Origin of the sequence: Thalassobacillus devorans MSP14, assembly GCF_000496835.1 — a bacterium.
GTDB lineage: Bacteria > Bacillota > Bacilli > Bacillales > Halobacillaceae > Thalassobacillus > Thalassobacillus devorans_B.
On the sequence record NZ_KI543237.1, the window covers coordinates 1,126,340 to 1,184,010 of the forward strand.

The 57,671-nt window shown below is 43.7% G+C and carries 59 protein-coding genes, 2 tRNA genes and 1 other annotated feature (1 of these 62 cut by a window edge); of the genes, 30 read left to right on the forward strand and 31 right to left on the reverse strand.

Annotated features, from left to right (window positions below; all coding sequences use genetic code 11):
• Window positions 1-726 precede the first annotated feature (726 nt).
• The 7 genes from rpsR to P855_RS0115715 all read right to left on the reverse strand — a co-directional run bounded on the left by rpsR (window position 727) and on the right by P855_RS0115715 (window position 5,373).
• Window positions 727-954, reverse strand: a complete 228-nt coding sequence (gene rpsR, locus P855_RS0115685; protein ID WP_028784459.1) for a 30S ribosomal protein S18 — start codon at window positions 952-954, stop codon at window positions 727-729.
• A gap of 24 nt (window positions 955-978) precedes the next feature.
• Entirely contained in the window at window positions 979-1,473 is a 495-nt protein-coding gene (gene ssb, locus P855_RS0115690; RefSeq protein WP_028784460.1) for a single-stranded DNA-binding protein, read from the reverse strand.
• Between the two features lie 12 nt (window positions 1,474-1,485).
• Complete coding sequence (gene rpsF, locus P855_RS0115695; RefSeq protein WP_028784461.1) at window positions 1,486-1,776, reverse strand: 30S ribosomal protein S6; 291 nt, start codon at window positions 1,774-1,776, stop codon at window positions 1,486-1,488.
• Window positions 1,777-1,921: 145 nt separating this feature from the next.
• Entirely contained in the window at window positions 1,922-3,022 is a 1,101-nt protein-coding gene (ychF, locus tag P855_RS0115700) for a redox-regulated ATPase YchF (protein WP_028784462.1), read from the reverse strand.
• 182 nt (window positions 3,023-3,204) lie between these two features.
• Window positions 3,205-3,405, reverse strand: coding sequence for a DUF951 domain-containing protein (locus P855_RS0115705; protein ID WP_028784463.1), 201 nt, complete (start codon window positions 3,403-3,405; stop codon window positions 3,205-3,207).
• Window positions 3,406-3,426: 21 nt separating this feature from the next.
• Window positions 3,427-4,263, reverse strand: a complete 837-nt coding sequence (locus tag P855_RS0115710) for a mechanosensitive ion channel family protein (protein ID WP_051353279.1) — start codon at window positions 4,261-4,263, stop codon at window positions 3,427-3,429.
• A gap of 87 nt (window positions 4,264-4,350) precedes the next feature.
• Entirely contained in the window at window positions 4,351-5,373 is a 1,023-nt protein-coding gene (locus P855_RS0115715) for a membrane protein (RefSeq protein ID WP_028784465.1), read from the reverse strand.
• A gap of 95 nt (window positions 5,374-5,468) precedes the next feature.
• Between P855_RS0115715 and yyaC the strand changes: the two genes are divergently transcribed.
• Window positions 5,469-6,068: a spore protease YyaC gene (gene yyaC, locus P855_RS0115720; RefSeq protein ID WP_028784466.1), complete on the forward strand. Its 600-nt coding sequence runs from the start codon at window positions 5,469-5,471 to the stop codon at window positions 6,066-6,068.
• A gap of 167 nt (window positions 6,069-6,235) precedes the next feature.
• Here the strand turns inward: yyaC and P855_RS0115725 are convergent, their stop codons facing one another.
• The 14 genes from P855_RS0115725 to rpmH form a co-directional block, all read right to left on the reverse strand.
• The gene (locus tag P855_RS0115725) at window positions 6,236-6,940 is read right to left on the reverse strand and encodes a DUF554 domain-containing protein (protein WP_028784467.1); all 705 of its coding nucleotides are present in this window, start codon (window positions 6,938-6,940) and stop codon (window positions 6,236-6,238) included.
• Window positions 6,941-6,942: 2 nt separating this feature from the next.
• Window positions 6,943-8,079, reverse strand: a complete 1,137-nt coding sequence (locus tag P855_RS0115730) for an aminotransferase class V-fold PLP-dependent enzyme (protein ID WP_028784468.1) — start codon at window positions 8,077-8,079, stop codon at window positions 6,943-6,945.
• 62 nt (window positions 8,080-8,141) lie between these two features.
• Window positions 8,142-8,990: a ParB/RepB/Spo0J family partition protein gene (locus P855_RS0115735; RefSeq protein WP_028784469.1), complete on the reverse strand. Its 849-nt coding sequence runs from the start codon at window positions 8,988-8,990 to the stop codon at window positions 8,142-8,144.
• Window positions 8,971-9,744, reverse strand: a complete 774-nt coding sequence (locus tag P855_RS0115740; protein ID WP_028784470.1) for a ParA family protein — start codon at window positions 9,742-9,744, stop codon at window positions 8,971-8,973. Before P855_RS0115740 ends, P855_RS0115735 begins: the two co-directional genes overlap by 20 nt.
• Before the next feature lie 291 nt (window positions 9,745-10,035).
• Window positions 10,036-10,914, reverse strand: a complete 879-nt coding sequence (noc, locus tag P855_RS0115745) for a nucleoid occlusion protein (RefSeq protein ID WP_028784471.1) — start codon at window positions 10,912-10,914, stop codon at window positions 10,036-10,038.
• 290 nt (window positions 10,915-11,204) lie between these two features.
• A complete protein-coding gene (locus P855_RS0115750; RefSeq protein WP_028784472.1) occupies window positions 11,205-11,894 on the reverse strand; it encodes an LrgB family protein in 690 nt (229 codons plus the stop codon).
• The gene (locus P855_RS0115755) at window positions 11,887-12,258 is read right to left on the reverse strand and encodes a CidA/LrgA family protein (protein ID WP_028784473.1); all 372 of its coding nucleotides are present in this window, start codon (window positions 12,256-12,258) and stop codon (window positions 11,887-11,889) included. Before P855_RS0115755 ends, P855_RS0115750 begins: the two co-directional genes overlap by 8 nt.
• Window positions 12,259-12,399: 141 nt before the next feature.
• Window positions 12,400-13,116 (reverse strand): 16S rRNA (guanine(527)-N(7))-methyltransferase RsmG, encoded by a 717-nt coding sequence (gene rsmG / locus P855_RS0115760; protein WP_028784474.1) that lies wholly within the window; start codon window positions 13,114-13,116, stop codon window positions 12,400-12,402.
• 19 nt (window positions 13,117-13,135) lie between these two features.
• Window positions 13,136-15,025: a tRNA uridine-5-carboxymethylaminomethyl(34) synthesis enzyme MnmG gene (mnmG, locus tag P855_RS0115765; protein WP_028784475.1), complete on the reverse strand. Its 1,890-nt coding sequence runs from the start codon at window positions 15,023-15,025 to the stop codon at window positions 13,136-13,138.
• Between the two features lie 26 nt (window positions 15,026-15,051).
• Entirely contained in the window at window positions 15,052-16,428 is a 1,377-nt protein-coding gene (gene mnmE, locus P855_RS0115770) for a tRNA uridine-5-carboxymethylaminomethyl(34) synthesis GTPase MnmE (protein WP_028784476.1), read from the reverse strand.
• Between the two features lie 254 nt (window positions 16,429-16,682).
• A complete protein-coding gene (gene jag / locus P855_RS0115775; RefSeq protein WP_028784477.1) occupies window positions 16,683-17,429 on the reverse strand; it encodes an RNA-binding cell elongation regulator Jag/EloR in 747 nt (248 codons plus the stop codon).
• Window positions 17,426-18,190 (reverse strand): YidC family membrane integrase SpoIIIJ, encoded by a 765-nt coding sequence (gene spoIIIJ, locus P855_RS0115780; protein WP_028784478.1) that lies wholly within the window; start codon window positions 18,188-18,190, stop codon window positions 17,426-17,428. Before spoIIIJ ends, jag begins: the two co-directional genes overlap by 4 nt.
• Before the next feature lie 74 nt (window positions 18,191-18,264).
• Complete coding sequence (rnpA, locus tag P855_RS0115785; protein WP_028784479.1) at window positions 18,265-18,624, reverse strand: ribonuclease P protein component; 360 nt, start codon at window positions 18,622-18,624, stop codon at window positions 18,265-18,267.
• A gap of 55 nt (window positions 18,625-18,679) precedes the next feature.
• On the reverse strand, window positions 18,680-18,814 hold the full coding sequence (rpmH, locus tag P855_RS0115790; RefSeq protein WP_019377820.1) for a 50S ribosomal protein L34: 135 nt from the start codon (window positions 18,812-18,814) through the stop codon (window positions 18,680-18,682).
• A gap of 707 nt (window positions 18,815-19,521) precedes the next feature.
• Between rpmH and dnaA the strand changes: the two genes are divergently transcribed.
• The 8 genes from dnaA (at window position 19,522) to P855_RS0115830 (ending at window position 29,924) form a co-directional block, all read left to right on the forward strand.
• Window positions 19,522-20,877 carry a chromosomal replication initiator protein DnaA gene (gene dnaA, locus P855_RS0115795; RefSeq protein ID WP_028784481.1) on the forward strand — a complete coding sequence of 452 codons (1,356 nt, stop codon included), beginning with the start codon at window positions 19,522-19,524 and terminating at the stop codon, window positions 20,875-20,877.
• Window positions 20,878-21,048: 171 nt separating this feature from the next.
• Complete coding sequence (gene dnaN / locus P855_RS0115800) at window positions 21,049-22,191, forward strand: DNA polymerase III subunit beta (protein ID WP_028784482.1); 1,143 nt, start codon at window positions 21,049-21,051, stop codon at window positions 22,189-22,191.
• 180 nt (window positions 22,192-22,371) lie between these two features.
• Window positions 22,372-22,593 carry a S4 domain-containing protein YaaA gene (gene yaaA, locus P855_RS0115805; protein ID WP_028784483.1) on the forward strand — a complete coding sequence of 74 codons (222 nt, stop codon included), beginning with the start codon at window positions 22,372-22,374 and terminating at the stop codon, window positions 22,591-22,593.
• Between the two features lie 24 nt (window positions 22,594-22,617).
• Entirely contained in the window at window positions 22,618-23,736 is a 1,119-nt protein-coding gene (recF, locus tag P855_RS0115810) for a DNA replication/repair protein RecF (RefSeq protein ID WP_028784484.1), read from the forward strand.
• Between the two features lie 9 nt (window positions 23,737-23,745).
• Complete coding sequence (remB, locus tag P855_RS0115815) at window positions 23,746-24,036, forward strand: extracellular matrix regulator RemB (protein ID WP_028784485.1); 291 nt, start codon at window positions 23,746-23,748, stop codon at window positions 24,034-24,036.
• 101 nt (window positions 24,037-24,137) lie between these two features.
• The gene (gene gyrB / locus P855_RS0115820) at window positions 24,138-26,048 is read left to right on the forward strand and encodes a DNA topoisomerase (ATP-hydrolyzing) subunit B (protein ID WP_037986344.1); all 1,911 of its coding nucleotides are present in this window, start codon (window positions 24,138-24,140) and stop codon (window positions 26,046-26,048) included.
• Window positions 26,049-26,208: 160 nt separating this feature from the next.
• Complete coding sequence (gyrA, locus tag P855_RS0115825; protein ID WP_028784487.1) at window positions 26,209-28,740, forward strand: DNA gyrase subunit A; 2,532 nt, start codon at window positions 26,209-26,211, stop codon at window positions 28,738-28,740.
• A gap of 92 nt (window positions 28,741-28,832) precedes the next feature.
• Window positions 28,833-29,924: an HD-GYP domain-containing protein gene (locus tag P855_RS0115830; protein ID WP_028784488.1), complete on the forward strand. Its 1,092-nt coding sequence runs from the start codon at window positions 28,833-28,835 to the stop codon at window positions 29,922-29,924.
• Between the two features lie 15 nt (window positions 29,925-29,939).
• Here the strand turns inward: P855_RS0115830 and P855_RS0115835 are convergent, their stop codons facing one another.
• Window positions 29,940-30,899 carry a YaaC family protein gene (locus P855_RS0115835; protein ID WP_028784489.1) on the reverse strand — a complete coding sequence of 320 codons (960 nt, stop codon included), beginning with the start codon at window positions 30,897-30,899 and terminating at the stop codon, window positions 29,940-29,942.
• 174 nt (window positions 30,900-31,073) lie between these two features.
• Between P855_RS0115835 and guaB the strand changes: the two genes are divergently transcribed.
• The 6 genes from guaB to P855_RS0115865 all read left to right on the forward strand — a co-directional run bounded on the left by guaB (window position 31,074) and on the right by P855_RS0115865 (window position 37,563).
• Window positions 31,074-32,543 carry an IMP dehydrogenase gene (guaB, locus tag P855_RS0115840; protein ID WP_028784490.1) on the forward strand — a complete coding sequence of 490 codons (1,470 nt, stop codon included), beginning with the start codon at window positions 31,074-31,076 and terminating at the stop codon, window positions 32,541-32,543.
• Between the two features lie 106 nt (window positions 32,544-32,649).
• Window positions 32,650-33,981, forward strand: coding sequence for a D-alanyl-D-alanine carboxypeptidase family protein (locus tag P855_RS0115845; RefSeq protein WP_028784491.1), 1,332 nt, complete (start codon window positions 32,650-32,652; stop codon window positions 33,979-33,981).
• Window positions 33,982-34,096: 115 nt separating this feature from the next.
• Window positions 34,097-34,981 carry a pyridoxal 5'-phosphate synthase lyase subunit PdxS gene (gene pdxS / locus P855_RS0115850; RefSeq protein WP_028784492.1) on the forward strand — a complete coding sequence of 295 codons (885 nt, stop codon included), beginning with the start codon at window positions 34,097-34,099 and terminating at the stop codon, window positions 34,979-34,981.
• A gap of 16 nt (window positions 34,982-34,997) precedes the next feature.
• Complete coding sequence (gene pdxT, locus P855_RS0115855) at window positions 34,998-35,588, forward strand: pyridoxal 5'-phosphate synthase glutaminase subunit PdxT (RefSeq protein WP_028784493.1); 591 nt, start codon at window positions 34,998-35,000, stop codon at window positions 35,586-35,588.
• Between the two features lie 38 nt (window positions 35,589-35,626).
• Window positions 35,627-35,845 (forward strand) — a binding site (T-box leader).
• 59 nt (window positions 35,846-35,904) lie between these two features.
• Window positions 35,905-37,179, forward strand: a complete 1,275-nt coding sequence (gene serS / locus P855_RS0115860) for a serine--tRNA ligase (protein WP_028784494.1) — start codon at window positions 35,905-35,907, stop codon at window positions 37,177-37,179.
• Window positions 37,180-37,470: 291 nt separating this feature from the next.
• A tRNA-Ser gene (locus P855_RS0115865) sits at window positions 37,471-37,563 on the forward strand.
• Window positions 37,564-37,679: 116 nt separating this feature from the next.
• Here P855_RS0115865 and P855_RS0115870 read toward each other — a convergent pair.
• Window positions 37,680-38,366 carry a deoxynucleoside kinase gene (locus P855_RS0115870; RefSeq protein ID WP_028784495.1) on the reverse strand — a complete coding sequence of 229 codons (687 nt, stop codon included), beginning with the start codon at window positions 38,364-38,366 and terminating at the stop codon, window positions 37,680-37,682.
• On the reverse strand, window positions 38,363-39,004 hold the full coding sequence (locus P855_RS0115875) for a deoxynucleoside kinase (protein ID WP_028784496.1): 642 nt from the start codon (window positions 39,002-39,004) through the stop codon (window positions 38,363-38,365). Before P855_RS0115875 ends, P855_RS0115870 begins: the two co-directional genes overlap by 4 nt.
• A gap of 175 nt (window positions 39,005-39,179) precedes the next feature.
• On the opposite strand from P855_RS0115875, the gene P855_RS0115880 reads away from it, so the two are divergent.
• Window positions 39,180-39,252 (forward strand) — tRNA-Arg (locus tag P855_RS0115880).
• A gap of 64 nt (window positions 39,253-39,316) precedes the next feature.
• Here P855_RS0115880 and P855_RS22295 read toward each other — a convergent pair.
• Together P855_RS22295 and P855_RS0115890 are read right to left on the reverse strand one after the other, a co-directional pair.
• Window positions 39,317-39,463 carry a hypothetical protein gene (locus P855_RS22295; protein WP_161628827.1) on the reverse strand — a complete coding sequence of 49 codons (147 nt, stop codon included), beginning with the start codon at window positions 39,461-39,463 and terminating at the stop codon, window positions 39,317-39,319.
• A gap of 70 nt (window positions 39,464-39,533) precedes the next feature.
• Window positions 39,534-40,502 carry a bile acid:sodium symporter family protein gene (locus tag P855_RS0115890; RefSeq protein ID WP_028784497.1) on the reverse strand — a complete coding sequence of 323 codons (969 nt, stop codon included), beginning with the start codon at window positions 40,500-40,502 and terminating at the stop codon, window positions 39,534-39,536.
• A 245-nt stretch (window positions 40,503-40,747) separates the two neighbouring features.
• On the opposite strand from P855_RS0115890, the gene P855_RS0115895 reads away from it, so the two are divergent.
• From P855_RS0115895 to P855_RS0115905, 3 genes are read left to right on the forward strand one after another with little or no spacing between them, the layout of a single operon-like run.
• Window positions 40,748-41,890, forward strand: a complete 1,143-nt coding sequence (locus tag P855_RS0115895) for a CaiB/BaiF CoA transferase family protein (protein WP_028784498.1) — start codon at window positions 40,748-40,750, stop codon at window positions 41,888-41,890.
• Window positions 41,891-41,915: 25 nt separating this feature from the next.
• Entirely contained in the window at window positions 41,916-43,118 is a 1,203-nt protein-coding gene (locus tag P855_RS0115900) for an acyl-CoA dehydrogenase family protein (RefSeq protein WP_028784499.1), read from the forward strand.
• 11 nt (window positions 43,119-43,129) lie between these two features.
• Complete coding sequence (locus tag P855_RS0115905) at window positions 43,130-44,584, forward strand: NAD-dependent succinate-semialdehyde dehydrogenase (protein ID WP_028784500.1); 1,455 nt, start codon at window positions 43,130-43,132, stop codon at window positions 44,582-44,584.
• Window positions 44,585-44,852: 268 nt separating this feature from the next.
• Here the strand turns inward: P855_RS0115905 and P855_RS0115910 are convergent, their stop codons facing one another.
• The 4 genes from P855_RS0115910 to P855_RS0115925 are packed head-to-tail and all read right to left on the reverse strand — an operon-like array spanning window position 44,853 to window position 50,416.
• Window positions 44,853-46,016, reverse strand: coding sequence for a saccharopine dehydrogenase family protein (locus P855_RS0115910; RefSeq protein ID WP_028784501.1), 1,164 nt, complete (start codon window positions 46,014-46,016; stop codon window positions 44,853-44,855).
• Window positions 46,017-46,048: 32 nt separating this feature from the next.
• Window positions 46,049-47,545 carry an aldehyde dehydrogenase family protein gene (locus P855_RS0115915; RefSeq protein ID WP_028784502.1) on the reverse strand — a complete coding sequence of 499 codons (1,497 nt, stop codon included), beginning with the start codon at window positions 47,543-47,545 and terminating at the stop codon, window positions 46,049-46,051.
• Window positions 47,546-47,578: 33 nt separating this feature from the next.
• The gene (locus P855_RS0115920) at window positions 47,579-49,240 is read right to left on the reverse strand and encodes a thiamine pyrophosphate-dependent enzyme (RefSeq protein WP_028784503.1); all 1,662 of its coding nucleotides are present in this window, start codon (window positions 49,238-49,240) and stop codon (window positions 47,579-47,581) included.
• Between the two features lie 3 nt (window positions 49,241-49,243).
• The gene (locus tag P855_RS0115925; RefSeq protein WP_028784504.1) at window positions 49,244-50,416 is read right to left on the reverse strand and encodes an LL-diaminopimelate aminotransferase; all 1,173 of its coding nucleotides are present in this window, start codon (window positions 50,414-50,416) and stop codon (window positions 49,244-49,246) included.
• Between the two features lie 169 nt (window positions 50,417-50,585).
• Between P855_RS0115925 and P855_RS0115935 the strand changes: the two genes are divergently transcribed.
• Window positions 50,586-51,167 carry a cell wall hydrolase gene (locus P855_RS0115935; protein ID WP_037986138.1) on the forward strand — a complete coding sequence of 194 codons (582 nt, stop codon included), beginning with the start codon at window positions 50,586-50,588 and terminating at the stop codon, window positions 51,165-51,167.
• Between the two features lie 55 nt (window positions 51,168-51,222).
• Here P855_RS0115935 and P855_RS0115940 read toward each other — a convergent pair whose 3' ends face one another.
• The gene (locus P855_RS0115940) at window positions 51,223-51,483 is read right to left on the reverse strand and encodes a 2Fe-2S iron-sulfur cluster-binding protein (RefSeq protein WP_028784506.1); all 261 of its coding nucleotides are present in this window, start codon (window positions 51,481-51,483) and stop codon (window positions 51,223-51,225) included.
• A 242-nt stretch (window positions 51,484-51,725) separates the two neighbouring features.
• Between P855_RS0115940 and P855_RS0115945 the strand changes: the two genes are divergently transcribed.
• From P855_RS0115945 to P855_RS0115990, 10 genes are all read left to right on the forward strand, one after another.
• Entirely contained in the window at window positions 51,726-51,932 is a 207-nt protein-coding gene (locus P855_RS0115945) for a DUF1657 domain-containing protein (RefSeq protein ID WP_028784507.1), read from the forward strand.
• A 72-nt stretch (window positions 51,933-52,004) separates the two neighbouring features.
• Entirely contained in the window at window positions 52,005-52,451 is a 447-nt protein-coding gene (locus P855_RS0115950) for a YhcN/YlaJ family sporulation lipoprotein (RefSeq protein ID WP_028784508.1), read from the forward strand.
• Between the two features lie 13 nt (window positions 52,452-52,464).
• Window positions 52,465-52,944, forward strand: coding sequence for a stage V sporulation protein AC (spoVAC, locus tag P855_RS0115955; protein ID WP_028784509.1), 480 nt, complete (start codon window positions 52,465-52,467; stop codon window positions 52,942-52,944).
• Window positions 52,944-53,948, forward strand: coding sequence for a stage V sporulation protein AD (gene spoVAD, locus P855_RS0115960; RefSeq protein WP_028784510.1), 1,005 nt, complete (start codon window positions 52,944-52,946; stop codon window positions 53,946-53,948). The genes spoVAC and spoVAD overlap by 1 nt, the downstream gene beginning before the upstream one ends.
• On the forward strand, window positions 53,945-54,295 hold the full coding sequence (gene spoVAE / locus P855_RS0115965) for a stage V sporulation protein AE (RefSeq protein WP_028784511.1): 351 nt from the start codon (window positions 53,945-53,947) through the stop codon (window positions 54,293-54,295). The genes spoVAD and spoVAE overlap by 4 nt, the downstream gene beginning before the upstream one ends.
• A 12-nt stretch (window positions 54,296-54,307) precedes the next feature.
• The gene (locus P855_RS0115970) at window positions 54,308-54,514 is read left to right on the forward strand and encodes a DUF1657 domain-containing protein (protein WP_028784512.1); all 207 of its coding nucleotides are present in this window, start codon (window positions 54,308-54,310) and stop codon (window positions 54,512-54,514) included.
• Window positions 54,515-54,533: 19 nt separating this feature from the next.
• Window positions 54,534-55,394, forward strand: a complete 861-nt coding sequence (locus tag P855_RS0115975) for a DUF421 domain-containing protein (protein ID WP_028784513.1) — start codon at window positions 54,534-54,536, stop codon at window positions 55,392-55,394.
• A gap of 66 nt (window positions 55,395-55,460) precedes the next feature.
• The gene (locus tag P855_RS0115980) at window positions 55,461-56,459 is read left to right on the forward strand and encodes a DUF3231 family protein (RefSeq protein ID WP_051353254.1); all 999 of its coding nucleotides are present in this window, start codon (window positions 55,461-55,463) and stop codon (window positions 56,457-56,459) included.
• Between the two features lie 8 nt (window positions 56,460-56,467).
• Window positions 56,468-56,944 carry a hypothetical protein gene (locus P855_RS0115985; RefSeq protein ID WP_028784515.1) on the forward strand — a complete coding sequence of 159 codons (477 nt, stop codon included), beginning with the start codon at window positions 56,468-56,470 and terminating at the stop codon, window positions 56,942-56,944.
• Window positions 56,945-57,018: 74 nt separating this feature from the next.
• On the forward strand, window positions 57,019-57,671 hold the 5' portion of the coding sequence (locus tag P855_RS0115990) for a metallophosphoesterase (RefSeq protein WP_037986142.1). 151 nt of this gene lie beyond the right edge of the window; 653 of the gene's 804 nt are visible here — the first part of the coding sequence; its start codon is at window positions 57,019-57,021; its stop codon lies beyond the right edge, outside the window.

The following is a 57,671-nucleotide window of genomic DNA, read 5'->3' on the forward strand; positions in this document are numbered from 1 at the left end:
TTTCTATCCTAACAAACCATCCCTATTTGTCAATCTATTCAAACAACTCCTTTTTCTTTCTAAGCGCTTACATGGTTTTCATTGCAACATTATACTTTTTTTATTGATGGTTGATTTTAAAAAAGGCATATTCAACTATATGGCCGGATTATGGAAGACTCAGTTTCAAGATAAGGGGTTCTTTATCATAAAAGCGTCAGGGGTGGTTTGGAAACTACTCGCTTTCCTGCGGGGGACCTGGCGAGCTTCCTCGGGCTATCGCCCTGTGGGATCTCGCCTAACTCCTTCTCCCGCGGGAGTCTCGCAGTTTCCCTACCACCCCATCCGAAGGATGGGAGAAACGAACCCCTGCATACATGAAGATGTCTTCCAAATTCACCGCCAAACAAGGCCTCTTTGTAGCTATTAGTATGATTGGATGACTCTGCTTGCCAATGTTTCCGTTTCTCTTATAGACGTAAGGAGGGCCGGGAAATTACGAGACTCCTATGGGAGGATAGGACATGGTGAGATCCCGCAAGGCGGAGCCTGAGGAAGCTCACCGTCCGCCCATGGAAAGCGAGTGATTTCCCGGCCCTCCAAACCGTTACTATCGTAACGGAAACAATGTATCTCGAAACTGAGTCTTCTGCAATTGGGAGCTTAACTGTAAGATGATTTTTTCCAGAGGCAAAAATAAAAAACCTCTGACAGAAGGATAAATCCTTCGTCAGAGGTTTTGGTTGCTTACTCGGTTACGTATGGCAATAGAGCCATCGTACGAGCACGCTTGATTGCTTTTGTCAATTTACGTTGATACTTAGCAGAAGTTCCAGTTACACGGCGAGGAAGAATCTTTCCACGCTCAGAAACGAAACGTCTTAGCAAGTCAACATCTTTATAATCGATGTGTGTAATTCCGTTCGATGTGAAGAAACACACTTTTCTGCGCTTTGCGCGACCGCGACGTGCCATGTGACATTCCCTCCTTACTTAATTTTAGAATGGTAGATCATCGTCTGATATATCTATTGGTTCCCCACTATCTGCGAATGGGTCATCATTTCGGCTGTTATTATTGTTTTGGTTGTTTTGGTTTCCACCAAAGTCATTTTGACGAGGATTCTGATTTTGCTGGAATCCAGATGAACCTTGTCCTCCTCCTTGAGAAGAACCTTTGGTTTCCAGGAACTGTACGCTGTCTGCCACAACTTCTGTGACAAATACACGCTTTCCTTCCTGGTTTTCAAAACTCCGGGATTGCAATCTTCCATCGACACCTACGAGGCTTCCTTTGTTCATGAAGTTCGCGAGGTTCTCGGCAGCGCGTCTCCAAACGACACAGTTGATGAAGTCAGCGTCACGATCACCTTGCTGGTTGGAAAAAGGACGATTGACCGCGATGGTGAAGTTGGCAACTGCCACCCCGTTTGGTGTATAGCGTAGGTCCGGATCCCTCGTTAATCTGCCGACTAATACGACACGATTTAACATCAGAATCACTCCTTATTGATCATCTTCGCGTACAGCAATATGACGGATAATATCATCAGAGAACTTCGCTTGACGATCGAACTCGTTGATAGCGTCACGATCACCTTTGAAGTTGATCGTTACATAGATACCGTCACGGTAGTCGTTGATTTCATAAGCAAGACGACGCTTGCCCAGCTCTTCAACTTTTTCAACCTCCGCGCCATTATCAGAAAGGATACCATTAAAACGCTCAACTAGTGATGTTTTAGCTTCCTCCTCGATGTTTGGGCGGATGATGTACATGATTTCATAATTTCTCATCCGTTTTCACCTCCTTGTGGACTTAGCGGCTCCTTCACATGAAAGGAGCAAGGAGTAATTTATCGTTAATTACTCACAATGTTGTATTATACCAAACGATCTATCAAAAAACAACAGTATTTAACGTGGGAAACGGAATCTACGCTTATACATTGAAACGGAAGTGGATGACATCGCCATCTTTGACGAGATATTCTTTTCCTTCGAGACGGACTTTTCCTTTTTCACGAGCGGCTCCCATGGTTCCTGCCTCAACAAGATCTTCGTAGGATACGGTCTCTGCACGGATGAAGCCCCGTTCAAAATCAGTATGAATGATTCCGGCTGCCTGAGGTGCTTTCATTCCAAGCGTAAACGTCCACGCTCTTACCTCTTGCTCACCAGCTGTGAAATAGGTTGCCAGTCCAAGTAAATTGTAGGTTGCCTTGATCAATTGGTCCAAACCTGATTCAGCAATGCCAAGGTCATCGAGAAATTCCTGTTTTTCTTCGCCATCAAGTTCGGCAATCTCAGATTCTATTTTTGCACAGACAACAATTACTTCTGCATTTTCATTAGCAGCATATTCGCGGATTTTTTCTACTTGAGGGTTGTCCGCTTCGGTGCCGATTTCGTCTTCACTGACATTGGCCACATACAGGATAGGCTTGATAGTCAGCAGATGAAGTCCTTTGACAATCTTCAATTGCTCTTCTGTAAAATCGACCGCGCGGGCAGGCTGTTCTTCCTCAAATGCGTCTTTCAATTTTGATAGCACATCATATTCTGCTACCGCTTCTTTATCTTTTTGGCGGGCCATCTTGGCAACACGGTCCATACGCTTCGAAACGGTTTCTAAATCAGCGAGGATCAGTTCTAAATTGATTGTTTCGATGTCACTGATAGGGTCGACCTGGCCGGATACGTGCGTGATATTCTCATCCTGAAAGGCACGCACTACGTGACAGATGGCATCTACCTGACGAATATGGGATAGAAACTGGTTCCCTAACCCTTCGCCTTTACTCGCACCTTTGACAATACCTGCGATATCCGTGAATTCAAAAGCAGTCGGTATAGTTTTTTTCGGTTTGACAAGTTCCGTAAGTTTATCCAGACGAGCGTCAGGTACCTCCACAATGCCGACATTCGGATCTATAGTACAAAACGGGTAGTTGGCAGACTCTGCGCCTGCTTGTGTAATTGCGTTAAATAACGTCGATTTGCCTACGTTGGGCAAGCCGACGATTCCTGCTGTTAATGCCATAAAAGACTTTCACTCCTTAAGGGTTTGCATACATGTACGTTAGTCATCCCAATTATAAGTTACTGCCTGACTAAAACACAAGTAGCATAAAAATAGAAAACAAGGGTGATGACAACCCTTGTTTTTAAAAAATCATCGTTTGATAATGAAATTTTCCGAAACAGATTACTATACAATTTCCTTTATTCGGTATCCGCTCTTTCCAATACACGTTTCATTTTCGTTTCAAAACGGCGGCGGGGGAGTAAGGCGCTATGGTCGCAGCCCATGCATTTGATTCGGATATCAGCACCCATTCGGATGATTTTCCAACGGTTCTCCCCACATGGATGGGGTTTTTTCATTTCAACAATATCATTCAATTGAAAGTCTTTCTTAGCCATGGCCCTTCTTCCTCCATTCCATTATACGTTCTGTTCTGATTCGGTTTCATGTCTGGAATACATGACAAGTCTTGGGAAAGGTATTTCAATGCCTTTCTCGTCCAGGCGATTCTTGATTTCTTTTCTGATCGCACGCCCTACCGCCCAATGTTCCATCGGGTAAGTTTCCGCAATCACCCGCATCTGCACATCTGATGCTGCTAAATTTTGAATCCCAAGTAATTCTGGGGTTGTCACCATCATTTCATATTTTTCAGGCAGCTCTTCCAGGAGTTCGGCGATCACTCTTTCTGCCTGGTCGACATCCTCTTCATAAGCAATGCTGATATCCACCACCGCTATACTATTATGAATAGAATAGTTTGTCACTTGGGTAATAGCTCCATTCGGTATAATATGAAGCTCTCCTGTCCAGCTTTTTATTTTGGAAGTACGGAGCCCGATTTCTTCCACAAATCCTTCAATACCGGAAATTCTCACGAAGTCGCCTACGGAAAACTGATCTTCGAAAATGATGAAAAAACCGGTAATGACATCCCGCACAAGATTTTGCGCACCAAAACCAATAGCCAGACCGGCGACCCCTGCACCTGCAAGTAATGCACCAATATTGAATCCAAATGTTTCCAGTATCATGATAAGCGCATATAAGTAGACAATATAGGTTAATGTGTTTTCTACCAGTTTGACAAGGGTTGCTTCTCTTCTTTTCGGGATACTGAAAGGTCCTCTTCTTTTTTCACTAAAATATCTAAGGACAATTTTTTTAGCAACTTTTATAATCGTCAAGGAAACGACTACAATCAAGATAATCCGGAAAAAACCTTTAGTCATGGCTATCCAGACATCCGGCTGCATAATGTAGTTTTTTAGTGCGTCCCATTGCTCTACAAAAATTTCCACAGTGAACCTCCTGCGTATATAAAACTTTGGTTAGTTACATAATCATGTTTCCATTTTATAGCGATTTACGATCGGATACAACAAAAGTGATGACAGGACATATAAATTCAAAATTCCATAGAGAGGGTATAAGTATTCAATCAAAGTCGAGAATCCAAAAGACGTGAATGGAAGCATGAATGCCACAGCCATCATGGCAAGGATCCATAAGGGGACATCCAACACCCTGCGGAATCTCGTAATCAGCCCGAATACACCTGACGCCGCCGTGGTAAAAATAGCAATCCACAGCAGTGCGGACATGAATAACAGCATTTCAAACGGATAGCCTTTTAAGATAGCAAATAAGGGGATTTCATACAACAAAATTTCTTCTGATATTTGAATCAGGCTATTGTTATACAAATAAGATATTGACCCCAATATCACCCCACTGCCAATGCTTGCAACCCAGATCTCATTCTTCTTTTTCATCTGATTGCCGATGGCCCCCAGTACCGCAATAAGCGGCAGGATATTCAAAGCTGTAAACGGAAAGGCTGCCATCCAATTGCTCGTCTCATGGAGGTGGGAAAACAAGGTCAATTTCTGATCTATCGTAAATAATAACAACACCAGGAACAATCCGATAATCAGGAGCGGCAGGATGAAGCTATTGATGGAAACGATGCCTTTGACATCCCAAATGAAAATCAAAATAAGCGGAACGACAATGGCCAGTACACCAAACCGGTAGGAAAAATGGAATGCCTGCCAGGTCGCTCCACTTCCTGCCAGCATCACAACGGTAGTAGTAAATAAATAAAGGATGATCATCCAATCATAAATTCCCGTCAGATGTTTTCCTACGATCACTCGGAGAACCGGTAAATAGTGACTCGACTTCTTTTCATAGCTGATAGATAAGATCACATAGCAGCAAATCGTAAACAGAATTGAAAACAGCACAATGGCCAGTCCACTTTCATGGCCGAAAAATTGCCAAAGTTCCCGTCCGGAAGCATACCCCGCCCCTATCATTGTTCCAATGATCAAAAACATCCACTTGCCGCCTGATTTCCACATATATTCGCTCCTCCAAATTCTAAGTTTTTGTGTGTATGTATAGAAAAGTAAAAACTTTTATATACTAATACCAATATGTATTTGGAGGAAAAGCTATGAATCTTCGGGAAAGGTTTTTACATAAAGAAACTCGCCATCTTTATTCAGATCCACTGGTTGTACCGGAAATGAGTGAGCGACTGTTGGACCTGCTTCCGCAGGAGAGAAAAATGGTTGTAGTCTGCATCGGAACGGACCGATCTACCGGAGATTCCTTCGGTCCCCTCGCAGGTTCAATGATAAACGATCAGAACCCGAAGCATTTTACTGTGTATGGAACGCTTGCAAACCCCGTACATGCCTTAAATCTTAAAGATACCATACAGGAAATCCATAGCAGTTATACCCGTCCATTTATCATTGCGGTCGACGCCTGTCTTGGAAAAGATTCTTCTATCGGAATTATTTCGGTTTCGAAGGGGTCTTTGGCGCCTGGAGCGGCAATGAAAAAAGACCTCCCTAAAGTTGGAGATATTTCTATCAGCGGCATTGTGAATGTAGGAGGATTCATGGAATACTTCGTCCTTCAAAACACCAGGCTTCATACGGTGATTGAGATGGCATCCCAGGTTTCACAAGTATTTCACCGTGTAGACCTTGAATTGCAGCTACGGCACAGAAAAAATCCCGCCTTTCGCAATATTTCCACAAACTAACTTAAAAAAATCACCCGTAGCCTATGGTCCGGGTGACTTTTTTTATTGGAATTCTCTTTCTTAGTTGAAGTTTTTTAATGTTACTCGCTTATGAGCTATATAATATTTTATAAGGGGAACCGTTTTCCTATCTACTATTGCGAAAGCGTGCTGTAAGGTGGATCCTCTTAGAAAAGCTTAGCGATATAGAGAATGAACCCGACAGTCAATAACGCCGGCAATAAATTTGCGACACGTATTTTCGTTAAGTTCAACAGATTCAATCCGATCGCCACAATCATCAATCCACCTGTCGCTGTCATTTCCACGATGAACGCATCAAGCATCTCCTGAGGAATCCAGCTGTTGATTTGAGTGGCAGACAAGGCGATGCTGCCCTGATACAAGACAACAGGGAAGACAGAAAAGATCACGCCAAAGCCCAGGGTTGTAGTCAGCACGAGAGCGACAAATCCATCAATGATTGCTTTTGTTATCAATACTCCATGATCCCCGCGCAATCCCCCATCTAAAGCTCCGATCACAGACATCGCGCCAATGCCAAAGATAAGGGACGCTGTAATAAAACCTTGAGCGACAGTAGAAGTGGATCCTGGTTTAGCCACTTTGCTTTCAATCCATTTCCCCAGGTTTTCGAGCTTCGTTTCTAAATGTATTCCTTCCCCTATGATTGCGCCTGAAAGCAGGCTCAACAATACCACGACTATGTTCTCCGTTTGAAACCCCATCTGCAGGCCGATGAGAATGACCGCTAACCCGATCCCTTGCATAATCGTCTCTTTATAACGCTCAGGTATTTTAGTGAAAAATAATCCTAGTAACGATCCTGCGATAATACATATTCCATTTACGATTGTTCCATATAAAGCCATAACTACATCTCCATATACCCTGTTCTTATTTCATCAATCACCTGTACAAAACGGTCGATTTCTTCTTCCGTATTGTAGGGACCGATACTTGCTCTTACTGCTCCCTGTTCTGTTGTATCGTAATACTGGTGGGAGCCGGGACTGCAATGCAATCCTGCCCTGACTGCAATCTGATAATGTGAATCGAGGACCATAGCAATTTCCTGCGAGGAAATATCACCAATATTAAAAGAAACGACTGGCATCCGCTCTACTTCCGGTCCAGGACCGTAAACCACGACATCCTTTATCTCAAGCAGTCCATGCATCAATTTTTGTGTCAAGTACGTTTCACGTGAAACAAGTCCATTCAACGCTTCCAATGCAGCCTTCCAACCAGCTATCCCGGGGGTATTCAGTGTGCCGCTTTCATACTTTTCAGGCCAATGATCCGGCTGTTTCGGAAGTTCTGAAAAACTCCCGGTTCCACCATAGAATAGCGGTTCTAATTCAACTTCTCCTTCCACCAGTAAGGCACCAGTACCCTGAGGTCCAAGCAGCCGCTTATGGCCTGGAAATGCCAGCATGTCTATCCCCAGCTCTTTCATATGTATCGGAAAATGCCCCGCCGTCTGAGAGGCATCCACCAAAACTTTGCTGTCATTCCCTTTGATGATTTCTATCATCGACTTCAACGGGGCTATTTCCCCCGTAATATTAGAAGCATGGGACACAATGACCAGCTTTGTCTCCGGTCGGATGGAAGCGTATAAGTCTTCAATCAGCTTTTCAGAACTGCCGCTTAAATAAGTGACCTCGATTCGTTTCTGCTCTTTCAAGTATTCCAATGGACGCCGTACCGAATTATGTTCAAACATTGTCGTAATCACATGATCCCCTTCCATTAAAGGAAAACCCTGGATTGCCTGGTTCAATGCTATAGTGGCATTAGAAAAGAAAATAACCTTTTTAGGATCGCTTGCCCCAAACCGTTGTGCTAAAAGCTTTCTAGTCGTCTGAATGGTATTTGCAGCACGACCAGCTAACGCATGAGTGCCGCGCCCCGGGTTGGCTCCAAACTCGTTCACTGCTTCCGTCATTGCCTCTGTAACAGCTGAAGGCTTTGGGAAGGAGGACGCTGCCTGATCCAAGTAAATCATTTGTCTACCTCCTGATAAAAAAACCTGGTTAAGTAAAAATGGGTTAACCAGGTCATTGCTAGTTATTTAGTTTCAAACATTTCTAAGATCCTGTTCAAGTCATCATCGGTGAAAAATTCTATCTCAATCTTACCTTTCCGCTTGCCGCGGTGGATGGTGACGCCAGTACCTAATTGGTCGCGTAATACCGCTTCCTGTTCTTGCAGAAAAATATCTTTGTGTTTATTGCTGCGATCTTTTTCTTTCTTTTTTTGTTTGTTGTCATTCAATTGAGTGATCAACAATTCTACTTGTCTGACATTCATGATATCCGCCTGGATCTTTTCAGCGATAGGGACTAGCTTTTCCTTATCCTTCAAACCCAGTAAAGCCCGTCCATGTCCCATGGATAACTTTCCTTCGTTGATCCATGCGATGATCGGGTCCGGCAGGCTCAACAGCCGGACCAAGTTGGCGATATGGGAACGACTTTTCCCCAGCCGCTTAGCCAGGGTCTCCTGGGTTATACCTAACTCGTCGATCAGTTGCTTGTATGCTTCGGCTTCTTCAATCGGCGATAAATCTTCTCGTTGTAAATTCTCCAATAATGCCAACTCCATCATTTGTTTATCTGTCAGTTCCCTGACTATAGCTGGCACCTTATCCAAACCGGCTTCTTTTGCAGCACGGTACCTTCGTTCACCGACTACGATTTCATATCCTTTAATACTTTTTCGGACAATCAAAGGCTGCAGGATGCCATGCTCTTCAATGGATGCCTGGAGCTCCTGAATGGCCTTCGAATCAAACCTCTTCCGGGGTTGATACGGATTGGGGCGGCATTGCTTGACAGATATTTCCTGGATGCTTTCTTCTCCGTTTTCCACATCCGTGAAAAACGCATCGAGCCCTTTACCTAACCCTCTCGCCATTAGCAATCACTTCCTTTGCCAATTCTAAGTATACTTCCGCACCGCGAGACTTCGGATCATATAGGATGATAGGTTGTCCATGACTTGGTGCTTCACTTAAGCGGACATTACGCGGAATAATAGAACGATAAACTTTCTCCTGAAAATACTTCTTTACTTCTTCAATCACCTGGATGCCAAGGTTGGTCCGGGCATCCAGCATAGTGAGCAGAACCCCTTCAATCATTAAATCTTTATTTAAATGTTTTTGAACTAACCTGACTGTATTCAATAACTGGCTCAACCCTTCCAAAGCGTAATACTCGCACTGGACAGGAATGATGACTGCATCAGAAGCAGTCAGGGAATTTATCGTCAAAAGTCCGAGGGAAGGCGGACAATCGATAATAATATAGTCATATTCACCTTTCACGGCATCTAACGCTTGTTTTAGCCGTACCTCCCTCGATATGGTCGGCACCAGTTCAATTTCAGCTCCAGCGAGCTGGATGGTTGCAGGAATGACATCAAGATTCTCGACTAACGCAGAGGTCCGGATATCTTTTGCCGCTTGATCTTCGATTAATATATTATAAATACATTGATCGACATCTCCTTTATTAACCCCCACCCCACTTGTCGCATTTCCCTGGGGGTCGATATCGACCAGAAGTACCTTATGATTGAGATACGCAAGACACGCGCTAAGGTTGACGGCTGTCGTTGTCTTTCCTACGCCACCCTTTTGATTGGCAATGGCGATTGTTCTACCCATGATGTCACCTACCTACTTCTCCATAAAATATATCAAAACAGCACAGGCCGAACCGTACCTGCTCGTAAAAATTACTGAAGCGTCAACATCTATTCTATCACTTTTTTATATATTCTGACTTCAAATTTTTTAATTCCATGATGGATTACCAGATTCCATTACCTGAACAGAGCAACCCGGTTTCCTGTCAATTTGAAAGCCTTGGTCCTTTCTATACATTAACCCTTTAACAAAACTAAAACTTTTTATTAAAAAATCCCCATCTTTCCAGAGAAGATGGGAATTAAAAAGTTACTTTTGGTTTTTCTTCGGTATTTTTATCGTGATTTGGTAATAATCATCATGATCCTGTTCGTCTGTTTCTAAATTGATTCCAGTGTCATTCACCATATTCAACGATTGGCGGATCGTATTCATTGCAATCCGGATATCTTTATTGACGCCTTTCATCCGAGGCTTTTTCTTCGGTTTCTTCTCTTCAGTTTCTTTTTTGATCCGTTCTTCCGTCTGCTTGACGTTCAATTGTTTTTCAATGATTTCATGCAGGATTTTTTCCTGCAGTGCAGGATCTTTAACTGCGATCAACGCACGTGCATGGCGCTCCGTAATCTCCTTATCCATGATAGCCTGCTGTACCACTTCAGGGAGCTTGAGTAAGCGCATCTTATTGGCAATAGTCGATTGGCTTTTCCCAAGGCGCTGAGCAAGTGCTTCCTGTGTCAACTCATGAATTTCAATCAAGCGTGCATACGCCGCTGCTTCTTCAATGACTGACAACTCTTCCCGTTGAAGGTTTTCAATCAGAGCAACGGAGGCTGTCTCCGCATCATTCATTTCTCTAAGTATTGCCGGGACTTCTTCCCACCCTAAAGACTGCACAGCTCTCCAGCGTCGTTCCCCGGCAATCAATTCATAATTTTCTTCATCCAGACGCCGGACGACGATCGGCTGAATCATGCCATGAGTATGGATAGTCTGCGCCAATTCTGCAATTTTTTCCGCATTAAAAACAGCCCTTGGCTGATAACGGTTCGGCTGTACACGATTAACCGGAATGTGGACGACCTCATCCGCGTGATATTCTTTTTCATCTAAAGCCTCTGATTCAGGTTCCGAATCAGAATCTGGTTTATCTCCCAGGCCAAATAAGCGACTGAAAGGATGTAACATGTTCAGACACCACCTTTTTGCGAGCAGCACACTCAAGTATTGGTTCGTTCCACGTGAAACAATGACTGATTATAGAAAAAAGCGCTGCAGAATCGGTAGACTGCTGCGCACGAGTATGCCTTTTCATTTCTTTCCCTATTTTATCATAATTATCTATTAAAAAGTATCACCATGAATGATAATTTACAAATTTAATAGCTTGGTAGAAACCATTTTTAATGCCAATAAGAATCTTTTCCTGCGGCACAGTGTTTTAATTCTGGTTGTAATTGCTCCACTTATATGACCTGTCATAGCAGCAGGATGGTAAGACCCGGGGCTAGTATAGAAACGAGAACTGCGCTCAATACCATGGCGATGGTACTGATGGATCCTTCCAGCTGGTCGCGTTCCATAGATGTAGCCGTACCGATGGCGTGAGAAGCACTGCCCATCCCCACACCCCGGCCAATATAATGAGTAAGGCGGAAAGAGCGCCAAACAAACGGATGGATCAATACTCCACCAATGCCAGCAATCATGACAAATACCGCCGCCAAAGGCATAGCGCCACCGGTCGCTTCTGCGATGGCCATGGCGACTGGGGTGGTTACTGATTTGGGAACGATTGAGTTGATAATCAGCTCACTGAACCCTGCCCACTTGCTAAGAAGCAGTCCAGAAGTAATTCCGACGACAGCACCGATAAATGTTCCCGTCACAACCGGCACCAGCATTCTTTTCAATATATCCCGGTTTTGATAGAGCGGGTAGGCTAACCCTACGACCGCAGGACCAAGCAAATGATCAATCCACTGGCCGCCGATCATATAGGTTTCATAGGATATTTGAAAGGTGAGCAGAATCACGATAGTCACGAGCGTAGAGGAAATGATCGGGACAGTGTAGATATGGCGAAACTTTTTATAGACGGTAACAGATCCCCAATATAGGAGTGTCGTTGCAACAATGACGGCGAGGCCGATAATGAAATTATTCATAGGACCCCTCCTTTTTCTGTACCATTATTTGAGCAATGGCTCCTGACAACCCCATGACGAGCACCGTGCTTAACATCCCGATGGCAATCAAAAGCATACCTTTCCCTTTAAAAATATAGGCATAACTGATGACGCCGACGGTTGCCGGAATGAAGAAGAACGGAAGGTGGGTGATCATGAAGCCCGCTCCTTGTTGTATCCAGCGTTCCGACACTACTTTCAAGGAAAGGAGCACAAAAAGGAGGATGAGCCCTATGACACTGCCCGGGATAAACAGATTCAACACCTTCTGGATGGCCGTTCCCAGCCAGTACAGGAAGTATAGACCGATGAATTGTATGAGGATAGTAACTGTTTTATACATGATGAACCCTTTCTATTTATATTTATTCGCTTAGTATATCATCTGATGGATATATCAACTATTCCAAACGCTTATCAAATAATAAAACCGCACCTCAGGGAGGCACGGTAATAAAGAAAACAGGTGCTGCTGTTAAACCTATTATTGGATCGGTGTTTTGTTAGGAACGCCAGCTTTTCTTGGATATTTCTTCGGAGTCTTACGAAGTTTTTCTATCAAAGCAATATTTCGTTCACTATTTTCTTCCGGAAGTTCAAAGGTGTGCACTTTGGCTACTTCACCGCCGACAGTACGGATGGCAAGTTGAGCATCTTCGAGTTCATCCGACAAATTAGGGCCTTTCATGGCAATGAATAGTCCACCTTTTTGAGTTAGTGGCAGGCACAATTCACTTAACACAGAAAGCCTGGCGACGGCACGAGCCATGACAATGTCATAACTTTCCCGGAATTTACTTTTCTTTCCGAAGTTTTCCGCGCGATCGTGATAAAATGCGACATCACTGAGTTCTAATTCATGGGCTAAGTGATTTAAAAAGGTGATTCTTTTTTGCAATGAATCAACGATGGTCACTTTCAAATGGGGAAAAACGATTTTAAGCGGAAGGCTGGGAAAGCCAGCACCCGCGCCAACATCACAGATTTGTAAAGGTTTCGTGAAATCATGGTAGAAAGCAGCAGTAATAGAATCATAAAAATGCTTCAAGTAGACGCCTTCTTCATCTGTAATGGCCGTCAGGTTCATTTTTTCGTTCCATTCCACCAGAATTTCAAAATATTGTTCAAATTGCCGTTGCTGTTTTTCATTCAATTCGATTCCCTGTTCTTTCAGCTTGCTTAGAAAGGTATGCTTATCCATTGGTCCATCCTTTCTTCTCTTATTCGTTGGATACGCGTGCGATCTTCCCTTGTTCGATATAGACCAGTAAGATTGAAACATCCGAAGGGTTGACTCCTGAAATACGGGAAGCCTGTCCGACAGAAAGCGGACGGACCTCTTTCAATTTCTCCCGGGCTTCCGTAGCCAAACCATTGATGGCATCATAATCGATATGATCTGGTATTTTCTTATCGTCCATCTTTTTCATGCGTTCGATTTGCTGTAAGGCTTTCGTGATGTAGCCTGAATATTTCGTCTGGATTTCGACCTGCTCTTTGACGTCATCCGGCAGGTCCTTTGCAGGTGCTGTCAATGTCTCGATCATCTCATACTTCATTTCCGGTCTCCGTAACAGATCAGATGCCCGGACAGCTTCTTTCAATGGTGTGCCACCTGCTTGTTCAACGATACGCTGGACTTTTTCTTCCGGCTTCAAAATGACCCCATCTAAACGTTTCCGTTCCTCTTCGATCAATCGTTTCTTACCCTGAAACTTTTGGTAACGTTCTTCTGAAATCATGCCCAGCTGATAACCGATTTCGGTAAGACGCAAGTCGGCATTATCATGACGTAGCATCAGCCTGAATTCAGCACGGGACGTAAGCAGACGATAAGGTTCATTGGTACCTTTTGTAACAAGATCATCAATCAGCACTCCGATATATGCCTGAGAACGGTCAAGGATCAACGGTTCGAGATCAAGTGCTTTAGCAGCAGCATTGATTCCAGACATGATTCCTTGTGCCGCAGCTTCCTCATAACCGGAAGTTCCATTAATTTGACCTGCGGTGAATAACCCTTTGATATTTTTCGTTTCCAAGGTCGGCCAGAGCTGGGTCGGAACTACAGAATCATATTCAATTGCATAGCCTGCACGCATGATTTCCGCTTTTTCCAGTCCTGGTACTGTTTCTATCATCTTTTTCTGGATGAATTCAGGAAGGGATGTCGAGAGTCCTTGGACATAGACCTCTTCTGTGTTCCGTCCTTCTGGTTCCAGGAAAATCTGATGACGTGGTTTGTCATGGAAACGTACCACTTTGTCTTCAATCGAAGGACAATAACGTGGTCCTGTCCCTTTGATCATTCCTGAATACATCGGTGATAACCCGAGGTTTTCATCGATGATCTGATGTGTGTATTCGTTCGTGTAGGTGAGCCAGCACGGAATCTGATCCATGATAAATTCGGTCGTTTCATAAGAAAATGCCCGTGGTTCCTCATCACCCGGCTGTATCTCTGTTTTAGAATAATCGATAGTATGGCTGTTGACACGCATTGGTGTCCCGGTTTTGAAACGGACCATCTTAATTCCCAGCTCTTCCAAATGCTCTGATAAAGCTACAGTCGGACGCTGGTTATTAGGGCCGCTTTCATACTCCAAGTCACCGATAATCACTTTTCCGCGCATAAACGTACCAGTCGTAACAATTACAGTTCTTGCGGTATAAGCCGCTTTTGTCTCTGTCACTACACCCTTGATTTCATTATCCTCTACGATCAGGCGTTGAACCATTCCCTGACGCAATGTCAGATTCTCCTGATTTTCTAACGTTTCTTTCATTTCCTGAATATATAATGGTTTATCCGCCTGTGCCCGTAATGCACGCACAGCAGGACCTTTTCTTGTATTCAGCATACGCATTTGAATATGCGTCTTATCAATGATTTTTCCCATCACACCGCCAAGCGCATCAATTTCACGCACGACGACACCTTTGGCCGGTCCTCCGATTGATGGGTTACATGGCATAAACGCAACCAAATCCAGGTTCAAGGTAAGCATCAGTGTCTTGGCTCCGCGTTTTGCTGAAGCCAGTGCTGCTTCACACCCTGCATGACCTGCACCAATAACGATCACATCATAATGTCCAGCATCGTAAGTCATTGGCTTTTGTCTCTCCTTTAAATAAATTATTTTCCTAAGCAAAATTGGGAAAACAGCTGGTCAATCAGGCTTTCATGGACAGTATCTCCAACGATTTCCCCAAGTATTTCCCACGTACGAGTTACATCTATTTGAACCATATCAATCGGCATATCCATCTCCATGCCATGGAGAGCATCTTCTAAAGCCTGTTTCGCCTGTTTCAAGAGCTGCACATGACGGACATTCGATACATAGGTCAAATCCCCAGTGTCCAATTCACCTTCAAAGAAGACTTGAGAGATTGCCTGTTCTAACTCATCGATCCCTTTTTCGTGAAGCAGCGCTGTAGTAATGACAGGGTGCTCATCTGCCAATGCCTGGACTCGTTCCATATCCAGCCGCGGCTCAAGATCTGTTTTATTGACGATGACAATCACATCTAAATCCCTTACAGCTTCAAAGAGTTTTTCGTCTTCTTCGGTCAGCTCATCTCCATAGTTTAACACAAGCAGAATCAAATCTGCTTCTTTCAACACTTGCCTGGACTTTTCTACACCTATACGCTCTACCATATCTTCCGTTTCACGTATTCCTGCCGTATCGACAAGACGAAGCGGCACACCGCGGACGTTCACATATTCTTCAATCACATCACGGGTTGTACCAGGGATTTCAGTGACAATCGCTTTATTCTCATGGACAAGCGCATTCATCAAGGAAGACTTTCCGACGTTCGGCCGTCCAATAATTGCGGTCGCAAGCCCCTCCCGGAGGATTTTTCCCTGTTGGGCAGTTTGAAGTAATTTCTTTACTTCTTCCAGGACTTCTCTAGTTTTCTCTTCCATCATATGGCGCGACATTTCTTCTACATCATCGTATTCCGGGTAATCAATATTCACTTCGACATGGGCAAGCGTTTCTAACAATTGCTGGCGCAAGCTTTGAATAAGCTTTGACAACCTGCCATCCATTTGCTTCAAAGCTACGTTCATCGCCCTGTCTGTTTTAGCACGGATCAAATCCATGACCGCTTCTGCCTGAGAGAGGTCAATACGACCATTCAAAAAGGCGCGCTTCGTGAATTCACCAGGCTCTGCAAGTCTTGCTCCTTTTGCTAACACAATTTCCAGTACGCGATTGACAGAAACAAGCCCGCCATGACAGTTTATTTCCACGACATCTTCCCTCGTGAAAGTTTTCGGCCCCCGCATGATTGATACCATAACTTCTTCTGCTATTTCATTCGTTTCTGGATCAATGATTTTCCCATAATGCATGGTATGAGAGTCGACCTTAGCTAAATCTTTTCCTTGGAATAGCTCATTAGAAATCGATACCGCTTCAGGACCGCTTAAACGGACAATGGCAATGGCTCCTTCCCCCATCGGGGTTGATATCGCCGTTATAGTATCTGTTTCCAATACGCCCACCTCCTTTATTCCTCTATTTAAGAATTCGTATATATAAGTTATCCACACATCTATTTTTCATTGTCACTAACTTATTAGATTATCATATTTCTATCTGATTTGAAAAGATATCAACAACTTCAATTATTTCAACCTGCAATTCATTTATCCACATGTGTATAAATTAGTTTCGGTATTCAAACATTGCCTTATTCTTTTGACAAAAAAATATCCGTCAGCATTGCTGACGGAATAGTATGGTTCTATTATTTTGATGGACGGATCACAACATAGCGTTTGGGTTCATTACCAGCCGAGTACGTCTCAACCTGCTGATTATTTTGCAGGGCTGTATGAATTATTTTACGCTCATAAGATGGCATCGGTTCAAGTTTGACATCCTGATTGGTACGCAAAGCTTTTTCAGAGAGTCTGCTTGCCAGCGTTTCCAGCGTATCTTTACGGCGATCCCGGTAACCTTCCGCATCGAGAACCGCTGTATAATATTGATTGGTGTTGCGGTTGATCGTCAAATGAAGCAAATATTGCAATGCATTCAATGTCTGACCGCGTTTTCCAATCAATAAAGCGATTTTTTCACCGATCAATTCAAAGTGGATGTCCCGGCCATGTAACGTGGTTTTCACCTCAACTGGAGCACCCATTTGTTCGGCAATCTCTTTGATATAACGCTCTGCTTCTTCTATGGATTTCTCTTGCTGATCCATTTTTTTAGCTGTGACGTTTATTTCTGGTTCGTCTTTTATTTCCGGTTTCACTTCTGCTTCTGTGTTTTTTTCTTGTTCGGAACTGCTTTCTATTTGTTCATCTTCTGCTTTAGCATCCACCTTCGAAACTTTGACAATGGAAGGCTTACTGCCAAAACCAAAAAAACCTTTTTTTCCTTCATCGATAATATCTACTTCTACCAGGTCCCTTGATGTTTGTAACTGCTCTAACGCTGATTGGACCGCTTCCTCAACTGTTTGTCCAGTAGCAGTTATTTGCTTCACTTAGTTTTTCCTCCCGTTTCTTGTTCTTTCATCATCGGTTTACGGATGAAGACCGTCTGAGCGATCATAAACAAGTTACCGACTACCCAATAGAGGGCCAGTGCTGATGGGAAAAAGAATGCAAAGGTACCAATCATGATCGGCATCAAATATAGCATCATTGTCATTTGCGGGTTTTGCATAGCAGTAGATCCCGCCATCATCAGCTTCTGCTGCAGGAATGTAGTTCCCGCTGTCACTATAGCCAGGATATAGCTCGGTTCCCCAAGCTCCATCCATAAAAAGCTATGCGTTGCTACTTCTGAAGTACGCATAATCGCATGGTAAAACCCGATCAAAATCGGCATTTGGACAACCAGCGGCAAACAGCCTGCCAGTGGATTGACTCCATGCTTTTGGAAAAGCTGCATCGTTTCCTGCTGTAATTTCTGTTGGGTCTGTGCATCTTTTGAACTGTACTTTTCACGCAGCTCCTGTAATTCAGGCTGGATATCCTGCATCGCTTTTGAACTCTTCAATTGCTTGACGTTAAGCGGCAACAGGACTAAACGAATGATAATCGTAATGATAATAATCGACAGACCATAGCTCTCACCAGTAATATCGGCGAAAAATTCAATTGATTGAGATAGTGGCCAAACTACATATTCATTCCAAAAACCCGTGCTATCAGAAGTGATGTCTTCATTGACCTGCGTACACCCTGATAATACGGTCAGTATTCCAGTCATGGCCAGCAGCCACAAGACCTTTTTACGCAACGTCCCTTCCTCCTTACTCCCTGACTCATTTACTTATTAAACATTTTAGCATTTTCATAGGACTCAATTCTATATTATATCTTAGACTTCTTGTCTTTCGATAATAACTTTGACTTTGACAATACATGGGTCAGACTCTTTTTCATTTGATGGAAATCCATATCTTTCGTAGGCTTACGCGCAATGATGACTAAATCATACCTGGGATCGATATTGTCTTCAAGCTCATGGAAGGCTTGTCTCAAGTATCGTTTTACTTGATTCCTGACAACAGCAACGCCGATTCGTTTACTAACAGACAATCCGATCCGGAAATGATTCTGATCTTCTCTTTTTAAGTAGTAGATGACCAATTGACGATTGGCGAACGATTTGCCTTTTTGGAAAACCCGCTGGAATTCTTCATTTTTTTTGATTCGGTATGCTTTCTTCATGAGCTTATTCCTCCACTTTAACGGAAAAAAAGACCACTGACTTCATCTCAGTGGCCTATGCAGATAGAACTTTTCTTCCTTTACGGCGACGACGAGCCAAAACTTTACGTCCGTTTTTCGTGCTCATGCGCGTGCGGAAACCGTGTACCTTTTTACGCTTACGATTATTTGGTTGAAATGTACGTTTCATTATATAGACACCTCCTGGTGAAAATTAAAAGTTGTATTTAAAATGCTAAAAGGCAGTCCAATCAATTATAAATAAACCTATCCAGAAATGTCAACTCTATCTTTCATTTCTTTTTATCTCCGCATGATCTTCCCTGGTACAGGCGTTATATAACAGACTGTATCATAACACAGGTTCCAGGGATTATTTACAACCTATTTCATTTCCTATACAATCTGAATTTGTCAATAATCCACAGACATTGTTAATATATTATTCGACGTTTTTTGACTATCCACAGCAAATATTGACAGGCTAATCACAAAATATAGTGTTGTGGATATTTTTCATCTACAACCTGTGGTGATTGTGGATAAACATCGGAAAACCGTTGCAACACAAGGATTTATTTGATATCATATTTGTGTTTTAACTTTGGGAAAATGTTTAGCAGAAATTATCTTCTCCACAGACTGTGGATAAACTGTGGATAGTCGTACACAGGGTTGTTTTTAAAGTTATGCACAGCTTTGTGGACAATGAAAATAAATAGTCGAAACCTGTAGAATGAGCGATTTTTCTGTCCACACCAATTGAATATAGCTTTTCCTGATTGGAATTGTACAAACGTTATACATTGCAACCTTTCGAGCTTTTTTCGTGTGTTCGAGAAAGAGAACGGGAGGTTTTTTGTTTCATGTGTTACTGGATGAAAGGGGTGAGACGATTTGGAAAATATTCATGAACTCTGGGATAGTACATTAGAGAAGATGAAAGAAAAAATAAGCAAGCCTAGCTTCGAAACATGGTTGAAAGCAACAAAAGCAGACTCCTTACAGGATAATACCCTTACGATAGTTGCTCCCAATGAATTTGCAAGGGATTGGCTTGAAAATCAATATTCCAAATTGATCAGTGAAACAGTTTACGAAGTGACAGGAGCAGAATTAAATACAAGATTCATCATTCCGGAAAACAAAGAACAGTCCTTGGAAGATGTGAAGCTCGCAGCGAAAAAAGTTCCTGATGTAAAACAAAATGATGGAGAAGAATCTCCCCAAAGCATGCTCAATTCCAAATATACATTCGATACCTTTGTTATCGGATCCGGGAATCGGTTTGCGCACGCCGCTTCACTCGCGGTTGCAGAAGCACCTGCCAAAGCCTACAACCCATTATTCATCTATGGTGGTGTTGGACTGGGAAAAACCCACTTGATGCATGCGATCGGCCATTATGTACTGGACCATAATCCGAGTGCAAAAGTAGTCTATTTATCTTCTGAAAAATTCACCAATGAATTCATCAACTCTATTCGTGACAATAAAGCCGTCAACTTTCGTAATAAATATAGAAGTGTCGACGTCTTATTGATAGACGATATTCAATTTCTGGCTGGAAAAGAACAGACCCAGGAGGAATTTTTCCATACGTTTAACACACTGCACGAAGAAAGTAAGCAGATTGTTATCAGCAGCGACCGTCCTCCTAAAGAAATCCCGACACTGGAAGATCGGTTGCGTTCCCGGTTTGAATGGGGGCTGATTACAGACATCACCCCTCCTGACCTGGAAACACGGATTGCCATTCTTCGTAAAAAAGCAAAGGCTGAAGGACTGGATATTCCTAATGAAGTGATGCTTTACATCGCCAATCAGATTGATACCAATATTCGCGAACTTGAAGGTGCTCTTATACGTGTTGTTGCTTATTCTTCTTTAATCAATCGCGATATCAATGCCTCATTGGCTGCAGAAGCATTAAAGGATATTATTCCAAGCTCCCAGCCAAAAGTGATAACGATCGAGGCTATTCAGGAAATGGTCGGTGAAAAATATAATGTCCGCTTAGAGGATTTTTCTGCGAAAAAAAGGACGAAACAAGTAGCTTTTCCGCGTCAGATTGCTATGTTCCTATCTCGTGAACTGACAGACTTCTCATTACCCAAAATCGGAGAGGAATTTGGAGGAAGGGACCATACGACTGTGATTCATGCACACGAAAAAATATCAAAGATGCTTGCAGTTGATCAGAACTTACAACGTGAACTCGATGAATTGAGAGAACGGTTGAAATCACACTGACGTTAATATGTGTATAACTCATTCACGTTCATCAACAGTCTATCCACATGTGGGTAAACTTTAAATCTTTGAGTTTTCCGTAGTTATCCACATATTCACAGCGCCTATTACTACTGTTACTATTTTTATTAATAAATAATATATATAATGACTCATTTAGGAGGAGCTTTAATGAAATTCATAATCCAACGCGAACAATTGATGGAAAGCGTGCAAAATGTCATGAAGGCCATTTCTTCCCGTACCACTATTCCTATTCTTACCGGGATGAAACTTGAAGCAAGTGAACAAGGTGTCAAATTGACTGGCAGTGACTCTGATATTTCCATCGAATCGTTTATTCCTGCTGAAGAAGATGGCATTGTCTATGTAGAACAAATCGAACCAGGCAGTATTGTACTGCAGGCAAAATACTTCCCGGATATTGTCCGGAAGCTCCCACAAAATACAGTGGAAATTGAAACCGATGACCATCGCAACGTCACGATCCGATCCGGAAGTGCTGAATTTCATTTAAACGGACAAGATGCAGAAGAATATCCACAGCTTCCTCAGTTACATACCGAGGATAGCTTTGAACTGCCGATTGACTTATTGAAAAACCTGATACGCCAAACTGTTTTTGCCGTATCAACTTCTGAAACGCGTCCAATCCTGACAGGGGTTAATGTGAAAATTGAAAATGGAGAATTGCAATTTACGGCTACAGACAGTCACCGCCTGGCTTCCCGTAAACTCCCGCTGGAGAATCAGGAAACTCAAATATCCTTTAACAATGTAGTCATTCCAGGAAAAAGTTTGACAGAGTTAAATAAGATTCTTGCAGATTCAGATCAAATGATTGAAATAAGCGTAACTGATAACCAAATATTATTCCGTACGAAACACCTCTATTTCTTATCCCGTTTACTGGATGGGAATTATCCGGAAACTTCAAGGCTTATCCCGGATGAAAGTAAAACCGTAGTGACTATGGATGCCAAAGAACTGCTGCAATCCATCGATCGTGCTTCTTTGCTGGCCAGAGAGAACCGGAATAATGTCGTCCGGCTGATTACAAAAGGCGGAAACCAAATCGAAATCAACGGTAATTCTCCAGAAGTAGGAGATGTCGTAGAAGAAGTGAACGCCGAAGCCATTGAAGGGGAAGAGTTAAAAATATCATTCAGTGCTAAATACATGATGGATGCTTTGAAAGCTGTAGGAAGTGATCAGGTCAAAGTTGAATTTACCGGTGCCATGCGCCCGTTCCTGATTCGTGCCATCGACAACGACCAGGTACTGCAGTTGATCCTGCCAGTACGAACTTACTAATAATAACGAGCCGACGTCCCATCAACGTCCGGCTCTTCTTTTTTGATAATTAGTAGTTCTTTTACCCTGAAATGATAATAAGTCCCTTACGTTTTTACTTAGTATGGGTCATCCTTTTCTTTACTGCTTTTTTTTAGTAAAATAGAAAGATAGGCAAACTACTTGATTAGGGTGAAAAATATGGACGATAAAATAAAAATCTCCACGGAATATATTCAGCTCGGTCAGTTTCTGAAATTGGCAAATATTGTTGAATCTGGCGGTATGGTCAAGATTTTCTTAGCTGAGTACGAAGTATATGTCAATGACACACTGGAAGACCGCAGGGGAAGGAAATTATATCCAGGAGATGTTGTCGCAATTCCGGGCATGGGCAGCTTCGAAGTTGTAAAAGAAAGTTGAGCCGGGTCGTGAAAGGAAATTCAGATGTATATTAAAGATATTAAGCTGCGATATTTCCGTAACTATGATCAGATCCAATTACAGTTTGATGACAAAATCAACGTAATTATCGGTGAAAATGCCCAGGGCAAAACAAATCTTATGGAAGCCATTTATCTGTTAGCATTTACCAAGTCCCATCGTACGCCAAGAGATAAGGAACTTATCCAATGGGACGAAGAGTATGCTAAAATAGAAGGTAGTATATATAAACGCAGCCGCCGATTTCCATTAGAAATCATCCTGTCAAAAAAAGGGAAAAAAGCAAAGCTGAATCATTTAGAACAAAAACGCCTCAGTGACTATATCGGGGCGTTGAATGTTGTTATGTTTGCACCTGAGGATTTAAACCTGGTCAAAGGGAGCCCTCAGGTGCGTCGTAGGTTTATTGACATGGAAATCGGACAGATACAGCCTGCTTATATTTATCATTTGGGACAATACCAAAAGGTCTTAAAACAACGCAATCATTTATTGAAAGACCTGCAGCGCCATCGCCAGACAGATAAAACGATGCTGTATGTGCTGACGGATCAGTTGATTGAGCACGCCAGTACCATCATTGAAAGGCGCTTTAAGTTTTTGAAGCTGTTACGCAGCTGGGCGGGCCCGATCCATGAGAGCATCAGCAGACAGCTGGAACAACTGGAAGTACATTATGATGCCAGTGTAGAAGTATCAGAAGCTATGAATTTGGAGACAATTAGTACTAGATATCAAGAAAAGTTCTCGAAAATAGAAGATAAAGAAGTCGAACGTGGCACAACCCTGGCAGGACCGCATCGGGACGATCTCATTTTCTATGTCAACGGAAAGGACGTCCAGACGTATGGATCACAGGGGCAGCAGCGCACGACGGCTCTTTCTTTGAAACTGGCAGAAATCGAGCTGATTCATAGTGAAGTTGGGGAATACCCCATATTACTTCTTGATGACGTGCTTAGTGAGCTGGACGATTTCAGACAGTCGCACTTACTTCACACGATACAATGTAAGGTGCAAACCTTCGTATCGACCACTAATATTGATGGGATCGAGCATGAAGCATTGAAAGAGGCGGAAATTTTCCGTGTTGCAGACGGAACGATTGAAATTGAGAAATGAGGTGGAACGTTGTTCATTCATATCGGTGACGATCAAGTAATCCGTTCGAAAGATGTGGTAGCGATCATTGATCACACCTTGATTTCTTCCTCATCCATCATTGAGGAAATGATTTACAACCAGCGCAAAGAAAAAAATGTAGTCGAAACGCAGACACAGGAAGCCAAGGCGATTGTCATTACCGATGACCAGATTTACTTCAGCCCCTTATCTGTGATGACTTTGAAAAAACGTGCCAATATGATGGCCACTTTAAATAAATTGGAAGACTTCTCTGAGATCGTGGACGAAGAAGTATGATGGCTAAAGATCGATCGCGCAGAGTTTTAAGGATATATTTTCCAGGGTGGGATTGAAAACTTCTGGAGGGAATGTAGGTGAAAACCGTGAGTGAAGAAGCAATGAAGAATCGTGAATCTTATGATGAAAATCAGATACAGGTTTTGGAAGGTCTGGAAGCGGTCCGTAAACGCCCCGGTATGTACATCGGTTCGACCAATGAGAAAGGACTGCATCATTTAGTTTGGGAAATTGTCGATAACAGTATCGATGAAGCAATGGCTGGATATTGCGATAAAATCCAGGTCATCATCGAAGAAGATAACAGTATTACAGTGACGGATAATGGCCGTGGGATTCCTGTAGGGATGCATGAAAAAGCCGGTCGTCCAGCGGTTGAAGTCATTATGACCGTGCTCCATGCTGGAGGTAAATTCGGTGGCGGCGGCTATAAAGTATCCGGCGGATTGCACGGGGTAGGTGCTTCTGTCGTGAATGCCTTGTCCTCGTATTTGGAAGTATTTGTCCATCGGGATGGCAAAATCCATTATCAAAAATTCGAACGCGGCATTCCTGCAGACGACCTGGAAGTGATCGGTGATACCGATATTACAGGTACACGTATCCATTTCCAGCCGGATATCGAGATTTTCAGCGAAACACAAGAGTATAACTATGATACGCTTGCCCACCGGTTACGTGAGTTGGCTTATTTGAATAAAGGGTTGACGATTTCTATTGAAGACAAGCGTGTGGAAGAACCTGAAGAGAAGGAATTCTTTTATGAGGGCGGGATCGTTTCGTATGTCGAGCATATGAACCGTACCCGTGAAGTCATTCATGAGCCCTTCTATGCTGAAGCGGAACAGGATGAAATCACCGTTGAAATAGCGATCCAATACAATGATGGCTTTGCCAGCAACATTTATTCCTTTACGAACAATATCCATACCTATGAAGGCGGGACGCATGAGTCCGGATTCAAGACTGGATTGACGCGTGTCATCAACGATTACGCGCGCAAAAATAACATGTTCAAAGAGAATGACCCTAACCTGACCGGGGATGATGTACGTGAGGGTCTGACAGCAATCATCTCTATCAAGCATCCGGATCCGCAATTCGAAGGACAGACGAAAACCAAGCTTGGGAATAGTGAAGCCCGTACTGTCACCGATCACTTATTCTCGGAAACGTTCTCGAAGTTTCTTTATGAAAATCCTTCTATGGCGAAAGTAATTGTTGAAAAAGGTCTGATGGCTTCGCGTGCACGGATGGCAGCGAAGAAAGCCCGTGAATTGACACGTCGGAAAAATGCCTTGGAAGTATCCAACCTTCCTGGTAAGTTAGCCGACTGTTCTTCCCGTGATCCTAACATCAGCGAATTATATATCGTTGAGGGTGACTCGGCCGGCGGGTCAGCCAAACAAGGACGAGACCGGCACTTTCAAGCAATTTTGCCACTTCGCGGTAAGATCATTAATGTCGAAAAGGCACGGCTTGATAAGATTTTGTCCAACAATGAAATACGGACCATTATCACAGCACTCGGGACAGGTATCGGGGAAGAGTTCGACCTTTCCAAAGCCCGTTACCATAAAGTCGTCATCATGACTGATGCCGATGTCGACGGTGCTCACATCCGTACATTATTGTTGACGTTCTTCTATCGTTATATGCGTCCATTGATTGATAGCGGCTATGTTTACATCGCTCAGCCGCCTTTATATAAAGTCACCCAGGGAAAAGCCGTACACTATACCTATTCGTATAAGCAGCTTGAAGCTTTGCTCGCAGAGCTTCCTAATTCACCAAAGCCCGGTTATCAGCGGTATAAGGGTCTTGGGGAAATGAACCCGGAGCAGCTATGGGAAACGACGATGGACCCTGAAACACGGACCTTGAAGCAGGTGAACATGGAAGACGCTATCGAAGCGGACGAAACGTTCGATATACTGATGGGTGATAAAGTTGAGCCCCGTCGTAACTTCATTCAGGATAATGCACAATATGTGAAAAACCTCGATGTTTGATCGGGGATAATTGAACAGACCTATTTTAGATAAAACATTCACAAGGAACATTCCTTGTCAGATCACAATCAAGTAATGGAATCTGATAGATTGTAATGCACGAAGGCTGTAGTTTCCATGCTGCAGTCTTCCTTCCTCATATGTGATAGGAGGTAATTTCATGGTGGATCAACCAAATCGTCCACGTGTCCAAGAAGTTAATATCAGCCAGGAGATGCGGACCTCGTTTCTAGACTATGCCATGAGTGTCATCGTAGCCAGGGCATTACCTGATGTCCGGGATGGACTGAAACCAGTCCATCGCAGAATATTATATGCGATGAATGACCTCGGCATGCACTCCGATAAAGCATATAAGAAATCAGCCCGTATCGTAGGTGAGGTCATCGGTAAGTATCATCCCCATGGTGATTCAGCTGTTTATGACACGATGGTACGGATGGCTCAGGATTTCAACTATCGTTATATGCTTGTCGACGGGCATGGGAACTTCGGGTCTGTCGATGGAGATGCGGCAGCTGCGATGCGTTATACAGAAGCACGAATGTCGAAAATTTCTATGGAAATACTACGTGACATCAATAAAGATACAATCGATTATACCGATAACTATGATGGGGCAGAAAAAGAGCCGGTTGTTCTCCCTGCCCGTTTTCCGAACCTGCTGGTAAACGGTACCTCAGGGATTGCGGTCGGTATGGCGACTAATGTGCCGCCACATCAGCTTGGGGAAGTCATTGATGGTGTCCTTGCCGTAAGTAAGGATCCCGATATTACCATCCAGGAACTGATGGAAAACCATATTTATGGTCCGGATTTCCCGACAGGGGGCCAAATCCTCGGCCTTAGTGGTATTCGTAAAGCCTATGAAACTGGTAAAGGATCGATTACGATCCGGGCCAATGTGGAAATCGAGGAGCAGGCAAACGGAAAATTCCGTTTGATTGTGACCGAACTTCCATATCAAGTGAACAAAGCCCGTCTCGTAGAAAAAATTGCGGAGCTTGCCAGAGACAAGAAAATTGAAGGAATCACCGACCTTCGTGACGAATCCGATCGAAATGGCATGCGGGTCGTCATTGAACTTCGAAAAGATGTCAACCCGAACGTAATGCTTAATAATCTCTATAAACAAACGGCTTTGCAGACTTCTTTCGGTATCAATATGCTGGCCTTAGTTGATGGTCATCCAAAAGTATTGAACTTGAAACAAGTACTTGAGCATTACCTGGAGCATCAGAAAGTAGTCATCAGACGGCGTACAGCCTACGAGCTCAGAAAAGCAGAAGCACGTGCTCATATCTTAGAAGGTTTGCGGGTAGCACTTGACCATCTTGATGAGGTCATCACACTTATCCGGGAATCTAAGACTACAGAGATTGCCCGGGAAGGATTGATGACACGTTTTGAGTTATCTGAAAAGCAGGCCCAGGCCATCCTCGATATGCGTCTGCAACGCTTGACTGGTTTAGAACGTGAAAAAATAGAAGATGAATACCAGGACCTTGTGAAATTGATCGCTGAACTTCGCGCCATCCTGGCAGATGAAGAAAAGGTATTGGAAATCATTCGGGAAGAATTGAACGAAGTCAAAGAACGTTTCAATGATTCACGCCGGACAGAAATCGTTATTGGAGGAACAGATTTCATTGAAGATGAAGACCTGATTCCGGAAGAAACGATCATCGTGACATTGACTCACCAGGGCTATATCAAACGCCTTCCGGCTTCAACTTATCGCGCCCAGCGCCGGGGCGGACGAGGCGTACAGGGTATGGGGACACACGAAGATGACTTTGTCGAACATCTCCTGTCCACATCCACTCATAACACCTTGCTGTTCTTCTCGAACAAAGGGAAGGTTTATAAAGCGAAGGGTTATGAAGTACCTGAATTCGGTCGCACTGCCAAAGGGATACCGATCATCAACATGCTGGAAATCGAGCGGGATGAATGGATCAATGCGGTCATTGCTGTTGAGGAATTTGTCGATGACTGGTATTTCTTCTTTACGACACGTAAAGGAATTTCCAAGCGGACGTCCATTTCCCAATTTGCCAATATCCGTAAAGGCGGTTTAATCGCACTTAACCTGCGTGAGGAAGACGAACTGATTTCCGTCCGACTCACTAACGGGGAAAAAGATATCATGATTGGTACGCGTCATGGTATGCTTATCCGTTTTGAAGAAGGTCAGGTACGGACCATGGGTCGTACAGCTGCTGGTGTAAAAGGCATTTCCCTACGGGAAGGAGATGAAGTCGTATCAATGGAAATCATTGATAATGACCTCCAGGTCCTTACTGTCACCGACAAAGGCTTCGGTAAACGGACGCCTGCCGCTGACTACCGAATTACGAACCGTGGCGGTAAAGGAATTTTGACGTGTAATCTCACAGAGCGTAACGGGGAAGTAGTGGCAGTGAAAGCTGTAACAGGTGAAGAGGATGTCATGATTATCACGGCTGCCGGGGTGTTGATCCGGATGCCAATTGAAAGTATTTCTGAAACAGGACGTAATACCCAAGGTGTTCGTCTGATCCGCTTGCAGGAAAATGAGTCTGTGGCTACGGTAGCAGTGCTTGAGCCGGAAGAAGAGGAAGAGCTTCCGGAAGAAGCAGAAGAAGCGGTAGAAGAAGTCATGAACGAAGAACAAATTTCTGAAGAAGTTTCATCCAACGAAGAAGAATAACAACGGAAATAAGAACTGTTACGTAAAGTCGTCCTGATGTAGAAAGGGCGGCTTTACGTTTATTAACAGCGATGGAAGTGAGGTAGGAGTGTATGAGGATTCATCCATCCCAAGTCATCCCGGGCTGTATCATCATGAAAGATATCATAGGGAAAACTAACCGTCCGTTGATTACTAAAAATACCGTTGTCAAAGATATACATAAGCAAGTATTGCATCGATTCCTTGTTCAGCAGGTGGAAGTCGCTCCGAAACTTTCTTCTGGTGATCCTTTTTTGCCAGGAGCAGTGGAGGAACCTGCAATGGAGTGTCCGGTTGAAAAGAAGATAGCTGAACCCAGGACATTCCTGGATCAATACCTGCAAGCAGTTAAACAATATAAAAAGTGGTTCGCTCAATGGCAGGCAGGTGGTGTTATCCATATAGGAGCTATACGCCAGGTTGTAGTACCATTACTTGAACAAATCAAAAAGTACAGAAAAAATATTTTTATGCTGCATCATTTTTCTACCAAAGACGACTATCTTTATCATCATGCTGTTTCTACCGGCTTAATTGCAGCTTTCTTAGGAGAAGAAATGGGAATGAATCGCGGGGATTGGATTCAATTAGGGTTAGCCGGTTTGTTAAGTGATGCAGGCATGGCAAAAATGAATGAACAAATTATTTTGAAAGAAACTTCCTTAACAGGGAAAGAATATCAGGAAGTAAAAAAACATCCCACTTATTCTTACAGAATGGTGGAAAATATTCCGGTACTGAATAAAGCAGCGAAACTCGGCATTTTACAACACCATGAACGCCTTGATGGCAGCGGCTACCCCCTTGCCACCAATAAAAAGAAGATTCATATGTTTGCAAGGGTGATTGCAGTCAGTGATATGTACCATGCAATGACCTCAGAACGGTTATACCGGAGTAAGCAATCTCCCTTCCTTGTACTTGAATTGATGATGAAAGAGCAATTCGGACGTTTCGATTATACTGTCGTCCAGACATTTATCAAAAGTATGACCAATTATACGACTGGCACAAAAGTGAAGCTATCCAATGACCGTAGTGGAGAAATTGTTTTTGTGGAGCCTGCGAATCCGACTAGACCTATGGTACGTATCGCTGATGGTGCTGATATTATAAACCTCAAGCATTTTCATAACATATATATCAGTGAAATATACGATTGAGCTTTACCCGGACACCTATGTTTGTCCGGATTTTTTTTGATCAAGCAGCCAGTGCTGGACCATTCTTTCCGACTCTTCACTGGTGAGCGCGATAAAATGAGTAAGAAAAGCATAATCAGATGTATCGCGAATATGGTGTAAATCCATCCACCACTCCACCTCGTAACGACAAATCATACTGAGATTATAGAGCAGGATGTAATGAATCATCATTTCTGGCAGATGATCCAGCGTATCTCTCGCATAGGAAGTATAAAAGGATTTTTGTGTACTTGAATAATAGAATGGGTGAGATAAATAAGGAGTGAAGGGTTGCTCCATTTCAATATGCAGCCTATCTTTTTTCTGTTTCCATGAGGTAACTGGAAATTTGGAAAAACGCTGCTTCAACTTACGCTCTGTCAGTTGATGATCAAAAAGCTGATTTAAAGGAAGCGTGATTTTCGTATCCCCCAAACCAGCAACTTTACACAATGGCTGTTTATCGTTCCATTGGTAGATTTCCTGCATATCCGGCAGCAACTGCAAAAGCTTTTCCATGCTTGCTTTGTCGCTTTGGAATGGGGAACAGTTAAAAAGGCGTTCACAAGCATAAGAAAACAACCCTTGTGGTTGAATTTTCACTTCATCCTGGATAAATGAGTAATTCTGTTTTTTTCGTTTTCTGGTCGTTAAACCATGAGCCAATACTTTGGAGGTAGAAGGATAATCCGGGTCTTTGACTAGAAGGCAGGCCTTTAATAAATGCCCGAGCCCATAAAATAAAAGCATAGGCTGGACAGTCAAAGGTGATGTTCTCCCCGTAGCTAAAAAATTCCTTCCATGTTCAAGGAAATAGCAGAAACGTTCACTGTTACCATAAGCCTTTGTTTTTGCATCGGTGACGCCCTGTTTCTCGTAACAATCCGTAAGATAATTACGTGTGTTAGGAACAGCTTGCAAATATGTCAAAAAAGACTGATTATTCTGTATCAAATCCCTTGCCTCCTCTCTTGTCAGACTGGATGAAGCATCCATCAATTTACTGTTGAAAAAGCTAACATGTTGGCGTATTGTAATTAACAATAAGTAATTACCAACCACCACTACCACTAGCTTAACCCATTTTCACCCAAACTATTTTTACGGAAAAAAAGGAGAGGATCGAGTATGCGTGAGGATAAGTTTGCCAAGGAAGGTTTGACGTTTGATGATGTCTTGTTACTACCGGCAAAATCAGAGGTTTTGCCAAGGGATGTATCAGTAGCAACGGAATTGTCACCGACATTGAAATTGAAAGTCCCTGTCCTGAGCGCCGGAATGGATACGGTTACGGAGGCCAAAATGGCGATTGCGATGGCCCGTCACGGAGGACTGGGTGTCGTCCACAAAAATATGTCGATTGAAGCACAGGCCGAGCGAGTCGATCGTGTAAAACGTTCCGAAAGTGGCGTCATTACCGACCCATTTTATCTGACACCTGAACACCAGGTATTCGATGCCGAACACCTGATGGGAAAATACCGTATTTCCGGCGTCCCGATAGTAGACAGTGAAGAGAGCCAGCGTTTAGTCGGAATCATTACTAATCGCGACCTTCGCTTCATTGATGACTACTCGATTGCTATTTCAGAAGTGATGACTCGTGAGGATTTAGTGACAGCGCCGGTAGGAACAACTTTGGAAGAAGCTGGACGGATTTTGCAACAGTATAAGATTGAAAAGCTTCCGCTTGTTGATGACGATAACGTGCTTAAAGGTTTGATTACCATCAAAGATATTGAAAAAGTAATCGAATTCCCTCATGCAGCCAAGGACGACCAGGGGAGGCTGCTCGTAGCAGCTGCTGTCGGTGTGACAGCCGATGCGATTACCAGAGTGGACAAACTGGTCGAAGCAGGGGTCGATGCCCTGGTGGTTGATACGGCTCATGGTCATTCACGTGGTGTGTTGGAGCAGGTAGAGCGAATCAGGTCGAAACATCCGGATGTCAATATTATTGCAGGAAACGTTGCTACTGCAGATGCAACCCGGGAGTTGATTGAAGCAGGAGCGAATGTCATCAAAGTTGGTATTGGTCCTGGTTCTATTTGTACTACTCGTGTTGTAGCGGGAGTAGGTGTTCCGCAAATCACAGCGGTATATGATTGTGCCGAAGAAGCGCACAAGCATAACGTTCCGGTTATTGCGGATGGTGGAATCAAGTATTCGGGAGATATCGTAAAGGCATTAGCGGCAGGGGCGCATGCCGTTATGATCGGCAGCATGTTCGCCGGTGTTTCTGAAAGTCCCGGTGAAACGGAGATTTTCCAGGGACGACAATTCAAAGTATACCGGGGAATGGGCAGTGTCGGTGCAATGGAAGCCGGTTCCAAAGACCGCTATTTCCAGGATTCCGAAGAGAAGAAGAAGCTTGTGCCAGAAGGTATCGAAGGTCGTGTACCATATAAAGGACCTTTGGCGGACACGCTGCATCAGCTGGTCGGAGGACTTCGTTCCGGAATGGGGTATTGCGGAACTGCTGATCTGACGGCTCTTCGTGAGGAAGGCAGGTTTATCCGTATCACTGGAGCAGGATTACGGGAAAGTCATCCTCATGACGTACAGATTACAAAAGAATCTCCTAACTACTCTATTTGACCTAGATATTTTTTCGTAGACAGGGACTTTTCCCTGTCTATTTTTTTGATTACTCCTGTGATAAAATAACAAAGATGCATAATTTATACCGTGGAGGTCGAGTAAGTTGAAACAAAAGTTTAAAACATCATGGCTGGTAGTGATGGCTGTAATGATCACCTTAATCGGGTTTGTACAACCTGACACTACATATGCTCAAATCGATATTGAGGCAGAGTCTGCTATTTTAGTAGATGGAAACAGCGGACAGGTCCTGTTTGAAAAACAAGCGGATCTACCTTTACCGCCAGCCAGTATGACAAAAATGATGACAGAATACCTTGTGTTTGAAGCGATAGAAAAAGGCGATATTACGTGGGAGACAACTACCCGTATCAGTGATTATCCATACAGCATTTCTGCTGATCCCACTTTCTCTGGAGTAGGCTTGAAGCAAAATAAAGATTATACCGTCCGTGAACTGTACGAAGCGATGGCCATCAATTCAGATAATGCGACAACAATCGCCCTGGCAGAACTTATTGCCGGTTCGGAAGGCGAATTTGTGAAAATGATGAATAAAAAAGCAGAAGAAATGGGATTGAAAGACTATCAGTTTGTCAACTCCACTGGCCTTCCTAATAGTAGTTTAGGAGATAACTACCCGGAAGGTACGAAGCCGGATGCCAACAATTTACTTTCAGCACGGGATGCTGCTTTATTAGCTTATCATTTAGTCAATGACTATCCAGAAGCGCTGGAAATTTCAAGTATTACAGAAACAGAATTTGATGGACAGCAAATTCATAACTGGAACTGGATGCTGCCTAATATGCCAGGTTATCTTTCTCAATATGGCTATAAAGGCATGGATGGAATGAAAACAGGCTTCACCGACCTTGCGGGTTATTGTTTTACCGGGACCGCAAAAAAGGATGATACCCGATTGATTTCCGTAGTTATGAAAACAGCCAGTAAAGAAGCGAGATTTGAAGAAACACGTCATCTGCTTGATTATGGTTTCCAACAGTTCGAAGAAAAGGAACTATTCCCGGCTGGTCATCAAAAAAAGGCAAAAGCAGAACTTCCGGTAGCTAAAGGAAAAGAAAAGCAGGTAGGAATTGAAACAGGCGAAGCAGTAAAAGCTATGGTCAAAAATGGCGAAAAAGATAAGTATACGTTGAACTACAATATTTCGGAGGACAAATTGAACGATGATGGCAAACTGACTGCTCCTGTCAAAAAGGGAGAGCAGGTCGGTACCGTCGAGCTTGTCTATAGTGGTGAAAACTCTTATGGGAACATTCTTGATGGACAGCAGAGTGATAAAAGTATTCCGTTGGTAGCGGCAGCTGCAGTTGAAAAATCGAACTGGTTCATGCTGACACTTGGAGCTGTCGGAGACTTTTTCGGTGATATTTTCAACAGCGCCGTCGATACTGTCAAAGGCTGGTTCTGATTTAATCCAACTGTATAGGCAATTGTGTCGAGTTGCGTTATAATGATTAAATAGTCAATGAATTAAACTTTTGTTGAAGTTAATTATATATGCTAGAAATGGGAGGAAGATGATTATGTCTAAAATAGGTACTGATTTAGTAAAACGCGGGATGGCTGAAATGCAAAAAGGTGGCGTCATTATGGACGTCGTCAATGCCGAACAAGCAAAAATTGCTGAGGAAGCCGGTGCGGTAGCAGTAATGGCGCTGGAACGTGTGCCATCTGATATCCGTGCAGCAGGCGGGGTTGCTCGTATGGCAGACCCGACGATTACGGAAGAAGTTTTGAATGCTGTGTCTATTCCGGTAATGGCTAAAGCCCGTATCGGCCATATTGTGGAAGCCCGGGTACTGGAGGCCATGGGTGTCGACTATATTGATGAAAGTGAAGTTCTGACTCCAGCAGACGATATTTACCATATCAATAAAAGAGATTTCACCGTACCTTTCGTATGCGGATGCCGCGATCTTGGAGAAGCGACCCGCCGTATCGGAGAAGGTGCTTCAATGCTCCGTACAAAAGGGGAGCCAGGAACAGGTAACGTAGTTGAAGCGGTAAACCATATCCGTAAAGTACAATCTCAAATTCGTCACCTACAATCATTAGCTGAAGATGAAGTGATGGTATTTGCAAAAGAAAATGGTGCTCCGTTCGAAATCCTGATGCAAATCCGTGAAGAAGGACGTCTGCCAGTCGTGAACTTTGCTGCAGGCGGAGTAGCAACGCCTTCTGACGCTGCTTTGATGATGCAGTTAGGAGCAGACGGGGTATTTGTAGGTTCCGGTATCTTCAAATCTGACAACCCCGCAAAATTTGCCCGTGCGATTGTAGAAGCAACTACTCATTATGATGACTATAAATTGATTGGCGAACTCTCTAAAGATCTGGGTACAGCGATGGCTGGTATTGAAATGTCTACATTGACTCCAGCAGATCGTATGGCAGACCGCAGCGAATAAAAAGGAGACATGCAGCATGATTAAAATCGGTGTATTAGGACTTCAGGGAGCGTTCCGTGAACATGTCCGCTCTGTTGAAGCTTCTGGTGCTGAAGGCATCATTGTAAAGCGTGTAGAACAGTTGGACGATTTGGACGGTTTAATTATTCCAGGCGGGGAAAGTACTACAATGCGCCGCCTGATCGATAAATATAATTTTCTTGAGCCATTACGTCAATTCGGAAAACAAGGCAAACCGGTTTTCGGCACGTGCGCCGGAATGATTTTGCTTGCTTCGGAAATCGCGGGTACAGATATTGTCCATCTTGGATTGATGGATATCAAAGTGGAACGTAATGCTTTCGGCCGCCAGCGTGAAAGTTTTGAAACCGATTTGGATATCAAAGGTATAGCGGAAGGGTACAATGCTGTATTCATCCGTGCACCTTACATTCACGAAGTCGGACCAGAAGTAACTGTTCTTGCTACCCATCAGGACAAAGTCGTATTAGCACAGCAAGGTCATTTACTGGCTTGTGCTTTTCATCCGGAATTGACGGATGACCATCGATTGACAGCTCATTTCGTCGGGATGGTCGAAGAATCCAAAAAAACACTTGCATCCTAAGATGAAATTCGCTATTCTTTATAAACAACAAAGCTATTTCCAAAGCGATGACAGGAATTAGTAACAAGAACCTTTTCTTAAGAGAGTCAGTGGCGGGTGTGAACTGATGTAAAGGGCTTGTGAATCCATCCTTGAGCTGATTTGCTGAATGGATCAGTAAGCAAATCCGGTGGTTCGCCGTTATAGAAGATGAGCCGGGAGACATGATTGTCTCCAATCAGGGTGGTATCGCGGGAATACAAGCTCTCGTCCCTATATGTATAGGGATGAGGGCTTTTTTAATGGATAAAACTAATGAAATGAGGAGGAAACTACCATGTTGGACATGAAATACTTACGTAGCAATTTTGAAGAAGTAAAAAGCAAGCTGAAAAATCGCGGAGAAGATTTATCCGACCTTGATAAGTTCGGTGATTTGGATAGCCGCCGTCGCGAGTTGATTGCAGAAACGGAAGAATTAAAAGCAAAGCGTAATGAAGTATCTAAAGAAATCTCTGTGTTGAAGCGGGAAAAGAAAGATGCCGATCATATGATCAAGGAAATGCGTGAGGTTGGAGACCGCGTCAAGGAACTCGACAACGAATTGAAAGAAGTCGAAGAACAGCTGGAAACGATGCTATTGTCCATCCCCAACATTCCACATGAAAGCGTGCCGGTCGGAGAAGATGAAGATGACAATTTAGAAGCACGTAAATGGGGAGATATGCCGGATTTCGACTTCGAAGCCAAGCCGCATTGGGATCTTGCCACCGAGCTTGACATCCTGGATTTCGAACGTGCCTCTAAGACAACAGGAAGCCGGTTCGTATTCTATAAAGGACTTGGTGCACGGCTCGAACGCGCGTTACTCAACTTCATGATGGATCTACATGCTGATGAACATGGCTACCAGGAGATGCTGCCGCCATATATGGTCAACCGTACAGCGATGACAGGAACAGGTCAACTGCCTAAATTCGAAGAAGATGCATTCCGTATCGCAGACTGGGATTACTTCCTCGTACCGACTGCAGAAGTACCGGTAACCAACTACCACCGGGAAGAAATCCTGGATGCAGAAGACCTGCCAAAGAAATATGTCGCATTCAGTGCTTCTTTCCGTTCTGAGGCAGGATCTGCAGGTAGAGATACACGGGGATTGATCCGTCAGCATCAATTCAATAAAGTGGAGCTTGTACAGTTCTGTAAACCGGAAGAGTCTTATGAGGTTTTAGAAGAGCTCACCGCCAATGCAGAAAAAGTGTTGCAGTTATTGAAGCTGCCATACCGTGTCATGAGCATGTGTACAGGTGATCTTGGTTTCACAGCGGCTAAGAAATATGATATCGAAGTGTGGCTGCCGAGCTATAATACCTATCGTGAAATCAGCTCCTGCTCTAACTTTGAAGACTTCCAGGCGCGTCGCGCCGGTATCCGTTTCCGTCGCGAAGCAAAAGGGAAACCGGAATTCGTTCATACTCTGAATGGTTCTGGACTGGCAATCGGACGGACGGTATCTGCCATTTTAGAAAATTACCAGCAGGAAGACGGAACAATTATGGTTCCCGAAGTACTTCGTCCATATATGGGTGGAAAAGAAGTAATCAAATAAATGCACAGGCACGAGCCTGAGGTTCTTTCAGGCTCGTTTTTCATGGTAAAAAGATTGTTTGTTGATAAAGAGGAAAGGTGAAAGTAACTCCCTTTCCGTACACGAACACACTCCTTCTTGCTGGGCCATGAGCTTTTTGTTATTCTTTTCTTCCTGAGGGGGCCGTTTACCCGTCTGTGTGTTCAAAAAAAAGTTATTTTCATCGCTTAATTATCACAAAATTTAATCTTTTGGTTTTTACGTTGACAGTAGGATCAGGGGCATGATATATTTTTATTTGTTGGACAAGACGGAGGAGTACCCAAGTCCGGCTGAAGGGAGCGGTCTTGAAAACCGCCAGGGGGTTTACGCCCCGCGGGGGTTCGAATCCCTCCTCCTCCGCCATTTTCTACAAATAAAGCGCATAAAATTTGGAGATTATATAAAAAGTCGCTGCCCACGGGCAGCGGCTTTTTTCTTTTCCCCAAAAAAAGAAAGCCCATCAAGGGCTTTCTGAATCGTTATTTCGTCAACAAACGGCTGGAGCGCCATTTTCGTGACTGATTGATGAAATGGCCGATCTTTTCTAAGACAGGCTCGATACTGATTTCATCATTGATAACATCATAGTCTGCGATGTTCAACCGCAGGATTGGGCAGGAATTGAAGTTATCGATCCAATTTTCATAACGCTGGAACATTTCTTCCCAGTAAGAAACAGGCGTCTGCTGCTCCATTGGACGCCCGCGGTCCTGGATACGTTCTAAAATATCTTCAAACGATCCTTCCAGATAAATCAAAAGGTCTGGATGAGGAAAATAAGGCGTCATCACCATGGCATCAAAAAGATTGGTATAAGTTTCATAATCTGTTTCAGACATCGTGCCTTTTTCATAATGCATGCGGGCGAAAATACCTGTATCTTCATAAATGGAACGGTCCTGGATGAAGCCGCCGCCATATTCAAAGATTTTCTTCTGCTCTTTGAAACGTTCGGCCAAAAAATATATCTGCAGATGGAAACTCCATCGTTCAAAATCATAGTAGAATTTATCTAAATAAGGATTGGTTTCCACTTTTTCTAAAGAAGTACGGAAATTTAAAGCGTTAGCCAGTGCATTAGTCATCGTCGACTTTCCGACACCGACAGTGCCAGCTATCGTGATGACACTATCATGGGGGATGCCGTGACGTTCTCTTGCGTTCATGTAATAACTTCTCCTTTATATAGGTGATGTTCGACCTGATCGAGAATATAGCGAAGATCATCCTGATGTTTGACAAAGTCCAGTTTGTCACCATCGATGCGAATGACTGGAATCTCTGGATGGGTCATTTCAAAATGATTCATGAATTCTTCATAATCGCGGGACAGCTGTTCCAGGTAGGAAGGCTGAATATTCGCTTCTACCCCACGGTTACGCATACGAATGCGCTCAAGAAGTGTATCAAGGCTTGCATCAAGATAAACCATCATGTTTGGACGTGGCATATCGTTGGTCAGAATATCATAAATCTGTGTGTACTTTTCAAATTTTTTACTTTGCAAAGTACGACGTGCAAATATCATATTCTTGGTAATATGGTAATCAGCCACTACGGGCTTGTTACGCTGTAAGTATTTCTTTTCTATATCTTCAAGCTGCTTGAACCGGTTGCATAGAAAAAACATTTCCGTTTGAAAGCTCCACTCTTCAATATCATCATAAAACTTTCCTAAGAATGGATTCTCCTCTACGATCTCCTGTAATAAATGAAAATCAAAATGAGAGGCAATCTTTTTAGACAGTGATGTTTTTCCGACTCCAATCGGCCCTTCCACAGCAACAAAAGGCAGTTGTCCCATCTCTTCTCCTCCTTACCCAACAATAAGAGACATAATTCGATACGTTCAGACAGACAGCTTATATTTTACCACACAAATGGCAGGGATGGACAGTTATTGACGGAATTAGGAAGCATGAAATCTTTTCAAATGACGAGATCTTTTGTATAATGTTATTTGTGCCTGAAAACATCATGCCCCCGTAGCTCAGGGGATAGAGCATCGGTTTCCTAAACCGTGTGCCGCAGGTTCGAATCCTGCCGGGGGCGTCTCTGCAGAAAAAAGCGCCGCATTCAATTTTGAATGCGGCGCTTTTTGCTCAGTATCAATTTTTCATCGATGTGTGTAAGCGATAAGAATGACTGGTTCATTAGTATAGGCCTTCAATTTTTGTTCCAGGTCCTGGACTTCTCTTAACATTTGATCATTTAGGACTGCAGTATTATATTCTTCCATTCCTCTCAATTGTTCTTCCAGCATCGTTTAACCTCTTTCCTAAGTGAAGTTGCAATTAGGTTATGCAATGGGCTGGAAAGTACTCATCTCGCTATCAGCTGGCACTGAATTTCTCTTGCGACAATTTTTTAGGGGCTCGTTCTTTCTGTTTTCGGTAAATCGTTGCAATGATTGGGCCGGAAATATTATGCCAAACGCTGAAGATTGCACTAGGCACAGCAGCTAACGGACTGAAATGAGCTGCTGCAAGTGTGGCCCCAAGTCCGGAGTTTTGCATACCGACTTCAATAGAGACAGCACGTTGTTTGGCAGGTTCCATTCCTAACATTTTTCCAAGCCCCAGCCCAATCAAATAACCGAGCACATTATGCAGGACTACAATCGCGAATATAAGTGCTCCTGTAGTTGCAATTTGCTGCTGGTTAGCACCGACAACTGCGGTAACAATGGCTACGATGGCAATAACGGAGATCAATGGAAATGCTTTTACTCCGCCTTCAACCTTATTGCCGAGTAAAGCTTTGACAATAATGCCAAGAATAATTGGGATCAAAACAATTTTTACAATGGACATAAATAGAGCCCCGGGCGAAACAGGCAGCCATTTGCTGGCGAACAATAATACCAATAAGGGTGTGAAAATTGGTGCAAGCAGGGTTGAAACAGATGTAATGGCGACCGAGAGTGCCGTATCTCCTTTTGACAAATAGGTCATCACATTCGAAGAAGTCCCCCCGGGGCAGCAACCGACGAGAATGACTCCTGCGGCTACCTGTGGTGAAACCGGTAGAGCTAGAGCAAGGATGAATGCCAAAACCGGCATGATCAAAAACTGTGCTCCTACACCGATGGCAACATCCTTAGGACGCCTGAAGACCTCCTTGAAATCGTTCATGGAAAGCGTCAATCCCATACCAAACATGATGATGCCTAACAATGGCATGATGTATGGGACTATCCAGGTGAAGGCTGGCGGATAAAGAAAAGATAGGATTGCAAATAGTATCACCCAGACAGCGAAGGTACTCCCCATAAAACCACTGACTTTTTCTAAAGCTTTCAATACGCTCACTTCCTTCTGATAAATTAATTTTTGATTATACCCTATAATCTGAAAAATCTAAACCTTTTTTAAGTAAATAATTTAAAGCGTTAATGTTTTTTCTGATAAAAGCTATAGAATAAAGGTTTTCCTACCTTCTTTTGGACATGTTCTGCCGGGAAAAATCATATCTATTAAGTAAGTGCAAGAAACAACACATCGTCATACAGCACGCAGTTTTTTTCAGAAGTGAGGTGATTGAAGTAATGAAGGGCGCACTATCCGGTATCAAAGTACTCGATCTGTCGAGAGTTCTGGCTGGACCTTATTGCACGATGATCCTTGGTGATCTGGGTGCTGAGGTTGTAAAAGTAGAAGCTCCCGGCGGCAGTGATGAAACAAGGAAATGGGGACCGCCGTTTCAAGAAGGCATCAGCGCTTATTATTTATGTGCGAATCGAAATAAGAAAAGTATCACAGCTGATTTGAAAAGTGAAGAAGATAAACAGAAAATCATGGACTTAGTCCGTGATTTTGATGTGGTCATCCATAATTTTAAAGCGGGGACAATGGAGAGACTGGGACTGGGGTATGACGATTTGAATAAGGTAAATCCCGGCCTTGTCTATTGTGGAATTACTGGTTTTGGGGAGACAGGGCCATATAAGGATTTGCCTGGCTATGATTTTATCATCCAGGCCATGAGTGGGTTGATGAGCATTACCGGGGATGAGACCTCAGGACCTCAAAAAGTCGGGATAGCTATTACCGATGTATTGACAGGACTTTATGCTTGTATCGGTATCCAGGCTGCTTTATTGGAAAGAAACCATTCTGGCTCAGGGCAAAAAGTCGATCTAGCCTTATATGACATCGCCGTCAGTTCTTTGGTCAATATAGCCAGCAATTATCTGATGTCAGGAAAGATACCAAATCGTTTAGGTAATAACCATGCCAATATTGTTCCTTATCAAACTTTCCATACGGCAGATGGGGACATGGTTGTGGCAGTGGGGAATGACCGTCAATTCCAACGGTTATGCGATCTGTTAGAACTGCCTGAAGTAGCTATGGAGGACCGGTTTTCTACCAATCCGCTCCGTGTTGAAAACCGGAAAGAACTGACCAATATTTTACAGGAGGCCTTCCGGAAACATACTGCCTTCTATTGGAAAAAGCAGTTGGATAAAGCTCTTATACCATGCGGTCCGATACAAAACCTTAAGGTGTTAGCTAATGATCCCCAACTGGCAGCCAGGGATATGTTCTTTTCTATGAAGCATCCAAAAGCCGGGAAGATAAAACTTGTCGGGAGCCCATTAAAATTGTCCAGAACGCCTGTTTCCTACCGGTATTATCCCCCTGAAGCAGGTGAGCACCAAATGGAGTTTTTTAATGATGAGGAGTAAAAAAAGGAAACTGGAGGATAATTGTATGAATTTTGACTTTACCGAAGAGCAGCAATTATTACGTAAAATGACACGTCAGTTTGTGGATAAGGAAATCAATCCGTACATGCAGGAATGGGACGAACAAGGACGTTTCGATCCTGGAATTTTAACCAAATTGTCGGACTTAGGTTTGATGGGGGTCTGTATTCCGGAAGTCTATGGTGGTAGTGGAATGGACTATAATTCTCTCGCTATCGTCTGTGAAGAATTAGAGAGAGGAGATACCGCTTTCCGTACAGCCGTATCGGTCCATATCGGTTTGAATAGTCTGACTTTACTGCAATGGGGGACCGAAGCGCAAAAACAAAAATACCTGGTCCCCCAAGCAAAAGGAGAGAAAATAGGGGCATTTGGCCTGACAGAACCGGGAGCAGGTTCTGATGTAGCGGCTCTTCAAACAACTGCCGTCAATAAAGGCGAACATTATATATTGAATGGGCAAAAAACATGGATATCGCTATGCGATACAGCCGATCACTTTATTGTTTTTGCCTATACCGATAAAAGTAAAAAGCATCACGGTATATCGGCTTTTATTGTGGAACGCAACACACCAGGATTTTCATCAAAAGCTACTAAAGGAAAGCTGGGAATACGTGCAGGTAATACAGGTGAACTTTTCTTTGAAGATATGAAGATTCCTGCAGAAAACTTGCTTGGGAAAGAAGGAGATGGTTTCAAAATAGCCATGTCTGCTCTTGATAATGGACGCTTTACAGTGGCGGCAGGAGCATGCGGGCTGATCATGGCCTGCCTGGAGGCCAGTGTCGATTATTGCCATGAACGTAAAACCTTCGGTCATGAAATTGGAGAACATCAATTGGTACAACAAATGGTTGCCAATATGGAAGCGGGCCTGCAGATGAGCCGTCTTCTCGTATACCGGGCAGGGGAGTTGAAAAATCAAGGGAAGCGGAACACAAGAGAATCATCACTTGCCAAGTGGCAAGCCTGTGATTTTGCCAATAAAGCTGCGGATGACGCGGTGCAGGTTCACGGAGCCTATGGATATTCAAATGAATACCCAGTCGAACGTCATCTGCGAAATTCGAAAGCACCTGTGATCTATGAAGGAACCAGGGAAATCCATACGATCATGCAAGCCCAATATGTACTCGGTTACCGTAAGGATAAGCCTTTGGATCATATGCTGCCAGCCTGGCCGTATGAAACCGATGAACAATAGGAGGAATGAAATTGGTCACTTTTGAAGATTATCTACCTAGTATTTATATCAATGGCAGGTGGAAAAGCGCTGCTTCACGAAAAAAAACACCAGTACGTAATCCAGCCACCTGGGATATCCTTACCCATGTATCTTATGGTGATCACGTTGATACGAGACTTGCTATCGAAGCTGCCAGTGAAGCTAAGGAAAGATGGGCATCACTATCACCCAGAAAACGCTCCACTATTTTATACCGGGCCTATCAAATGATGGAAGAGAGTGCGGATCGCATAGCGGCAATCCTAACGATGGAACAAGGGAAGCCATTGCGGGAAGCGAAGGGAGAAATCAGATCAGCTGCCAGTTTTTTATTATGGTATGCGGAAGAAGCGAATCGCCTATATGGAGAGTGGATACCATCTTCCATCGAATCGAAACGACTGTCCGTCATTCCACAGCCTGTAGGGGTCGTGGGGGCTATCACTCCATGGAACTTTCCCGCATCAATGATCACCCGGAAAGTTGCACCAGCTTTGGCAGCAGGATGTACCGTTGTATTGAAGCCGGCTTCTGAAACTCCATTGACTGCAATCGAAATCGTAAAAATTCTGGAAAAGGCAGGAATCCCTGACGGTGTGGTTAATCTGGTGACCGGTAACTCTGCCAAAATCGGTGATGCTCTATTGCATCATGAAGCTGTCCGGTTGATTACATTCACCGGATCTACAGAAGTTGGCAAACACTTAATGCGTGAAAGTGCTGACCAGGTGAAAAAATTGTCTCTGGAGCTTGGCGGGCATGCCCCGATTATCATTTTTGCCGATGCTGATCTGGAAAAGGCTGCTGAAATGACGTTGGCAAGCAAGTTCAGGAACAGTGGACAGACCTGTATCTGTGCAAATCGGGTGTATGTGGAAGACAAAATCTGGGATGACTTTAAAAGGGTACTGGTTGAAAAGGTCGAAGCTATGAGGCTTGGAGACGGTCTGGCTGACGAGGTAGATATGGGACCTTTGATCAATGAGGGAGCGACTGAAAAAGTACATGAGCAGGTAAAGGATGCGATAGCAAAAGGAGCAGAAATCGCTTGTGGAGGAAACATTTGGGAAGGCACAAATAGAGGCCATTATTATTTACCGACCATACTTTCTGATGTGAGAAACGATATGCTGGTCATGAAAGAAGAAACATTCGGACCAATATTGCCTCTCCAGTCATTTACAAGTGAAGAGGAAGCCATTACAGCTGCCAATGACAGTGAATATGGTCTTGCGGCTTACTTTTTCACAAAAAACCTGGATAGATCCGTCCGGGTCGCTGAAAAGCTGGATTATGGGATTATCGGCATTAATGATGTATTTCCTGCTGCAGCAGAAGCTCCTTTCGGAGGGATAAAACAATCAGGTATAGGTAAAGAAGGCGGGCACCATGGGATACATGAATACGTAGAGTTGAAATATATATCGATGGGAATTGAAAACTGAAAGCTGAAGAACCTCCGTATTAACCGGAGGTTTTTAGTTTACTAAACTGAAGGGAGCGCTAATAAAATTCAGAGCGTATTTAGGTAACAGCTTGTCCGATATGCAGTGTTTTTGTCGAATAATATGATTAGACCGGTATTTACAAACCTAGGTTCTGTAAAAAAATGTGGTTAATTCTGTAAAGTCGACTCAGATATTTAACAACAGCAAACAACTTAACAAGCAGCCGAACCACCAGGATAGGTGATTGGCTGCTTGTTAAGTTGTTTTATTCTGCATCCTCCACATGCTTCTTTTCCAGTATGTTCACACCGCGCTTTGCCATCTCATCAATATAAATATTTCCCGGGACGATTTGTTCCGGAGGATAGACTCCCCGCTTTTCAATAACCCCTTTACCCAGCATTTGAGCGACGACGGATATCGAATTTGCTGTAGCCCGGGCCATTGCAGTGACATTGTTTTTACGATCTTTAAATGTAGTCATTTCATAAGAATAGGTGGTTGATCTACCTTTTTTATCACCAGAAACAAGGACGCGTAAAAGGACTGCGTCATCCTTATCTTTCAAATCTACGATAGGATCCAGTACTTTTAATAGCACTTCTCTTGGACTGACCTGACTGCCGTTGACATCGACATAATAATCGTTTTTTGTCAGATTCAAGTCTACCAGCAGACCGAATTTTTCTGCATGGCCGGGGTAGCGGATGGTTTTATATTCTAAGGTATCTAAGTATGGATATGAATATGATAACGTCGATGTACCCCCTGCTGTATGGAAGGCTTCTAACGGTCCGAATTTTTCAAAATAGATTCTTTCGATTTCTGATAATGATGGGATCTCCTGCTTCATGCCATTACGAATAATCAAAGCAGGGTCAGTATAGTGATCGAAGACACCCTCCATAGAAAATACATGATTATATTCGAATGGAGGTTCGGCTTGGACAGGTATGCCACCGACGTACAGCTTGATCGATTTTGCCTGATCCAGTTTGCTTACTCCATATCCTGACAAAATATTTATCATGCCAGGGGCTACGCCTAAGTCCGGGATTAAGGTTACTCCAGCAGCTTTTGCCTGATCCTTCAGTTGTAAAACTTTGTCCGTCATATGGCCGATATGGCCACCTAAATCGACAGAATGAACACCGGCTTCAATGGCTTTTTTTGCTACAATTTCGTTAAAGGAATAAAAAAGTGCGTTGATTACTACATCATAATCACGAATAAAGTTGCCTAGTTCTGTTTCATTGCTGGCATCAAGCTGAGCAGCCCCCAATAATGTACTGTTCAATTGTTTGCATGCCTGCTTCGCTTTCTGATAATCCACATCCGCAAGCGCTACTTTGGTGACTCCCGGACTTTGCACTAAGTCACGGGCGGCTTCCTTTCCCATCAAACCAGAGCCTAATACAGCTACTTTCATTTGAAAACCTCCTTCACATGCTAGAAAATCCCCTATGCTTCTGTGTCGATCTGTGCCCGCTGTAACTTTCCGCTGAAATCGACATACACGCTTTTCCATTCTGTGAATACATCAAGTGCTGCTAATCCCGAATCCCGGTGGCCGTTACCGGTTCCTTTTGTTCCGCCGAATGGAAGGTGGATTTCAGCACCAATGGTTCCTGCGTTGACATATACTATGCCTGTATCTAAATCACGCTGTGCTGCGAATACCTGATTGACGTTCTGGGTAAAAATCGAGCTCGATAATCCGTAACTAACTTCATTATTTATTTCAATGGCTTCTTCTAAGCTATCCACCTCAATCAAGGATACGACTGGACCGAAGATTTCCTCTTTGGCAATCCGCATCGTTCGCTCGACATCGGTAAACAGGGTAGGAGCGTAATAATAGCCATTATTGTCTTTTTCATCATGGAGGGTATAACCACCGGCCAGCAGCATAGCTCCTTCCTGTCTCCCGAGTTGTACATAGCGGTCGATTTTCTCGAGTGCTCCCTGATTAATGATAGGACCGACTTTAATGGATTCATCCAGCCCATTTCCCACCGTAAGTTTTTCCATTTCTGTCAGAAGCCGCTCTGTCAGTTCCTCTTTCACATCTTTATGGACAATTACCCGGCTGCAGGCAGTACAACGTTGCCCGCTAGTCCCGAAAGCACTCCATAAAATCCCTTCCACAGCTAACGACAAATCGGCATCATCCATAACGATGACCGCATTTTTTCCACCCATCTCCAAAGAAACCTTCTTTAACTTCATCCCGCATTTGCCGGCAATATTACGACCGGTTTCATTGGACCCCGTAAAAGAAATGACCCGAATATCATCATCAGCTACCATTGCTTCCCCGACATCCGATCCCGATCCGAATACGACGTTCAACACCCCATTAGGCAGCCCGGCTTCTTCAAAGATTTTGGCAAGCTCATAGGCCATGATTGGTGTTTCGGTAGCCGGTTTCCAGATGACCGCGTTTCCTGCCACAATAGCAGGAAATGATTTCCATGTTGCAATGGCAATGGGGAAATTCCATGGGGTAATGATGCCGACAACGCCAACAGGAGCACGAACGCTCATCGCGAATTTATTTTTCAGCTCGGATGGGGTAGTTTGTCCAAATAGGCGCCGTCCTTCACCAGCCATATAAAAGGCCATATCAATGCCTTCCTGGACTTCTCCGCGCGCTTCTTCAAGGACCTTGCCATTTTCCATGGTCAGTAGTTTGGCCAGGTGTTCTTTTCTGTCTTTCATCATGCTGCCAACACGGTATAATAGTTCTGCTCGTTGCGGAGCTGGTACCAGCGCCCAGCTTTTTTGTGCTTGTTTGGCAGATTTAACAGCTGCTCTTACATCATTCTCCGATGATAACGGTACTTTGGTAATGGTTTGTCCTGTCGCGGGGTTTACAACAGACGTATAATTGTTCCTGTCTGGAAGCACCCATTCTCCATCAATATAATTGACCAGTTTTTTTTCGATATCGACCATGATCGAAACCCTCCCTATAAATAATTAGCTGGTTTAGTGTTTTCTTAAATCTTCGATTGACCGCTTAGCTGAAATTTGATTCTGATCCATCGGCACTTCAATGACAGTAGGGCGGTCATTTTTAACTGCCTTACTTAAGACATATTTAAAATCCTTGATACTATTCACAAAAAAACCATCGGCTTCCACGCTTTTTGCAATCTGGGAAAATTGCACGGATCCTAAATCAGTTCCAGATACACGACGGGGGAAGTGAATTTCCTGATGCATCCGAATGGTGCCATACATTTGGTTATTGAAAACAATACTGATGATGGGGATGTGATAACGTACTGCTGTTTCCAGTTCCTGTATCGTCATCATGAACCCGCCATCTCCTGATAAAGAAACGACCGTTTTTTCCGGACAGGCGAGCTTGACGCCTAATGCCGCGGGCATACCATATCCCATCGCACCGGAAGTTGGTCCTACATAGGTCTGTTTGTACTTGAATTGATAGTAGGAGTGGAGCCAGCCTGCAAAGTTTCCGGCATCATTCGTGATGACCGTATTTGCGGGCAGCAGTTCCTGCATACAGGTAATGACCTGATTGTTGGTGATCGTTGTGCTGTTATCTAATTGCATATGGGTAGCAGCCTCGTAACACTGCCTTCTTTCCCGTATCCAGTCCACCCAGCCAGGATTCGTCTCCTGCTGTTGTAATAAACTATGCAGAGCTTCCTTCAAGTCAGCGACAATACCAAGGTCAGGAGCAAATGATTTACCTAGAACAGAAGGCGTAATATCGATATGAACCAATGTCTGAGCAGGTGAAATAATGGAATAATCCTGGGTAGTCACTTCCGATAGACGAGTTCCGAATGCCATGATCACGTCTGCTTGTCTGACCGTTTCCAAAACCCTTGGGTTTGTCCCTAAACCGAGGTGACCTACATACAAAGGGTGGTCATTGGGAAATACATCCTGTCTGCGAAAAGCAGATAACACAGGAAGCTTATTTTTTTCAGCAAACGCCAGCAGTTTTTCTTCTGCCCCCGCATGTTTTACTCCGCCGCCTGCGATAATCAGCGGTTTTTTCGATTGCTGAAGGTATTCCATAAAGGCTTCCGTTTCTTTTGGAGAAGGAGCTGGTTTCGGCTTCATCACAGGAGGACCGAACTGCATGTTTTTCTTTGTCCGCAGCATGTCTTCCGGAAGAGACACGACAACCGGCCCGGGTCTCCCGGTTTGAGCAATTCGGAAAGCCCGCTGAATCAACTCCGGCACCCGGTCAGCCTGATTGATTTCCACGGCCCATTTGGTGATAGGTTTAAAGAATTGGACAAGGTCGACTTCCTGGAAACCTTCCCTTCCTAAAAATTTGCTGTCTACTTGTCCTAAAAATACAACCATGGGAGTGGAATCCTGATAAGCAGTATGCACACCGATGGATAAATTGGCTGCTCCAACCCCCCGAGTCGCCATGACGACCCCGGGTTTGCCACTGGCTTTGGCATATCCTTCCGCCATGAAGGAAGCGCCGCCCTCATGGCGAGCCGATATCAAATCTATGCTCGGCTCTTCATAAATCTCATCTAACACAGGCAGATAACTTTCACCTGGTACACAAAACACCTTCGTGATTCCTTCAATTTTTAAACAGGTGACAACTCCTTTGGCACCAGTCATCAAAGCGGATTGGTTTGATGGTTTCATGGTTCAACTCTCCTTGGAATTCCATACTTTCATTCGGGCGGCTGCTTCCTGCAGCCGTTTCGTATCAACCGATAACGAAACCCGGAAATAATCATCTCCTGAGGGGCCGAAGGCGATTCCAGGTGTGATGATGACTCCTGCTTCTTCCAGCACCTTTTCTGCAAAGCTGGCAGAGGTGAAACCACTTGGCACTGGCGCCCAAATAAAAAATGTCCCCCGGGGCTTGGACACCTCAATTCCAAGACTTCGCAACGCATCAAGCATAATCGTCATTCGCTTTTCATAAATAGCGACATTCCTTTTTACAGCAGAAAAATCACTGCGAAGTGCAGTCGCTCCAGCTTTTTGAACCGGAAGGAACTGACTGGTGTCGGTATTGCTTTTAACAATCGAGAGACCCTTGATAAGCTCTTTATTACCGACGGCATAGCCGATTCGCCAGCCAGTCATATTAAAACTTTTGGATAAGGAACCGAATTCTACTGCTACCTCTTTCGCTCCATCGCTTTGCAGTATACTTGGTGCCTGATAACCACCGAAGGTCACCGCGCTGTACGCCGCATCATGAAGTAAGGCAAGTTTATGTTTCCTGGCCAAAGAGATTGCCTGGTCAAATGTTGAATCATCTACGGTGGCTGCTGTCGGGTTGCCCGGGTAGTTCAAGAACATCATGGTGGCAGCATCCCAAGTATCTTCAGCAACCTTATGGAATGCAGGCTGGTAACCATTATCAGCGTCAAGCGGCAGATAAGCCGGTTTGCCGCCTGCTAAATGGACAGCAGAACGATAAACAGGGTAGCCTGGATCCGGAATGAGGGCGGTGTCCCCTGGATTCAATACGGTCATGGCCATATGGGCAATACCTTCCTTTGAACCAATTAACGCCAGTACCTCTGCTTCGGGATCCAGCTCGACCTGATAGGTCTTTTTATAAAAATCTGCGACGGCCTGCCGGAATTCCCGGCATCCATTGTAGGAGGAGTAGAGATGGTTTTCCGGTTTCTGCACCTCGGCAGCCAGTCTGTCGATAATGAAAGAAGGGGTCGGTAAGTCTGGTGCTCCGATACCTAAATCAATCACATCGACTCCTTTGGCTTCTAACTCCCTTTTCTTTTGTTGGAAGATAGAGAATAAATATGGAGGTAAACTAGTGACACGATCAGCTATTGGCGGCAAATCATCCTCCCCTTTGACAATCAAATATAGTTCATTATATGAGGGGGGATGTCCTATTTATGTTTGAATCTGGGAGATCGTTGGATGGAAAAAGAGGAAACATTTATATAATGAAGGAAAGGGTTGAGCGTGTTAGATTGAAGTGGATGAAATTCAAGGAGGTTTTGATATGAATATCAGGAAAATTATCGTTTCATCTCTGACAGTCATTATGGCTTTGACAACTGCAACTTCTGCCTATGCAGCGGGCGGGCAAGTTCATACTGTCAAAAATGACGAGTCTCTATATAAAATTGGACAGAAATATGGCGCTTCCGTCATTGATATCAAACAGGCAAATGATAAAAATAATAACAACATCCATCCAGGGGAGCAGCTGACTATTCCTGTTACTGCTACAGAAGCTGAAAAAGATGTGCTTGCCAGACTGGTAGAAGCTGAGGCAAAAGGGGAATCTTATGAAGGGAAAGTAGCAGTAGCTGCTGTTGTCCTTAACCGTGTGGACAGCAATAAGTTCCCTGACAGCATCAAAGAGGTTATCTATGATGGCTATCAGTTCTCACCTGTTTTGAACGGTACCATCAACCAGCCGGCAAGTGAAGAATCAAAGCAGGCAGTCAATGAAGCTATCGCACATCATGGGCTCGGTAAAGGTTCCTTGTACTTTTTCAATCCAGACAAGGCTGATAATGCTTTCTTAAATCAACAAGAAGTGACTACCATTATCGGAAATCACGTATTCGCCCGCTAATATGGAAAAAAAGCTATCGCATCCAGGATGCGATAGCTTTTTTAAATGATAGAAACTATTTTAAGGGCACAGTCTGGCAGGATAAGCGGTAGCCGTGCGCTAATTCCGTTTCGATTTGCTCGTATTCTTTTGGAGTCGGCTTATTCACGATCTCCTGTCCACTAAGGAGTTCCACCTTGCAGCGCGTACAGTTCCCTTTTTGACATTTATAATCCAGAGGAATTTGTTGTTCAAACGCTGTGGCTAACAGTGATTTTCCTTTGACTGGTTCAATCGAATAAGCTTCTCCATTTTGTTTAACTTGAATTGTTTCCATGATGTCTTCTCCCCTTTGTCTTATGTCCAGAGTTTAAAAATTCCTAATGCTTATTGTATGGTTTCCTGTCTTTCGACACAAGTTTCCGTTTAAGTTATTTCCTCAGCACTCCCGGCAATTAATCATCTTCAGTTAATCAGATTCTTTTCATTCTTCCTTCATAATTAAGAAAAAATAGGTAAACATAATTGTTACATTCACGTAAAAAATAACCTTTGTAAAAAAGGTAAGGAGCGAGAAAAATGACAGTAATCAACGATGTAAAACAAACAGTTGCCGGGTTGAAAAGTGCACAGGCGAACTTTGAAACATTCGCGCTTGGCACAGAGAACCAGCAGGCAAAACAACTTTATCAGCAGGCAGCTCAACAAACACAGGCAATCATCGACAGTGTCGAACCTCGTGTCACAGAAATTGAGCAGGAAGAACCTCAATACAAACAGCAATAACAGGCAGAATGAGGTTAGCGGAGGGCTAACCTTATTCTGCAAACAACCGTTTTTTGAGGTGGTGAAAGGGCTATGAAAAAATTACTTGCTGTATTACTTATTACTACATTTATTACCGGCTGTCAGGCTGGCGGTAATGGTCAGGGAAAAAATATCGAAAAGCCTATGCAGATGTCTAATAAAGCTGCATTAAATCAGCATATTTCTGAGCAGGCAGACCAGGCGTTGAGAAACGAGAACAATTTGACGGATGTTCAGGCAGTCAATGATGATAAGCAATTACTCATCGCTGCACAGGTGCCCCATAATGAACGCTTTCAAATGAAAAAAATAGAGAAAAAGCTGACCAATCAGGCAAAAGAGCAGTTTTCCGATTATACTATTACGTTATCCCTCGATAAAAAAATCCATCTGGAAGTGATGAAGCTAAAAAAACGGATTGCAGAAGGGAAAGTCGACAAGAAAAAATTGTCGATGGAGATAGACAGCCTAATTAAGCTCTCCAAAGAAAAAACTTAAAGTAGGTGGCAGCATGTCCAACAAGAAGAAAAAGAATCTTACTCCTGCTCAACAAGAATATCAAAAATTTCAAGCACAGCGTGAAGTTAAAAGGCCTGTAGTTAAAAACTGTATCAAGGCTTTTTTTGTCGGGGGATTGATTTGTTTGATTGGACAGTTCATCCAGACTTTTTTTATCTATAATTTTGATTTCACGGAGCAGACGGCAGGGAACCCTACAGTAGCTGTTATGGTCTTCATCGCTATGCTGTTGACAGGTTTTGGAGTATATGACCGTTTAGCGCAATTCGGGGGTGCTGGTACAGCTGTTCCGGTCACAGGATTTGGGAATGCGGTCATCTCAGCGGCTATTGAGCATCGAAGTGAAGGGCTCATTTTGGGAGTAGGCGGTAACATGTTCAAATTAGCGGGCTCTGTTATTATGTCGGGGGTATTCGCTGCCTTTATCATCGCCTTGATTAAAACCCTGCTAATCCAGTGGGGGGCTTTGTGATGCGTACTTGGGAGTTTGAAAAACGGCCGGTGATCGTAGCAACCGGTACTGTCGGCGGTCCTTTTGAAGCAAACGGGAATCTGGCAGATGATTTTGATCTATTGCATGGTGATCTGTGGCTGAATGAAGATACCTATGAAAAAGCACATAAAGTGCTGTTTGAGGAAGCGTCATTGAGAGCAGCAGAAAAGGCCGGGATCAGCAAGGAGCAGGTCGACTTTTTCATTGGAGGGGATTTGATCAATCAGATTACCCCGACAAGTTTCACAGCAAAAACAATTGGTGCAGGTTATTTTGGTTTGTTCGGCGCCTGTTCAACTTCCATGGAAGGACTTGCATTAAGTGCTTTCATTATCAATAATGGCGGGGCGAAATGCATTGTTACCGGTTCCGCCAGTCATAATGCTGCTGTTGAAAAACAATTTCGCTATCCAACAGAATACGGGGCGCAAAAACCGCCGACTTCCCAATGGACGGTGACAGGAGCGGGGGTCTCGGTAGTAATGGCTCAGGGGGAAGGTCCCGTGGTCACTTCCGCTACCATAGGGAAAGTTGTCGATATGGGTCTGACCGATCCGATGAATATGGGAGGAGCAATGGCTCCTGCAGCTGTTGATACGATAGAAACCCATTTCCGTGACCGTAACATCGATTCCTCCTATTACGATTTAATTGCCACAGGCGATCTCGGACATATCGGCCGTGAAACAGCCTTTGACTTGATGAAAAAACACGGAACAGATATTCCGGAGGAAAAATTTCAGGATTGCGGGCTGATGATTTACAAGGAGGAACAGCCAGTGCTGGCAGGAGCAAGCGGGGCAGGGTGCTCCGCTGTCGTTACCTATGGGCATCTATTGAACCGGATGAAAAGAGGGGAATTGAAGCGGATTCTGGTAGTGGCTACCGGTGCCCTGTTATCTCCGCTTACCTTTCAACAAGGCGAAACCATACCATGTATTGCCCATGCAGTTTCGATTGAATATGGGGGTGGGAAGTCATGATTTTTTTCTGGGCGTTTGTAGTGGGAGGAATTGTCTGTGTGATCGGTCAAATTATGTTCGATGTTTTCAAACTCACCCCTGCTCATACGTTAAGTACATTAGTGGTAGCGGGAGCTATTTTGGATGGGTTTGGTTTATACGAGCCATTGATTGATTTTGCCGGAGCAGGGGCGACCATCCCAATCACAAGCTTTGGAAACGCCCTGGTTCATGGAGCGATGGAAGAAGCGCAACAACATGGGCTTGTTGGAGTAGTGACGGGAATGTTTGAGGTGACGAGTGCCGGTATTTCGGCTGCCATTATTTTCGGCACCCTGGCAGCCCTCATTTTCAAGCCAAAAGGATAAGGAGCAGCTGATATGACAGTAGGTGCAGATATCAAACAATGTCTTGCCACAATCAAAAGTATCGAAGCGGGGTTATCTTCGCTTGCCATCCATACGAACGCAGAAGATGAGCAACGGCTCTACCATCGACAAATGATGGTCATCGAAGAAATCAAGCAGGATTTGATGAAGCGGATTGGCGAAGTAGAACGGGAAGAAGAGCAGTATAAGGGGTTTTAAACCCAAGGAGTGATGTAACGTGCCAGGATGGTTGGAAGTGGTAGTAAGGGGTGTGTTATTTCTCTTTGTGCTTTTTCTGACAACGAAGATACTAGGAAAGAAACAGTTATCAGAGCTTTCATTTTTTGAATACGTTTCAGGCATCACCATCGGTAGTATTGCAGCGGAAGTCATGATGGGACTGGAAAATAACATATGGCATGGGATCATTGGAGTCGCTATTTTCGCGGTTCTTCCATTTCTGGTTGAAATCCTCTCCCTCCACAGTAAAACTATCCGAGATGTAGTCGAAGGAAAAGGAACCGTACTGATCAAAGATGGCAAGATCCTCGAAGATAATTTAAAGAAAGAGAAGTACACGACGGATGAACTTTTACAGTTGTTAAGGGGAAGAGACGTTTTTAAAGTGGATGAAGTGGAATATGCAGTTCTCGAAGCAGATGGCAAATTAAGCGTCCTGCTGAAGAAGGACAATCGACCGCTGACCAGAAAGGATTTAGATTTACCCAGTATTAATGAAAAAGAGCCCCACACCATCATTATGGATGGGGAGATTTTTGATGAAAAACTCGCTTCTTCCGGGAAAAGTCGGGGGTGGTTGAAAATGGAATTAGCGAAACAGAACGTTACCATTGAGAATGTATTTCTCGGACAGGTAGACTCCTCTGGTCAGCTGACCATTGATTTGTATGACGATAAAATAGAAGTGCCAAAGCCGCAGGATAAGCTGTTGATCCTGGCTAATATGAAAAAATGCCAGGCGGACCTGGAACTGTTTGCATTAGCTACCGAATCGGAACAAGCGAAGCGTCTATATGCTGAAAATGCCAAAAGACTTCAGGAATCCATGGATGTCCTCTCCCCTCATTTAAAAGGGTAGGGAGACGTCATAAACCACAGCTAATAGGATAAGCTAAGCAAAACAGAAGTAAAGGAGTTGTTGCCATTGCCAGCCGTAAAGCTTACTGCGAGTGAAATTGGAATGCTATGGACGCAATATGTCCAAAACACCATGACTATACAAATGTTACGCTATTTTCGTGAAACTGTTGAAGATGAAGAAATTAAATCCGTTGTCAAATATGCAGAAGATTTCTCTTCTGGTGTAATTGAAGATATGAAAGCCATCTTTAAAGAAGAAGAGCTATTGATTCCTGATGGATTTAACGAAAAGGATGTCAATATGGAGGCTCCCAAATTGTTTACTGACGCCTTCATTTTAATATTCCTGGGTAATATGGGAAAATCAGGTATGCTTGCATATGGTGCTTCCTTAAGTGCATCGTCGCGGGAAGATGTCCGTCAGTTTTTTACCAGATGTGTTACCGAAACGACAGAGCTGTTCAACCGGGCGGCAGATGTTGGTCTGGAAAAAGGGGTCTACGTGCGGCCTCCTCAAATCGATGTTCAGAAAGAAATCGAATATGTGGAAGGGAAAAAATATTTGAGTCCATTTAACAAACGTTCGCTCAATACCATAGAAATCAGTCATTTATTCGAAAATATAAAAACCAACGTGCTTGGTGAAGCGATATGTGCCGCTTTTGCCCAGACGACGACCTCGAAAGAAATCGTAGCTTATATGAAAAAAGGTGAGAATATTTCCTCCAAACATATCCAGACTTTTTCTCATATATTAGATGCTTCGGAAATTCACCCGCCGATGGGATCGAACAGCTTGATCACCAATTCTACTACACAGACATTTTCTGATCGCTTGATCGTCTTTTTGATGAGCGTACTCAGTACGACCGGTCAGGGGAATTACTCAGCTGCCTCTACGGCAAGTATGCGTTATGATTTAGTACTTACCTATCAACGACTCTCGGTGGAAGTGGCTTTATATGCAAAAGACGGTTTAGACTTGATGATCAAACATGGATGGTTAGAAGAACCCCCCCAAGCGCCCGATCGAAATGAACTAGTCACGCATTCTTCAAGCTGACGGGGTCTATGATGAGACATTCGCCGCTGGAAGTCTTGCTATGGAGTATCGCTTTTCCGGGATTTGGGCAATTGCTGAACCGTCAGCTTGTAAAAGGAATTTTTTTTATTGTGTTAGAGGTCATCGTCAATTTGTATAGTAAGTTCAACACAGCTATAATCTACAGCTTCCTTGGCGAAATTGATAAAGCGATTGAAGTTGCGAATTTTCAATGGCTGATGTTTTATCCTTGTCTTTACCTGTTCACCATCTGGGATGCCTACAAAGATGCCCATGTTGCCGAACCACCGAAGCTTTCTTTCTTGCCATTCGTGTTTTCTGCCTATTTTGTAACGGTAGGGCTGATCTGTTCGACTAAAGTAAAGCTGTTCGGCATTTTATTCGGCCCTGTCTGGCTGCCGATGCTGTTTGTCATTCCAGGGCTCGTGATAGGTTTTTTATTACGGGCGATTCTGCTTCGCGTCATGGCCGCCAACAGCAGCTAGGTGGTAACCTATCCATCAATTGCTAATCCTCCATCATCTTATTCCTTGTATAATAAGGAAAGGAGGTGGAGGCCATGATTTGGTTCGCATTATTATTGCCACTGCTTTTGGCTGGCGGTTATATGGCATATAAAAACACACAGGAAGTACAAATTAATAAAGTAAAAGTAAAATCAGACAGCACAGCTGTTCCTCTTCATATATTGCATATATCTGACCTTCATTTAGAAAATATATCCATCAACCCCGCTCAACTCTATGAAAAACTGAAACAACAACCTTACGATATGATTGCCTTGACTGGTGATTTTCTTGATCGGAAATGGACCATCCCAAAGCTCGCCCCGTATCTGGAAGTTCTAAACGAGTTGAAGCCGAAGCACGGTATCTACGCGGTGTTCGGCAATCATGATTATGTGTTGCGCCCGCATAATTTCAAGCGGTTGAAACAGACCCTCGAAGATTATCAGTGCAAAGTATTGCAGAATGCCAACGAATCCATTTTGATAAAAGGACGTAAAATCAACATCATTGGCATCGATAACTATAGTACGGGCCACAGTGACTTGAAAACTTCCTATAATGGCATTGATAACGGATATAACCTTGTTTTGACACATGACCCGAATGTCGTACTGGAAATGGACGACTATCATTTTGATTATTTATTATCCGGTCATTTCCACGGCGGTCAGATTCTATATCCAAAAGCTTATCATCTGGTGAA

Excerpts from the sequence above, each read along its gene's own strand:
- P855_RS0115875 (WP_028784496.1), bottom strand. The coding sequence starts at position 39,004 with ATGGGACAACTGCCTTTTGTTGCTGTGGAAGGGCCGATTGGAGTCGGA.
- spoVAC (WP_028784509.1), top strand. The coding sequence starts at position 52,465 with ATGTCCAACAAGAAGAAAAAGAATCTTACTCCTGCTCAACAAGAATAT.
- spoVAD (WP_028784510.1), top strand. The coding sequence starts at position 52,944 with ATGCGTACTTGGGAGTTTGAAAAACGGCCGGTGATCGTAGCAACCGGT.
- P855_RS0115895 (WP_028784498.1), top strand. The coding sequence starts at position 40,748 with ATGAAGGGCGCACTATCCGGTATCAAAGTACTCGATCTGTCGAGAGTT.
- P855_RS0115755 (WP_028784473.1), bottom strand. The coding sequence starts at position 12,258 with ATGTATAAAACAGTTACTATCCTCATACAATTCATCGGTCTATACTTC.
- pdxS (WP_028784492.1), top strand. The coding sequence starts at position 34,097 with ATGTCTAAAATAGGTACTGATTTAGTAAAACGCGGGATGGCTGAAATG.
- rpmH (WP_019377820.1), bottom strand. The coding sequence starts at position 18,814 with ATGAAACGTACATTTCAACCAAATAATCGTAAGCGTAAAAAGGTACAC.
- P855_RS0115935 (WP_037986138.1), top strand. The coding sequence starts at position 50,586 with ATGAATATCAGGAAAATTATCGTTTCATCTCTGACAGTCATTATGGCT.
- yyaC (WP_028784466.1), top strand. The coding sequence starts at position 5,469 with ATGAATCTTCGGGAAAGGTTTTTACATAAAGAAACTCGCCATCTTTAT.
- P855_RS0115940 (WP_028784506.1), bottom strand. The coding sequence starts at position 51,483 with ATGGAAACAATTCAAGTTAAACAAAATGGAGAAGCTTATTCGATTGAA.
- P855_RS0115740 (WP_028784470.1), bottom strand. The coding sequence starts at position 9,744 with ATGGGTAGAACAATCGCCATTGCCAATCAAAAGGGTGGCGTAGGAAAG.
- spoVAE (WP_028784511.1), top strand. The coding sequence starts at position 53,945 with ATGATTTTTTTCTGGGCGTTTGTAGTGGGAGGAATTGTCTGTGTGATC.
- P855_RS22295 (WP_161628827.1), bottom strand. The coding sequence starts at position 39,463 with ATGCTGGAAGAACAATTGAGAGGAATGGAAGAATATAATACTGCAGTC.
- P855_RS0115715 (WP_028784465.1), bottom strand. The coding sequence starts at position 5,373 with ATGTGGAAATCAGGCGGCAAGTGGATGTTTTTGATCATTGGAACAATG.
- P855_RS0115705 (WP_028784463.1), bottom strand. The coding sequence starts at position 3,405 with ATGGCTAAGAAAGACTTTCAATTGAATGATATTGTTGAAATGAAAAAA.
- P855_RS0115900 (WP_028784499.1), top strand. The coding sequence starts at position 41,916 with ATGAATTTTGACTTTACCGAAGAGCAGCAATTATTACGTAAAATGACA.
- pdxT (WP_028784493.1), top strand. The coding sequence starts at position 34,998 with ATGATTAAAATCGGTGTATTAGGACTTCAGGGAGCGTTCCGTGAACAT.
- P855_RS0115945 (WP_028784507.1), top strand. The coding sequence starts at position 51,726 with ATGACAGTAATCAACGATGTAAAACAAACAGTTGCCGGGTTGAAAAGT.
- P855_RS0115710 (WP_051353279.1), bottom strand. The coding sequence starts at position 4,263 with ATGCAGCCGGATGTCTGGATAGCCATGACTAAAGGTTTTTTCCGGATT.
- ychF (WP_028784462.1), bottom strand. The coding sequence starts at position 3,022 with ATGGCATTAACAGCAGGAATCGTCGGCTTGCCCAACGTAGGCAAATCG.
- P855_RS0115910 (WP_028784501.1), bottom strand. The coding sequence starts at position 46,016 with ATGAAAGTAGCTGTATTAGGCTCTGGTTTGATGGGAAAGGAAGCCGCC.
- P855_RS0115735 (WP_028784469.1), bottom strand. The coding sequence starts at position 8,990 with ATGGCGAGAGGGTTAGGTAAAGGGCTCGATGCGTTTTTCACGGATGTG.
- recF (WP_028784484.1), top strand. The coding sequence starts at position 22,618 with ATGTATATTAAAGATATTAAGCTGCGATATTTCCGTAACTATGATCAG.
- ssb (WP_028784460.1), bottom strand. The coding sequence starts at position 1,473 with ATGTTAAATCGTGTCGTATTAGTCGGCAGATTAACGAGGGATCCGGAC.
- P855_RS0115985 (WP_028784515.1), top strand. The coding sequence starts at position 56,468 with ATGATGAGACATTCGCCGCTGGAAGTCTTGCTATGGAGTATCGCTTTT.
- P855_RS0115730 (WP_028784468.1), bottom strand. The coding sequence starts at position 8,079 with ATGATTTACTTGGATCAGGCAGCGTCCTCCTTCCCAAAGCCTTCAGCT.
- rsmG (WP_028784474.1), bottom strand. The coding sequence starts at position 13,116 with ATGGATAAGCATACCTTTCTAAGCAAGCTGAAAGAACAGGGAATCGAA.
- P855_RS0115950 (WP_028784508.1), top strand. The coding sequence starts at position 52,005 with ATGAAAAAATTACTTGCTGTATTACTTATTACTACATTTATTACCGGC.
- rpsF (WP_028784461.1), bottom strand. The coding sequence starts at position 1,776 with ATGAGAAATTATGAAATCATGTACATCATCCGCCCAAACATCGAGGAG.
- P855_RS0115920 (WP_028784503.1), bottom strand. The coding sequence starts at position 49,240 with ATGAAACCATCAAACCAATCCGCTTTGATGACTGGTGCCAAAGGAGTT.
- rpsR (WP_028784459.1), bottom strand. The coding sequence starts at position 954 with ATGGCACGTCGCGGTCGCGCAAAGCGCAGAAAAGTGTGTTTCTTCACA.
- P855_RS0115725 (WP_028784467.1), bottom strand. The coding sequence starts at position 6,940 with ATGGCTTTATATGGAACAATCGTAAATGGAATATGTATTATCGCAGGA.
- P855_RS0115870 (WP_028784495.1), bottom strand. The coding sequence starts at position 38,366 with ATGAACGCAAGAGAACGTCACGGCATCCCCCATGATAGTGTCATCACG.
- yaaA (WP_028784483.1), top strand. The coding sequence starts at position 22,372 with ATGGACGATAAAATAAAAATCTCCACGGAATATATTCAGCTCGGTCAG.
- P855_RS0115915 (WP_028784502.1), bottom strand. The coding sequence starts at position 47,545 with ATGGTCGATATCGAAAAAAAACTGGTCAATTATATTGATGGAGAATGG.
- guaB (WP_028784490.1), top strand. The coding sequence starts at position 31,074 with ATGCGTGAGGATAAGTTTGCCAAGGAAGGTTTGACGTTTGATGATGTC.
- dnaN (WP_028784482.1), top strand. The coding sequence starts at position 21,049 with ATGAAATTCATAATCCAACGCGAACAATTGATGGAAAGCGTGCAAAAT.
- serS (WP_028784494.1), top strand. The coding sequence starts at position 35,905 with ATGTTGGACATGAAATACTTACGTAGCAATTTTGAAGAAGTAAAAAGC.
- gyrA (WP_028784487.1), top strand. The coding sequence starts at position 26,209 with ATGGTGGATCAACCAAATCGTCCACGTGTCCAAGAAGTTAATATCAGC.
- mnmG (WP_028784475.1), bottom strand. The coding sequence starts at position 15,025 with ATGACTTACGATGCTGGACATTATGATGTGATCGTTATTGGTGCAGGT.
- P855_RS0115830 (WP_028784488.1), top strand. The coding sequence starts at position 28,833 with ATGAGGATTCATCCATCCCAAGTCATCCCGGGCTGTATCATCATGAAA.
- rnpA (WP_028784479.1), bottom strand. The coding sequence starts at position 18,624 with ATGAAGAAAGCATACCGAATCAAAAAAAATGAAGAATTCCAGCGGGTT.
- P855_RS0115970 (WP_028784512.1), top strand. The coding sequence starts at position 54,308 with ATGACAGTAGGTGCAGATATCAAACAATGTCTTGCCACAATCAAAAGT.
- gyrB (WP_037986344.1), top strand. The coding sequence starts at position 24,138 with ATGAAGAATCGTGAATCTTATGATGAAAATCAGATACAGGTTTTGGAA.
- noc (WP_028784471.1), bottom strand. The coding sequence starts at position 10,914 with ATGTTACATCCTTTCAGTCGCTTATTTGGCCTGGGAGATAAACCAGAT.
- P855_RS0115750 (WP_028784472.1), bottom strand. The coding sequence starts at position 11,894 with ATGAATAATTTCATTATCGGCCTCGCCGTCATTGTTGCAACGACACTC.